This window comes from Fluviicola sp., assembly GCF_029266855.1.
Lineage (GTDB): Bacteria > Bacteroidota > Bacteroidia > Flavobacteriales_D > Crocinitomicaceae > Fluviicola.
Genome location: NZ_JAQSWB010000001.1, coordinates 1,153,429 through 1,201,474, shown reverse-complemented (window position 1 = coordinate 1,201,474; position 48,046 = coordinate 1,153,429). Strand labels below are relative to the sequence as shown.

Annotated in this window: 37 protein-coding genes (1 of these 37 cut by a window edge); 21 read left to right on the top strand and 16 right to left on the bottom strand. The window is 40.8% G+C overall.

Annotated elements, in window-relative coordinates; all coding sequences use genetic code 11:
- Together K0S23_RS05440 and K0S23_RS05435 are read left to right on the top strand one after the other, a co-directional pair.
- The coding region (locus K0S23_RS05440; protein ID WP_300355339.1) for a SprB repeat-containing protein at positions 1–376 on the top strand (376 nt) is incomplete at its 5' end.
- Positions 377–393: 17 nt separating this feature from the next.
- Entirely contained in the window at positions 394–3,591 is a 3,198-nt protein-coding gene (locus K0S23_RS05435; RefSeq protein ID WP_300355337.1) for a PKD domain-containing protein, read from the top strand.
- Between the two features lie 150 nt (positions 3,592–3,741).
- Here the strand turns inward: K0S23_RS05435 and K0S23_RS05430 are convergent, their stop codons facing one another.
- The 3 genes from K0S23_RS05430 to K0S23_RS05420 all read right to left on the bottom strand — a co-directional run bounded on the left by K0S23_RS05430 (position 3,742) and on the right by K0S23_RS05420 (position 6,445).
- Positions 3,742–4,242: a DinB family protein gene (locus K0S23_RS05430; protein WP_300355335.1), complete on the bottom strand. Its 501-nt coding sequence runs from the start codon at positions 4,240–4,242 to the stop codon at positions 3,742–3,744.
- Between the two features lie 113 nt (positions 4,243–4,355).
- Complete coding sequence (locus K0S23_RS05425) at positions 4,356–5,039, bottom strand: YafY family protein (protein WP_300355333.1); 684 nt, start codon at positions 5,037–5,039, stop codon at positions 4,356–4,358.
- Positions 5,036–6,445: an FAD-linked oxidase C-terminal domain-containing protein gene (locus tag K0S23_RS05420; protein WP_300355331.1), complete on the bottom strand. Its 1,410-nt coding sequence runs from the start codon at positions 6,443–6,445 to the stop codon at positions 5,036–5,038. The genes K0S23_RS05425 and K0S23_RS05420 overlap by 4 nt, the downstream gene beginning before the upstream one ends.
- A gap of 449 nt (positions 6,446–6,894) precedes the next feature.
- On the opposite strand from K0S23_RS05420, the gene K0S23_RS05415 reads away from it, so the two are divergent.
- From K0S23_RS05415 to K0S23_RS05400, 4 genes are read left to right on the top strand one after another with little or no spacing between them, the layout of a single operon-like run.
- Positions 6,895–8,154 (top strand): DUF2130 domain-containing protein, encoded by a 1,260-nt coding sequence (locus tag K0S23_RS05415; protein ID WP_300355329.1) that lies wholly within the window; start codon positions 6,895–6,897, stop codon positions 8,152–8,154.
- A gap of 39 nt (positions 8,155–8,193) precedes the next feature.
- Positions 8,194–8,586 (top strand): VOC family protein, encoded by a 393-nt coding sequence (locus K0S23_RS05410; protein WP_300355328.1) that lies wholly within the window; start codon positions 8,194–8,196, stop codon positions 8,584–8,586.
- Between the two features lie 43 nt (positions 8,587–8,629).
- Positions 8,630–9,076 (top strand): GNAT family N-acetyltransferase, encoded by a 447-nt coding sequence (locus tag K0S23_RS05405; protein WP_300355327.1) that lies wholly within the window; start codon positions 8,630–8,632, stop codon positions 9,074–9,076.
- Positions 9,073–10,545 (top strand): DUF2079 domain-containing protein, encoded by a 1,473-nt coding sequence (locus tag K0S23_RS05400; RefSeq protein WP_300355326.1) that lies wholly within the window; start codon positions 9,073–9,075, stop codon positions 10,543–10,545. Before K0S23_RS05405 ends, K0S23_RS05400 begins: the two co-directional genes overlap by 4 nt.
- 58 nt (positions 10,546–10,603) lie before the next feature.
- Here the strand turns inward: K0S23_RS05400 and K0S23_RS05395 are convergent, their stop codons facing one another.
- Both K0S23_RS05395 and K0S23_RS05390 read right to left on the bottom strand, forming a co-directional pair.
- Positions 10,604–12,667: an OmpA family protein gene (locus K0S23_RS05395; RefSeq protein ID WP_300355325.1), complete on the bottom strand. Its 2,064-nt coding sequence runs from the start codon at positions 12,665–12,667 to the stop codon at positions 10,604–10,606.
- Positions 12,668–12,677: 10 nt separating this feature from the next.
- Positions 12,678–13,775 (bottom strand): tetratricopeptide repeat protein, encoded by a 1,098-nt coding sequence (locus K0S23_RS05390; RefSeq protein WP_300355324.1) that lies wholly within the window; start codon positions 13,773–13,775, stop codon positions 12,678–12,680.
- A 163-nt stretch (positions 13,776–13,938) separates the two neighbouring features.
- Here K0S23_RS05390 and K0S23_RS05385 point away from each other — a divergent pair, with 163 nt between their 5' ends.
- From K0S23_RS05385 to K0S23_RS05355, 7 genes are all read left to right on the top strand, one after another.
- Positions 13,939–15,150, top strand: a complete 1,212-nt coding sequence (locus K0S23_RS05385) for an acetyl-CoA C-acyltransferase (protein ID WP_300355323.1) — start codon at positions 13,939–13,941, stop codon at positions 15,148–15,150.
- 38 nt (positions 15,151–15,188) lie between these two features.
- A complete protein-coding gene (locus K0S23_RS05380) occupies positions 15,189–16,763 on the top strand; it encodes a hypothetical protein (protein WP_300355322.1) in 1,575 nt (524 codons plus the stop codon).
- Complete coding sequence (locus K0S23_RS05375) at positions 16,763–17,992, top strand: DUF5723 family protein (RefSeq protein WP_300355321.1); 1,230 nt, start codon at positions 16,763–16,765, stop codon at positions 17,990–17,992. The genes K0S23_RS05380 and K0S23_RS05375 overlap by 1 nt, the downstream gene beginning before the upstream one ends.
- Positions 17,980–19,446: a T9SS type A sorting domain-containing protein gene (locus tag K0S23_RS05370; protein WP_300355320.1), complete on the top strand. Its 1,467-nt coding sequence runs from the start codon at positions 17,980–17,982 to the stop codon at positions 19,444–19,446. The genes K0S23_RS05375 and K0S23_RS05370 overlap by 13 nt, the downstream gene beginning before the upstream one ends.
- A gap of 340 nt (positions 19,447–19,786) precedes the next feature.
- Positions 19,787–21,040, top strand: a complete 1,254-nt coding sequence (locus tag K0S23_RS05365; RefSeq protein WP_300355319.1) for a DUF748 domain-containing protein — start codon at positions 19,787–19,789, stop codon at positions 21,038–21,040.
- Positions 21,037–22,035 (top strand): hypothetical protein, encoded by a 999-nt coding sequence (locus K0S23_RS05360; RefSeq protein WP_300355317.1) that lies wholly within the window; start codon positions 21,037–21,039, stop codon positions 22,033–22,035. The genes K0S23_RS05365 and K0S23_RS05360 overlap by 4 nt, the downstream gene beginning before the upstream one ends.
- 165 nt (positions 22,036–22,200) lie before the next feature.
- Positions 22,201–26,901 (top strand): T9SS type A sorting domain-containing protein, encoded by a 4,701-nt coding sequence (locus K0S23_RS05355; protein ID WP_300355315.1) that lies wholly within the window; start codon positions 22,201–22,203, stop codon positions 26,899–26,901.
- A 44-nt stretch (positions 26,902–26,945) separates the two neighbouring features.
- Here the strand turns inward: K0S23_RS05355 and K0S23_RS05350 are convergent, their stop codons facing one another.
- The 3 genes from K0S23_RS05350 to secA all read right to left on the bottom strand — a co-directional run bounded on the left by K0S23_RS05350 (position 26,946) and on the right by secA (position 31,691).
- The gene (locus tag K0S23_RS05350) at positions 26,946–27,464 is read right to left on the bottom strand and encodes an HAD family hydrolase (RefSeq protein WP_300355313.1); all 519 of its coding nucleotides are present in this window, start codon (positions 27,462–27,464) and stop codon (positions 26,946–26,948) included.
- Between the two features lies 1 nt (position 27,465).
- A complete protein-coding gene (locus tag K0S23_RS05345) occupies positions 27,466–28,227 on the bottom strand; it encodes a Rossmann-like and DUF2520 domain-containing protein (protein WP_300355311.1) in 762 nt (253 codons plus the stop codon).
- A 113-nt stretch (positions 28,228–28,340) separates the two neighbouring features.
- A complete protein-coding gene (gene secA / locus K0S23_RS05340; protein WP_300355309.1) occupies positions 28,341–31,691 on the bottom strand; it encodes a preprotein translocase subunit SecA in 3,351 nt (1,116 codons plus the stop codon).
- A 202-nt stretch (positions 31,692–31,893) separates the two neighbouring features.
- On the opposite strand from secA, the gene guaA reads away from it, so the two are divergent.
- The 4 genes from guaA (at position 31,894) to K0S23_RS05320 (ending at position 39,173) form a co-directional block, all read left to right on the top strand.
- Positions 31,894–33,426, top strand: a complete 1,533-nt coding sequence (gene guaA, locus K0S23_RS05335) for a glutamine-hydrolyzing GMP synthase (protein ID WP_300355308.1) — start codon at positions 31,894–31,896, stop codon at positions 33,424–33,426.
- Positions 33,427–33,470: 44 nt separating this feature from the next.
- The gene (locus K0S23_RS05330; RefSeq protein WP_300355306.1) at positions 33,471–35,264 is read left to right on the top strand and encodes a LysM peptidoglycan-binding domain-containing protein; all 1,794 of its coding nucleotides are present in this window, start codon (positions 33,471–33,473) and stop codon (positions 35,262–35,264) included.
- Positions 35,257–36,147, top strand: coding sequence for an oxygen-dependent coproporphyrinogen oxidase (gene hemF / locus K0S23_RS05325; protein WP_300355304.1), 891 nt, complete (start codon positions 35,257–35,259; stop codon positions 36,145–36,147). Before K0S23_RS05330 ends, hemF begins: the two co-directional genes overlap by 8 nt.
- 218 nt (positions 36,148–36,365) lie before the next feature.
- Positions 36,366–39,173, top strand: a complete 2,808-nt coding sequence (locus K0S23_RS05320; protein ID WP_300355302.1) for a PKD domain-containing protein — start codon at positions 36,366–36,368, stop codon at positions 39,171–39,173.
- Positions 39,174–39,247: 74 nt separating this feature from the next.
- On the opposite strand, the gene K0S23_RS05315 is transcribed toward K0S23_RS05320, so the two are convergent.
- Positions 39,248–40,423: a proline dehydrogenase family protein gene (locus K0S23_RS05315; RefSeq protein ID WP_300355300.1), complete on the bottom strand. Its 1,176-nt coding sequence runs from the start codon at positions 40,421–40,423 to the stop codon at positions 39,248–39,250.
- A 79-nt stretch (positions 40,424–40,502) separates the two neighbouring features.
- Here K0S23_RS05315 and aroB point away from each other — a divergent pair, with 79 nt between their 5' ends.
- Entirely contained in the window at positions 40,503–41,588 is a 1,086-nt protein-coding gene (aroB, locus tag K0S23_RS05310) for a 3-dehydroquinate synthase (RefSeq protein WP_300355298.1), read from the top strand.
- A 42-nt stretch (positions 41,589–41,630) separates the two neighbouring features.
- Here the strand turns inward: aroB and K0S23_RS05305 are convergent, their stop codons facing one another.
- Positions 41,631–41,972 carry a MerR family transcriptional regulator gene (locus tag K0S23_RS05305; protein WP_300355297.1) on the bottom strand — a complete coding sequence of 114 codons (342 nt, stop codon included), beginning with the start codon at positions 41,970–41,972 and terminating at the stop codon, positions 41,631–41,633.
- 56 nt (positions 41,973–42,028) lie between these two features.
- Here K0S23_RS05305 and K0S23_RS05300 point away from each other — a divergent pair, with 56 nt between their 5' ends.
- Positions 42,029–42,625 (top strand): C40 family peptidase, encoded by a 597-nt coding sequence (locus K0S23_RS05300; protein ID WP_300355295.1) that lies wholly within the window; start codon positions 42,029–42,031, stop codon positions 42,623–42,625.
- On the opposite strand, the gene K0S23_RS05295 is transcribed toward K0S23_RS05300, so the two are convergent.
- Complete coding sequence (locus K0S23_RS05295) at positions 42,622–43,782, bottom strand: MFS transporter (protein WP_300355293.1); 1,161 nt, start codon at positions 43,780–43,782, stop codon at positions 42,622–42,624. The two genes, K0S23_RS05300 and K0S23_RS05295, sit on opposite strands and share 4 nt — an antisense overlap.
- A gap of 83 nt (positions 43,783–43,865) precedes the next feature.
- Between K0S23_RS05295 and msrA the strand changes: the two genes are divergently transcribed.
- The gene (gene msrA / locus K0S23_RS05290; protein ID WP_300355290.1) at positions 43,866–44,396 is read left to right on the top strand and encodes a peptide-methionine (S)-S-oxide reductase MsrA; all 531 of its coding nucleotides are present in this window, start codon (positions 43,866–43,868) and stop codon (positions 44,394–44,396) included.
- Between the two features lie 36 nt (positions 44,397–44,432).
- On the opposite strand, the gene K0S23_RS05285 is transcribed toward msrA, so the two are convergent.
- Positions 44,433–44,867, bottom strand: a complete 435-nt coding sequence (locus K0S23_RS05285; protein WP_300355287.1) for a hypothetical protein — start codon at positions 44,865–44,867, stop codon at positions 44,433–44,435.
- A gap of 197 nt (positions 44,868–45,064) precedes the next feature.
- Here K0S23_RS05285 and K0S23_RS05280 point away from each other — a divergent pair, with 197 nt between their 5' ends.
- Complete coding sequence (locus K0S23_RS05280) at positions 45,065–45,793, top strand: leucine-rich repeat domain-containing protein (protein WP_300355284.1); 729 nt, start codon at positions 45,065–45,067, stop codon at positions 45,791–45,793.
- On the opposite strand, the gene K0S23_RS05275 is transcribed toward K0S23_RS05280, so the two are convergent.
- The 4 genes from K0S23_RS05275 to K0S23_RS05260 all read right to left on the bottom strand — a co-directional run.
- Complete coding sequence (locus K0S23_RS05275) at positions 45,790–46,326, bottom strand: CPBP family intramembrane glutamic endopeptidase (protein WP_300355281.1); 537 nt, start codon at positions 46,324–46,326, stop codon at positions 45,790–45,792. The two genes, K0S23_RS05280 and K0S23_RS05275, sit on opposite strands and share 4 nt — an antisense overlap.
- A gap of 1 nt (position 46,327) precedes the next feature.
- Entirely contained in the window at positions 46,328–46,810 is a 483-nt protein-coding gene (locus tag K0S23_RS05270) for a cupin domain-containing protein (protein WP_300355277.1), read from the bottom strand.
- Positions 46,811–47,581 (bottom strand): hypothetical protein, encoded by a 771-nt coding sequence (locus K0S23_RS05265; protein ID WP_300355274.1) that lies wholly within the window; start codon positions 47,579–47,581, stop codon positions 46,811–46,813.
- Between the two features lie 75 nt (positions 47,582–47,656).
- Positions 47,657–48,046, bottom strand: the 3' portion of a protein-coding gene (locus K0S23_RS05260; RefSeq protein WP_300355271.1) for a nitroreductase. The gene runs 195 nt beyond the window's last position; only the last 390 of its 585 coding nucleotides appear in the window; its start codon lies off the right edge, out of view; it ends in the stop codon at positions 47,657–47,659.

The window sequence follows — 48,046 nt, the reverse complement described above, 5'->3', positions numbered from 1 at the left end:
ATCCAATTGTGGATTTAACAACGGAGCCATTACCGTAGCAGCAAACGGAACAAACGGACCTTTCACTTATTCAATGAATGGTGGTCCTTTCCAAGCGAGTGGAACGTTTACCAACTTATACGGTGGTGCTTATGAAATTACTGCTGTCGATCAGTTAGGATGTTCCGAATCGGTATTCTTCGGTATCAGCGATGTTGAAATGCAGGGTATTGTCCTTATTCAAACGGATGCAAATTGTTTTGGTGTTGCAGATGGTACAATTGAGGTGACAAACGTAAGCGGTGCATTACCTATCAGTTACGAATTGGACAATGGGGCATCTCAATTTAGCGGGTTCTTCCCTAATCTCAATTTAGCGGGTTCTTCCCTAATTTAGCTTTCGGATCACACATTGTGACCATTTCGGATGCTGGTAACTGTGTATTTACAATTCCATTCGTAACAGATCAGCCAGCGGAAATTCAGTTCGGCACCAATTTAACGAACATCAGCTGTAACGGCGGTAACAGCGGAGTGATAAGTTTTACCAATGTAACGGGGGGAACAGGTGCATATGAGTATAGTATTGATAATGGAGCTAATTTCCAAGCAGGAAGTACTTTTACAGGTTTAGCTGCCGGAACCTATGATCTTGCCGTTACGGATGTTAATGGATGTATCGTTTATTCAACAGTTACTTTGACACAGGCGCCACCATTGGCAATGGCTACTACGGTTTTCGACCTGGCTTGTTTTAACGATAATTCAGGGGGGATTCAAATTGGAGCTACTGGAGGAACCGGAGCTTATCAATACAGTATCAATAATGGTACTAACTTTTCACCGATTGAGTCTTTCTTCAGTTTAGCTGCCGGAACCTATAATTTGATTACGCAGGATGCTGCAGGATGTCAGGTTACCGGAACAGTAACTGTAAATCAACCGGCTCAGTTAACTGCTACATATACTCCTGCCAATGCTCAGTGTTTTGACGCATGTGACGGACAGATCGTTGTGAATGCTTCGGGTGGAACGGCACCGTATTTATATAGTCCGGATAACGGGTTGAACTATTTTGTTTCTTCCACGCTCGATAACTTGTGCGCAGGAAACATCGATATTCAAATTAAGGATGACAATGATTGTTTCATTACAGCTGTCCAGGTAATTACTGAACCGGCTGCTGTAACACTGAATGTTGTTCCGACTGATGAAACATGTGCTGCTTCAAACGGTCAATTGGTACTCACAGGCTCCGGAGGTACAGGAGCTTATACTTACAGCATTGATAATTCTATGACATATTCGCCGACATCCACTTATACCGGATTAAGTGCAGGCTTATACAATATATTCATTCACGATGCGAATAATTGTGAGGCTGATACTTCTATTTCAATTTCCAACTTGGCTTCTCCTGTAATTATTGGATCAGCTGTTGAAAATGTATCTTGTAATGCTGCATGCGACGGGGAATTGCAGGTAACTGTTTCAGGAGGAACGGGAGTAATGACTTACTCAATAGGAACTCCACAGGCAGGATCTTTAATTACAAATATTTGTGCAGGAAATTATACCTTGACAGTTACTGACCAAAATGGTTGTTCGGATTCTGAGCCGGTTACTGTAACCGAACCAGCTCCACTCGCGGCAACGGTTACGCCAACTGCTCTGACATGTTTTAATAACAGCACCGGAGAAATTACTTTCAATGCTTCAGGAGGAACAGGTCCTTACACGTATAGTACGGATAACGGTGCTTCATTCTCAGGCCAGACAACAGTGCAGTTCCTGAGCGCGGGAACTTACAGTACAGTTGTAAAAGATGCAAATGGGTGCTTGCTAAATACGTCTGTTATCGTAACTGAACCTGCACAGTTGGCAGTTCAGAATATGGTAACAAATAATGCAAGCTGTCATGGAGTTTGTGATGGTGATGCAACTGTTACGATGACTGGTGGTACGGTTCCTTATAACTATGCCTGGTCGAATGGATCAACAGGTTCAAACACAGCAAACGCGTTATGTGCGGCTTCCTATGATGTAACAATCACTGATGACAATGGATGTTTTATTGTTGAAGCCTTCAATATTACTCAACCTCCATTACTTGTTATCACAAGTACAAGTGCTACAGATGCATTGTGTAATGGTGACTGTAATGGTACGATTACGATCAATTCAAATTTGGCAACAGGTTATAGTGTTGACAATGGTGCCAACTTCCAGGCTTCAAATGTGTTTAATGGTTTGTGTGCTAATACTTATACGATTCAAATTCAGGACGCTGCAGGATGTACACAGTCGGGTACAATTACGATAGGACAGCCTCAGCTATTAGTTCAGGGAGCTATTCCGGAAGACGGTTTGTTGATCTGTTATGATGGATACGGTACTTTATCAGGTAATGCAACCGGTGGAACTACTCCTTACTATTTTGTTTGGAACACCGGTGATACAACACAATATTTGAATGTGAACTTAACAGCTCCGGCAACATTTACCTGTACGGTTTATGATCAGAACGGATGTGCATCCAATGTGCAAAGTGCGAACGTAACCGTGAGAACTCCATTTGTTGCTTCGGTAACAACACCTGTAATGGCTTGTCCCGGACAGGCGGTTACAATGACAGGTTCCGGTGTGGATGGTTTACCTGGATATACATATGAATGGCTGACTCCAACTACGCATGATACACTTGCAACTGGAGCTACTTATTCTTACACACCAAATGGATCCGAAACCGTATTAATGGTGGCACATGATGAATGTTATAAATACGATACTTTACCTGTAACTGTACAAATTTACGCATTGCCTAGTCCTGAGTTTTTGGTTTCACCTGCTTCAGGATGTTCACCGCTTTCAGCTACATTTGATTTCCCTGCAGGAACAGCAGCTTTAATCACAGATGCTCAATGGAATTTCGGTGATGGCTCAACAGGCAGTGGAACATCGAGCGTTTCACACGTGTACACACCGGTTGGATGTTATGATGTATCGGTTCAGATCACTACAGCGGATGGTTGTATTACAGATACAACTTTGTCGAATATCGTTTGTGTCGTGCCGGATCCAATTGCGAACTTCACATGGAGCCCGGTACCACCTACAACAGTCAATTCTACAGTTCATTTCTATGATAATTCTGTGAATGCAGCTACATACGACTGGGACTTCGGAGCTTATGGAACTTCAACACTTGAAAATCCAATCATTAATCATGGAGATATTGAGGCTGGAAGTTACCAGGTTTGTTTGACAGTTACTTCTCCGGAAGGATGTATAAACGAAATCTGTAAACCGATAGTATTTGTTGAAGAATTCCTTATCTATGTTCCGAATACCTTTACACCGGACGGAGACGAGTTTAACAATGTATTCAGACCGGTAGTTCCTGACGGAATGGTTCTAGATGATTATACGTTTACTGTCATCGACAGATGGGGTGAAATATTGTTCGAATCTCATGATGTTAACTTCGGATGGGACGGAACTTACCATGGAGTTTCAGTAAAAGAAGGTGTTTATACCTGGTTGATCGTTGCTAAAGGAGGAGGCGATAAAAAAGCTCGCAGATACGAAGGGCATGTGAGCATGCTGAAATAAATGTCAGCTGGTAACAAGAGCCGGCGAAGTTTATAAAAACTGAGTTGAGTTCCGCCATGACAAATTGCCGATACGCAGAATGAAAAATGAATGCGGTCATAAAAAGAAATACTTATATGAATGGCGGGAAAATTTTCCCGCCATTTTTTGCTATTTAAAATCAGGATAATCTGCTGTAGGTCCATAACTTTGTGGAACCGGTATTCCAAGCAATCGGTAGTTTACTCCCAATTGAGCACGATGATGAATTGTTTGATTGTGAGCCATTCGCACAACTTCTTCTTTCGTACTTACAGAATAAACAGTAGAACCTGAGCGAAGTGTCCAATTTTCATCAAAAACAGAATCATCGGCATTTTTTAATGCAGTCATTCCTTTGTCGACACATTCATTGAAGTAAGTCATGGCTTCTTCAACCGAATTTAATTGTTTCGGATCATAAGGAGCTGTTTCAAAGTCCAGTTCATCAGTTGTAACAGCCATTTCCGCCCAAAGTGGAAGGTCGATGATGTGAAGGAAAATATCTACAATTTTCATGCTCTTTTCATGAACCTGGTAGTCCTTTTTATCAAAGGGAAATACTTCAATAAACTTTCTGGTAGTTTTTGCTTCTGCGGCTAACTGTGCCTGTAATTGCTCTTTTCTTGTCATGATTTCTATATTTTATACAAAGAAAAGGCAGGACACTGACAACCCTATGGCAGCCTGTTTTTTTTAATTGAAAATTATTAATTCAAAAGGCAAAAATGAGATGAAGATTTGAGTTAATAATTTACCGGAAGCTTATAATCACTGAGTGAAATGTGAGAAGTTGTTTCAAATGGAAGATGGGTGCTTCTCAGTTCTTTTATCCGTTCAACCTTGAAATCACGGTAATCTCCGCGAAGTTGGCAATAACCGATCAAATGCCATGAAAAGGCATAAAAAACCAAGCCGATAGGTTCAATGACGCGTTCTGAAAGTTCATCCTTCAAACTCCGGTAAGTAATTTTGATCTGAGTTTGTTCAATAATCGCATGCTGGATTTTTGATAAATATTCAAATTCAAAATTCAGTCTTTCCGGTAACTGCAATTTGATACTCTGGTCTAAAAGTGCCAGTTTTTCTTTGTCAACCTGTTTTAAAACTGCTTTGATCTTGGTTAAGGCACTATCAAATGTCGATTGAACGGAACGATCCCCGAATCCGCCGATCAAGGATTGAGACAGTAGTAAAGCATTTGCTTCATCCAGCGTAAATGAAACAGGAGGGGTGAAATATCCGGGAATAATAAAATAACCTTTATTGGGCTCAAAACTGACCGGAATCCCGGCTTCTCCGATTGCTTTAATATCTCTGTAGACAGTCCGGACACTGATTTCAAATTTTTCAGAGATCTTTTCTGCACTTACATATTTGCGGGATTGGAGCAGGGTAACTATTCCAAATAAACGGTCTACTCGGTTCATAGGTTCTTTACTGGTAAAACTTTTCCTGGGTTCAATAGGTTCTTTGGATCGAAAACATGTTTAATTGAGCGCATCAGATCAAGTCCTGTTTCACTGAAAGCCAAATCCATATAAGGAGTTTGCACTAAACCGATTCCATGTTCCCCCGAAATTGTTCCTCCCAAACGAACCACTTCGGTGAATAATTCGCGTATGGCATGGGGAAGCTGGTTATTCCAGGTATCGTCGTCCAGCTGATCTTTAATAATGTTTACGTGCAGATTTCCATCTCCGGCATGTCCGTAACAAACCGATTTAAATCCGTATTTCTGTTCAAGTTCTTTTACTTTTCTAAGGAGCTGAGGCAATTCATTCCGCGGAACGACCGTATCCTCTTCCTTATAAATGGAATGTGTTTTTACAGACTCTCCGATCTTTCTCCGCAAACGCCACAGACTTTCTTTTTGAGCATCTGTTTCTGCAAAGAGAATCTCATCAATATCGAATTGTTCTACGATTTCCATGATTTTCTCGCACTCCTGCATCAGCACATCCATGTTGAATCCGTCTAATTCTACCAGCAAATGCGCGTCATGATCATCTTTTAACAGATCCGGTGCATCGTCCACATAGGGTGTGGTGAAACTAATTGCATCCCGGTCCATATATTCCAATCCGCTTGGAATGATCCCTGCCATGAAAATTTTTCCTACTGCCTCACAGGCCTCAACACCGCTTCTAAAAGGGATGAGTAAAAGCAAGGTATGTGTCGGATGAGGAATTAAACGCAACACGATCTTGGTTACAACTGCCAGTGTCCCCTCGCTACCAATAATTAACTGAGTTAAATTGTACCCGGTTGCATTTTTGATCACATTGGCACCTGTCCAAAGAATGTCTCCGTTGGGCAAAACAACTTCCAGGTTCAAAACCCAATCTTTCGTTACTCCGTATTTAACTGCTTTTGGCCCGCCCGAGTTTTCTGCAATGTTTCCGCCAATAAAGCAGGAACCTTTGGAGGCCGGATCTGGTGGATAAAACAAACCAACTGCTTTAACGGCATTTTGAAGTTCTTCAGTGACAATACCAGGTTCTGTAATAACCTGGTGGTTTTTCTCATCGATCTGGATAATCTTGTTCATTCGTTCCAAACTCAGGAGAACTCCTCCGTAATTTGCCAGTGCACCGCCGCTCAAACCCGTTCTCGCTCCGGAAGGAGTTACAATCAGGTCATTTTCATAACAATACTTCATAACGGCAGAGACTTCTTCCACTGTCTCCGGTTTCACAACGATGGAAGGATAGAATACAAAATCTTCCGTATGATCGGATGCATACCTGGAATCAATTGCTTCTCCCACCTGGATCCGGTTGCCGAGTAAATGAGTGAAAAAATGAATGTGTTTCTCTTCAAGAACGCTTGTCATTGTACGGATTTTCAGTAAAAGTAAGAAAAAGCGACAGCTTTTGAAGACTGAGTTACAACAAACGTTAGTGCGGCAGTAACGAGGGATAAGCGACAGTCCGCCGCGGCGGAAAGACTGAGTTACAACAAACGTTAGTGCGGCAGTAACGAGGGATAAGCGACAGTCCGCCGCGGCGGAAAGACTGAGTTACAACAAACGTTGCTCCTACGCTGATCGCATGTCGCCAATAGCTTTAGCGATGGCACAAGCTACTGCGTAAGCGTTAGTGCGGCAGTAACGAGGAATAAGCGATAGCTTTCGATAATAGCATGAATAGAAAAGAAATGCCATAGGAATGCTCGTTTCGAATAAAAAAGGATAATCAGGCATGATTTTTTGCTTTTGATGCAGATAATCCTGAATTATTGGTGAAACCTTAGTAATTTTAGTTTGTTCAATTTTTGCTGTTTATGAATCAAATTGCTTGTCCGAATTGCGGTACCCAAATCGATGTGAATGATATTTTGGCTCATCAGCTGGAAGAACAAATTCAGCGTAAATATCAAAATGAACTCAACGAGACGCGGAATGAGTTTGCCAAAAAGCAGGATATTTTACTGCGTGAGAAAGAAGAGTTTGAGGAGAAAAAACGAAGAGAAAACGAGCTTTTCCAGGAACGATTTGAACAAAAACTAAAGGAAGAACGCAAAAACCTGGAAGAGAAACTGAAAGCAAAACTGATCCTGGAACAAGGTGAACAGTTTGCCGATCTTCAAAAGGAATTGAACGAGAAATCCGAGCAGATCAAAGAATTGAACCGCACAAAGGCTGAAATTGAAAAATTGAAGCGGGAAAAAGATGAGCTGAAAGAGGTGGTTGAAGCTGAATCTCAGAGAAAACTAAGTCTTCAGATCCAGGAGGAGAAGGAAAAAATCAGAAGATCGGAAGAAGAACGTAATGAGTTACGTATCAGGGAATTGTTAAAACAGCTCGAAGATCAGAAAAAACTCACGGAAGAAATGAAGCGCAAGCAGGAACAGGGTTCCATGCAGTTGCAGGGAGAAGTCCAGGAACTGGCAATTGAGGAGTGGCTGATGGCGAGTTTCCCGATGGATACGATTGAGGAAATCAGGAAAGGGGCACGTGGCGGAGATTGTATTCAAACAGTTCATACCAGGACTCAGCAAAACTGCGGAAGAATCTATTACGAATCCAAACGTGCCAAGGACTTCCAACCATCCTGGATTGAGAAGTTCAAAGCGGATATGCGCGACAAAGGGTGTGATATGGGAGTGTTGGTTACCGAAGTAATGCCTTCGGATTTACAGCGAATGGGCCAGAAAGACGGTGTTTGGATCTGTACCTATGAGGAGTTTAAAGGGCTTTGCTATGTGTTGCGGGAAACCATTATTCAAATTAGCAGTACATTAGTTGCGCAGGAAAATAAGGGTGACAAAATGCATTTGCTTTATGATTTCCTTACCAGTTCTACATTCAGGATGCAGGTCGAAGCGATCGTGGAAGGATTTACTCAAATGAAGGCCGACCTGGAAAGCGAGAAACGATCGATGCAGCGTATTTGGAAGCAGCGTGAAAAACAAATTGAAAAAGTCATTGTTAATACGATTGATATGTATGGCTCTGTAAGAGGAATTGCCGGAAATGCCGTCCAGGAAGTAAAAGCCCTGGAACTGCCGGATTTCGATAAGCAGGACGATGATGAAGATTAAGAAATGAACACACATCACCAATAACTAATACTAAAAAATATGATCAGATTTGCATACACTATTTTATATGTCTCGGATGTAAAAAGAACCGCCGAATTTTATTCCAAGACATTTGGACTTGAAGTGCGGTTTATTGCTCCGGGCGATGAATATGCTGAATTGAATACCGGTACCACCACTTTATCTTTTGCTGCTTTGTCACTTGCAAAATCCAATCTGAAAGATGGGTTCCAGGAAAGCGATCTGAAAACGAAACCTTTTGGAATTGAGTTGGGTTTTACTACTGTCGATGTGCAGGAATTGGTTGATAAAGCGATTGCTGCGGGCGCAACATTGCTGGAAGAACCACGCGAAAAACCCTGGGGTCAGATGGTGGCATACGTTCGCGACTTTGATGGTTTCCTGATAGAAATTTGTACTCCGATGGATTAAATAATTACGAATTACGAATTACGAATTATTTGGAATTGTAAAAATGCATATTCGAAATTACCATCCGGATGATAAAGCGACCTTGCTGCTTTTGTTCGATTTGAACTGTCCGCAGTATTTTGCTCCGGAGGAAAAGTCGGATCTTCAAACTTATTTGGATACTGAATCAGAAGATTACTTTGTTGTTGAATGCGATAATAAAGTGCTTGCCTGTGGGGGGATAAATATTCAAAAAGATAAAAATAAAGGTGTTTTAAGCTGGGACATCATTCATCCGGATTATCAAAAACGTGGAATAGGAAAAACCCTGGTAGCTTTTCGTGTTGAACGATTGAAGAAAATACATCTTGTTGAAGAGATAGGAGTGAGAACTTCCCAGTTTACGTATCAGTTTTATGAAAAATGCGGTTTTGAACTGAAAGAAGCAGTGAACGATTATTGGTCACCGGGTTATGATTTGTATGATATGAAGTATATTGGAGCCAGATGAATCGTTTAAAAAATATAGTTTTTGTATTTAAAGCACTTCCTGAAAAATATTTAATCATTCTTGCTTTCGCAATTATCTATTCACTCATTTCCCTGGTAAATCACTACTTATTTCGAACCTATGCCCTGGATCTTGGACTTTATTCGAATTCACTTTACGATTATTCTCATTTTCAATGGAATGACAGTTCAATATTCAAAACAGTTCCCGAGAATTTACTTGCCGATCACTTTGATATTTATTTGATAGCATATTCTCCGTTGGTATGGATCTTTGGTTCCTATACTTTGTTAATAATTCAGATTGTGAGTGTGCTTTTTGGCGGTTTGGGAGTGTATCGTTATTTCGTGGAAGATCGCTTCTTGGCTGCTTTTGCCATGCTGTTTTTCTTTTCGTTTTTTGGTGTTCACATTGCATTGGCCTATGATTTCCATGATAGTGTAGTTGTTGCTATGCTGGTTCCATGGCTTTTTGTGTTTTCCAAAGAACGAAAAATGGGCCGCTGCATTTTGATGATCGTAATCTTATGGCTCGGAAAAGAAAACAGCGCACTTTGGATCGCATTCATTTGTTTTGGGCTCGCAATCCTCAGCAGGAAGGATAGAAAGTGGTTCCTGTTCTATGTTATTTCAGGTTTTTTTTCACTGATCTATTTTATGGTAATCATGAAATTTGTGATGCCCGGTCTTGCTGTCAATGGAAAGTATCCCCACTTTAACTATAGTCACCTGGGAACTACGATCGGTGAGGCTGTTACATACCTTGTGATGCACCCGCTTGATTCATTTCAATTGATGGTTTCCAACTTCAGCGGCGATGTGACAGCTGATAATCTGAAGTCGGATTTAATCAAATACCTGCTTTTTTCGGGTATCCTTTTATTGTTCTTCCGTCCTGTTTACCTGCTGATGCTGATTCCGATTTTTTTTCAAAAATTATTTCACAATACCTTTACACTCTGGGGAGCCGGCTATCACTATTGTATTGAGTTTGCCCCGATACTCGCTATTGGGATTTTTGAAGTGATTGGCAAACTAAAGAAAAGTACTTTCAGGAAGATTTCCGCAGGGATAATGGTTGTCCTGGCAATGAGTATGACTTATAAAAGGCTGGGAGCAGCTTATTTGTATGCACCGGAGAAGAACCTCGATTTTCTTTCTAAAGAACATTACGTAAAAGAATACGATATCAAACCGGTATACGAAGCATTCGGGCTTATTCCCGATGATGCAATTGTTTCTTGCCAAACTAGCCTTGTGCCTCATTTGGCGAATCGTGATTTTTGTTATACGTATCCGGTAATAAAGGACGCAGAATATATATTGCTGGCTAAAAAGGATGTTTTCTATCCTGTTTTCCAGGATTCTGTTTTCAGGGCAGGAATAGACCATTACAGAAGATCCGGAGCCTGGATTAAGCTGGTTGACAACAACGAAGTATTTTTAGTGAAAAAACGAAAAAGCCATTAACAGAAAAGGCCGCAATTAATCGCGGCCCTTTCTTGTTCTTAAATATTATTATCTGTGATTAATTTCCTTTAATCTCGAATTCTGTCCTGCGGTTTTGTTGTTTCCCGTCTTCCGAATTGTTTGATGCAATTGGTTTCGATGAACCGTAACCTTTCGCAACCATTCTGTTTGCAGCAATTCCCTTTTGTGTCAAATAAGAAACAACTGCTTCTGCACGTTGCTGTGAAAGTGTTTCATTGATCGTTGCAGAACCGGTATTATCCGTGTGTCCTGAAATTTCGATCTTCAAATTCGGAACATCTTTCAGTAACTGAACCAATCGCTCCATTTCTGCATTCGACTCAGGTCGGAGAGAAGCTTTGTTTACATCAAAGAAAATATTGCGAAGTGCGATCTTTGACCCGATAGCGATGTTCTTTAATTCGATCACTTTGTTCACCAAATTGTCATCAGCACCGCTTGGAATATCGAAGTTCTCTGAGTGGAACAGGTAGCCGGTAGCTTTCACGGCGATACCGTAATTTTTCCCCGAATTCAATGTGATAATGAATTTCCCTGTTGCTGAATTGGTAGTGAATGTTTCAATTACTTTTCCAGTCGCGTTATCCGTAATGTCAATTTGAGCTTCAACCGGTTTTCTTGAAATCGCATCAATAGTGATTCCTTTAAATACCGTTAAACTCTTTTTCTTTACTTCAACCGACTTTTCAATATTGTGGTCTTTTACCGGCATCACAATACTGGCAAGCAAATAATCTTCCGTTTCTGAAATCGGTTTTTTCTCAGGACCCCAGAAAGTCACTTTGTAAATGTCATAACCGCCCTTTCCTCCGGATCTGTTTGAGGAAATGTATGCAAACTTTCCATTGGCAGTTGAAGCAAAAAAGAAGTCGTCATAAGGACTGTTGATCGGATATCCCATATTTACAGGAGTTGTCCACTGACCTTGTACTTTCTTCGAAACGAAGATATCATATCCTCCCATTCCTTCGTGACCTTCGGATGCGATGAACATACTTTCACCGTCGATGTGAATGTAAATAGGTCCGTCATTGAATTTGGAGTTTACACCCGTCAGCATGGTTCCGATCATGTAATCCTGTTTCATTTTATTCTGCATTCCGGAGAACATGACTTCAGATCCAGTTTCGCGTACGTCATTGTCACGGCAGAAATAGATTTTCCATCCGTCTTCATTGTAACAGGCATAACGTTCGTTATTTTTATCGGTGCTGATAAAAATGCTCATCGTTTTTGGGTCGGACCATTCGTTCCCCTTCAATTTGGATTCGAAGATATCCGTTTGTCCGCCAACATCCCGGTGCAATAGCATTTTGGTTCCGTCGTAAGAAAGACAATTCGAAATGTCGTCATTGTTAGAGTTAATCGGTCCAAGAAGTTTTGTCGGAGTTGACCAGTTTTCCAAAAGCGTTGAAGAATAGATTTCGTAATCGTAAACTCCCAATGCATTTGCTTCATGACTGTTTGGTCTGTTTGAGCTTAAGATCATTTCAGAACCGTCTGTAGAAATAGATGGAGCGATCTCATCGTTCTCCGTATTTAATGAAGGAACATTGTCTATCCAGCAGCGAACAGGTGAAGCTTCGAATTTTTTAGCCGTAGCACATTGTTTTCTGCGTTGATTCACAAATTTCATGAAATCATCGGCTTTTTTATATTCCGTTTCAAATGTGAGGTAATACTTGGAGGCTTCGTCGTATTTCCCTTCCAATTGGGAAGCATATCCCAGGTAGAAATTCAGGAAGGGATCACACTTAGGATCCAATTTCTGAGCTGTTTTGATGTAATTGATACAAGAAACAGGATTGGTAGAATTTGCATAACAAACCCCGATTTTGTAATTGAGCAAGGCATTGTTCGGATTGAATTTTTGAGCCTTTTCATACTCTTTCAGGGCACTTTTGAAATTTGTTCCGAAATCCTGAACAGCAAATACGGACTCGATTCCTACTTTGTAGAATTCGTCTCCTTTATCAATAGCTGTGGTTGCAACTTTTAATCCTTCTTTATCTTCTTTGAAGTTTGCAGATTTGAAATCTACGTTTTGTCCGAATAAATTTGTCGTTAAACCAATAACGACTAGCATAAGTAATTTTTTCATCGTTTTGATTTTAATTGCTACAGTTTCCTGAATGACATGTTTTTCCTTCTGTTGACCCGAGATCACTTGCTTTTTTCCAATCGCTGCAAGCTTCTTCCATTTTTCGCAGCATTTCGCGCGCCATTCCTCGGTTTACATAAGCTGAAGCATAATTTGGGTCAATGCTGATCGCTTTGGAAGCGAATTCTTCCGCTTTCTTAAAATCTTTTCTTTTGAAATAAATCCCTGATAAATTAGATGCTGCCGGAGCATATTTGGGGTTAATGGATAAGGCTTTTTCAAAATCCTTGATCGCATCATCCAAACTTCCTTTTTCAATCAGTGTTACTCCACGGTTATTGTATGCTAAAAAGAAATTGACATCAACGGAAATAGCTCTGTTGAATGCAATCAATGCTCCCGCATAATCCTTCATTTTCTTTTTGGTAGTACCTACATTGTTCAATACAAAAGCCAAATTTGGGTTTTTACGAAGAGCCGCTTCGTAATCTTCAATTGCTTTGGGATAATTTTCAAGCATGCGGTAGCAACTTCCGCGGTCATTGTATGCCATCGGACTTGAAGCGTCTAATTCGATACTTTTTGTAAAATATTTAATAGCAGCATTGTAATCTTGTTGCAAGAATTTTAAAGTTCCGTAGTTGTAGTACGCTTTCGGATTATTTGCATCCAATTTAATGGACTCTTCGTAGTCTTTTTCGGACTTTAAATAATCCGATAAACCCTGGTAAGCCTTCCCCCTTTGGAAATATGCTTTTGAGTATCCCTTTTGCTTCCCGATTAAAGTAGTAAAGGTAGTAACTGCCTCCTGGTACATTTCGGCTTCATTCTCCGCCACACCTTTATTGTAATAGGCTGCCGTAAAATTTGGATCTGAAGCAATGGATTTGTTAAAGGAAGCAACCGCTTCTTTAAAGTTTTTTTGGTTGAAAAGCTCAATTCCTTTGTTGTAGGCTTCCTGACTTGCTGCAATTGCTGCGTTACTCTGATTCAATTTCGTTATCGAATCACGGTACCTGAGTTCTGCCGGAGTCATGCTTTCTATCTGAGAGAAAGACATTAAACTACAGAATAGCATTCCTGCCATCACTGAGATGGATTTTTTCATAGCTTGTAATTTGGTTTTGGGTGTTGAATTTAGTAAAATATATCCCCTTATGAAGTCAATACTTATCAACAGTGCAGAGAACCTTTAAACAGAATCCGAATCACAAAGAATATTCCGTAATTTCGTGAAGGAATAATTGAAAAGAAGTTAAACTAAGAATTTAATGGCGACAAACAACGCATATATAGTAGCTGGTGTAAGAACGGCTATCGGAAATTTTGGAGGAACATTGGCTCCGGTTAGAGCTGATGATTTGGCTGCACACGTTTTATCTGAATTGTTGAAAAAAGTTCCGAATCTGGATCCCGGTGTAATTGAGGATGTGATTTTGGGATGTGCTAACCAGGCAGGTGAAGATAACCGCAACGTAGCCCGTATGGCTTTGTTGTTAGCCGGGTACCCGATTTCTGTTGGCGGAGAAACGGTAAACCGCTTGTGTGCATCGGGAATGTCTGCTGCAGTGAATGCTGCAAGGGCAATTCAAACCGGTGCGGGAGATATTTATGTTGCGGGAGGAATAGAGCATATGACAAGAGGACCGTGGGTTTTATCTAAATCTTCTACACCTTTTGGAAGAGACCAGCAATTATATGATTCGTCTTTCGGGTGGAGATTTATCAATCCGAAGATGGAAGAGTTGTATGGAACGGACGCCATGGGAATGACAGCTGAAAACCTGGCTGAATTGCACAATATCTCGAAAGAGGATCAGGATAAATTTGCTGCCTGGTCACAGGAAAAAGCTTCCGCTGCTCAAAATGCCGGAATCTTAGCCCAGGAAATAGCAGGAATAGCTATTCCACGTAAAAAACAAGATCCCCTGGTTTTTGATAAAGATGAATTTATGAGGCCGGGAACAACTTTGGAAACTTTAGGAACACTCAAGCCGGCTTTCAAAAAAGATGGTTCGGTAACTGCCGGAAATGCATCCGGACTGAACGACGGTGCTGCAGCTTTATTGTTAGCCTCAGATCAGGGATTGAAAGATCATCATTTAAATCCGCTGGTTCGTATCGTTTCTGCAGCCGCTTCAGGTGTTGAACCGCGTATTATGGGAATCGGCCCGGTAGAAGCTTCCCGGAAAGCACTGGAAAGAGCCGGACTAACGTTGGATCAAATGGATGTATTGGAATTAAATGAAGCATTTGCAGCTCAGGTGCTTGCATGTACAAGAACAATGGGGCTTGATGACCGTGATTCAAGGATCAACCCGAATGGAGGAGCAATTGCACTAGGACATCCGCTTGGAATGTCAGGAGCACGTATTTTACTTGCTGCGGCGAATCAATTACAGCGAACAGGCGGAAAATATGCATTGGTAACAATGTGTATTGGAGTTGGGCAGGGTTATGCTACTGTAATTGAACGGGTTTAATTCCAACCAATTTCGAATTTTTGTATCTCTAACATACCATGAAAAAACTCCTATTTTTGCTTTGTATCGGTCTTGCTTTTGCTTCTTGTAAGAAGCGCGATAAAGCAATGTGGGATACGGATTGGCAAGTTCCGCTTGTCCATGACAGCCTGACTATGTCTGATCTGCTTGCTGATTCCCTGCTGACGGTAGTCTCGGGAAATTATGTGTTGGACATCAATTCTTCTTTGTTTGAGTTTAAATTAAGTGATTTTGTAGAACTGCCCGATACCAGTGTGCGGAATACGTTTAATATGGCTTTAAACATCACTGCTGCACCCGGAACCTCCTTTGTGAATAATGTGGAAGAGCATGTCATCGACCTGGGAGAAGTACAATTAAAAAAAATCCGTGTGAAACAGGGTGGAGTGCAACTGAAGGTGTTTAATCCTATTGCAACAAAAACCCTCTTTACGATTCAGCTTCCGGGAGTTAAGAAGAACGGAGTGGTTTTGTCTCAAGATTTTATTGCTCCGGCAGGAACACAAAATAATCCGGGAATTGCTACCGGGTTTGTAGATTTGAGCGGGTATGAACTTGATCTGACCGGGGAATTCGGAACTTCATATAATAAAATTCAGTCTAAAATGCTGGTGAAATCAGATCCGGCCGGACCTGCAGTCACGGTTCTGACAACAGATACTATCATTTTTGAATTTAAGATGAACGATGTGCAATTGGATTATGCACGGGGTTATTTTGGAAATGAACTGGTTTCCGATACCGTATATGCTCAAATCGATGCAATGAATAATATTGCAGACGGACTAATGGATGTAGATGCAATGACTTTTGATCTGACCATAGAAAACGGCTTGAAAGTCAACGGTAAATTCAAAATAAACTCACTTAAAAATATCAATGCTACGGGAAATTCGGTTGCACTCAGCCATCCGAATATCGGCACGTGGAATACAATCAATGCGGCAACCGGGGCAAATGGAAATATTACACCAAGCAACACCACATTAAATTTTACACCGGGAAACAGCAATTTTGAGCAGTACGTAGAAAATCACGGAGCGAAGAATGAGTTGAGTTTCCAGCTTCAAATGAATCCTTGGGGAAATGTTTCCGGCGGATGGGATGAGATTTATGATGCTTATCCTTTGAGGGTGAAATTAAACGGATTATTCCCGCTGAACATCGGTTTATCGGATTTGATCTTCCAGGATACCTTCGCCCTCAGCCTGGTGAATGATCCGAATAAAGCAAATGTAAAATCAGGTCAGATCTGGGTAAATGCAATGAATGCTTTTCCTTTTGAAGGAAACCTGGAACTTTATTTACTGGATGCAAATCATCAGACAGTGGCAGTGGTTTCGGGAACAAGTGCCATTGAATCCAGTGTATTCGGATCTGTGGTCAATGGAATTATGCAGAAGAAGAGTGTTGTTTACTTCCCCGTTTCCGAAGCAGTATGTGACGACATCGGGAAGGTAAAGTTTTGTATGATTAAGCTCAAACTGAATACTTACAATGCAGGTGGTGCAAATACGCAGGTTCCAATACCTGCAAATGCATTCTTCAAGTTTAAACTTGGTGCGAATCTAACTATTGAAAATCACTTGTAATGAACAAACTCTTTTTTGCGGTCATATTCATTTTTACAGCAGGTAATTCGCTCTTCTCTCAATCTACCTTTCCTGTTTTCAGGGATAGTCTTTTACAGAGCAATCGTTTACTCATTAATGGCAATTTTGATGCTACGGGAACTTCAATGAAGAAGGAATTCGTAAATACCTTAGCATTTGGTGGTTACATCGATTCGGAAATGAAGGATCGAACACTTAAGTCACACAGGGCAAACAATCGCTTCGGAACTTTCGGATCAGGCGAAATTACCTATGTTTCGGGTGCTACGAATTTATTTAAATCCGGAAAGTATTCCTGGCTGGTAAAGGGAGGGTATTACCTTGTCGGAAATGTGAATTACACGAAGGACGCTTTCAAACTGACATTTTACGGTAACAGCTATTTGGGAGCAGATACGGCTAACTTAACAGGCACCCGCATTTCAGGAATGCAGTTCCAGAAAGCAGGGTTTGGGTTTTACCATAAAAAAACAGGAAGTTCTTTGACCCTGAATGTGGTGAATGTACAAAATCAATTCGGTGGCTATATCCGCACAGGGAAACTGTCACAAGATCCCAACCTGGATTCCATAAGTCTCCGCCTGAACGGTGATATGACTTATTCAAAAGGAAAAGAATTCAGTAAAGGTCTCGGTTTTGTGGTAGATTTTGATTTTTACCTGAAAGTTCCCTGGTTAAAGGATTCAGCAACCTTCCAGTTTTCGATTCAGAATTTAGGAGCAGCCTACATGTTTGAGCCTCAAACACAGTATAGTGCCGATTCAACTTACAGATACAGTGGTTTTACATTGGATCAGATCAAGAATAACGGGAACCTTTTCGGAGATGATTTTTCACTGCTTGACTCATTGAACATAGAAAAGAAAGAAGTGAAACGTTGGGTGATGGTTCCTGCATACATTCAAATCATGAAGTTAGTGGACCTCGAGTCAGCTAAAAAATTACAAAGTTTCTTCGGGATTCGTTTTTACCCGACAATTGGAATTGTTCCGACAGGTTTTGTGGGATTGTTTTATCGTTTTGTACCACGTGTTTCTGTATCCGCCAATGCTGCTTTCGGAGGTTCTTCAATTGTAAGAGGTGGATTAATGCTCGGGTATCATGGAAACAAGGTCGGAGTTCAATTGGGTACGGACGATATTTACGGTTTGGTATCTAAAAAAGGGTATGGTCAATCAGCATTAATTCGTTTGTCATGGGTGTTCTAAGATATTTAGTTGTTTTGCTTTTGCTTGCATATTCTTTGGAATCCAAAGGACAGATTGCATTTTACCACGTTTTTGGTGGCGGCGGATATGACAAAGCAGAAGGTGTAGCACAACTGCCCGACAGCAGTTACATTGTTACCGGTTCTTCTTCCAGTTTTGAAGATGCTCCCTCACAAGCCTTCCTTCTGAAATTAAACAAGCAAGGTTTTCATGTTTGGTCTAAGGAATACGGTGGCGCCGAGTTTGAGGAAGGACGAAGAGTGATTTTTGTTCCGGGTTACGGATACTATATCGTTGGAACTTCTTCCAGTAACGGCACGGGAGGCTTTGACGGATATGTTGTTTTTACTGACCTGGCTGGAAATCAGCAATGGGAAAAATGGTATGACAACGGTGGATGGGAACGCTTTCACGATGCCATTTTACTGCCCGATACAAGTATTGTCATGTTAGGAGAATCGGATGCGAACCAGCAGCAAGTTGCTGACCGCTATTTTACACGCATTGATAAAGATGGTAATGAGATTTGGAGCCATCAGGCAGGTGGAATCGGCCTGGATTATCTGAATAAAGGGGTTTTGGTTACCGACAGCACATTTGCAGTTGTTGGTACCGGATATTTGGCTGATTCATTAAAATCAAAAGCATACATCGGATATTATCATTTTGACGGTACTTTACTTTGGGACACCTTGACAGGAAGTAACGGGGAATATATTTTGAATGATATTCAGCTGGTTTCAAATACCTTGAAGTGCGTTGGAGAAGGAGTGAAAACCGGAAAGACCGATTCAGACAATTACTGTGTTTTTCTCAACCCGGATGGTGATTTTGTTGCAACAGATGACAGCTATGCCGATCATCCGAGCAGGTATGTGGGATTCGTTAATTACACTGCCGCACCGGGAGATAAATATTTTGTAGTAACGCAGGGAAATGATCCTCAATATTCCTATGCCGGAGGCGAAGACTTCGTAATTAACCTATTTGCTTCTGCATTTTACTGGGGTGGTTACGGAGGTGGTTACAACGGTTTGGGCCAGGATCAAATGAATCAGATCATTCAAACCAACGATGGTTTTGCAGTGTTGGTTGGTTATCACACGGATCCCGGTTTCAGCACAGGCGGAAGTTCTTTGTTCATTGTTAAGCTTGGAAATGACTATGCTTTTCCGGCAAGTGGAAATCCAATCATTTACAGCATTTTAAAGGTGGAGGATTTGGAAAATAACACGGATATCACCATTTATCCGAATCCCTTTACAGAATCAATTCAGATTGATGCCTCAGAACCGCTTGAATACATGGAGGTTCTTGATCTTACGGGAAAGCAAATCTACACATCCCGTTCTCAAATTTCCTCCATTGAAACTTCTTCCTGGCAAAAAGGAACTTACATTATGCGTTGTCAGTCGAATGGAAGTTGGTATACAGCAAAGCTGATGAAGTTGTAAGCGGATTAATAGAAATTAAGCTAGCGCGAACTTCATAGCTCGTGCTCCCGAGTCTCATTCGCGCTAACTCTAACAAGTTATTAGAACATCCTGAATAAATACCATCCTACTTGCCGGACCTTATATATCCCGTACTTATCTCGATATTTGTACTGATTTTAACAAAAATTCCCTGGGCCGCTGCGCGGGAATCAGGCATCCGATAATCCGGAATTAGAATAATTTAACTTCTTGTCTAAAAAATAAAGGTTCCTTTTCAGTATCTTTTCTCCTATGTAATTAAACGTACCTCACTTTACTTGGTTTGCAGGTTATCGCCATCAATTAAAATATAATTGTTATGGAAGAAAAAAAACGAGCACCAATTAGCCGGAAAGACCGTAAAAAAGCACTTACACCGGAAGAGAAAAAAAAGCGAAGAAGAAAACGCCGGATTATCTGGGGTTCGATCATTGTGGTACTGATTGTTTTCAGACTCTTTTTACCTTATATCGTTTTGAAGTATGTTAATGGTAAACTCGCAAACCTCGAAGAGTATTACGGGCATGTCGAAGATATCGATATTCATCTGTACCGCGGAGCTTACGAGATCAAAGACATTCGTCTTCTGAAAAAAGTAGATAAAGGTGCCGGGAAAGATACGATTCCCTTCTTCAAATCTCCGTCCATTGATCTTTCTATTGAATGGAAAGCTATTTTCCATGGTTCGATAGTTGGTGAGATCAGTGTGGAGCAACCGGTTGTGAATTTCGTGAAAGAGAAGCACAAGGGAGAAGATGTAAAAGCAGATACGGCAGATTTCGCACAATTGGTTGATGATTTGATGCCTGTAACGATCAACCGTTTTGATATCCACAACGGAGAGATCCACTACCGCGATCTGGAAGCAAAACCAAAGCTGGATATTGCAATGAAAAACATCAATATAACGGCAACCAACCTGACAAATGTAACGGATAGCAAGGAAATACTTCCGGCAACCCTTAAAGCAACCGCGGAAGCATATGAAGGGAAGTTTTCACTAAACGCGAAATTCGACGGACTGGCGAAAGTTCCCACCTTTGACATGAATACTGCCATGAAAGGTCTGAACCTGGTGTTGCTGAATGATATGCTTAGGGAATATGGTAATTTTGATGTAAAAAAAGGTACCTTTAGCATGTATGGTGAATTTGCTGCTAAAGACGGCAAGTTCGGAGGTTATGTAAAACCATTCCTGAAAGATCTGGATGTGGTGCAATGGAATAAGCAGGAAGGTGATTTCAAACAGATTTTGTGGGAAACACTTGTTGCCAGTGCGGCCGAAATTCTTCAGAATCAAAGTAAGGAACAGCTTGCTACTAAGGTTCAGTTCGGAGGAACGTTCGATAAGGTCAATTTAAATAAGTGGAGAGCAATCAGTTATGTATTGCGCAATGCCTTTTTGCATGCTCTTCGTCCCGCAATGGATAATTCCATTAGCATTAATAACCTGCAGGAAGACGGGAAAAAGACTTTCCTGGAAAAAGTGTTTGGGAGTGGGGATAACAAGAAAAAAGAAGCCCGAAAAGAAAGACGCGCCAAACGTAAAAGTGAAAGGAAGAAGAAAAAATGATGCTAAAAATCCGATTCAGACATGTTTTATTGATCTTGTTATTGGGAGTTGTCGGTTATGCCATCTATTTCTTTATTCAGAGACAGAAAATGCTTAACCTGCTGGTTCCGCAAGTAACGGAAATCACCTTGATTAAAGCAGATATTCATACAGATACTGCTTATTTGGAGGTGAATACAATTGTTGTCAATAAGGCACCTTACGACATGAATATAGACAGCGTTGTTTGCGAGCTTTCATTGGGAGGAACCAAATTGGTGTCAACGAGTCAGTATGTAGGTCTGAAACAGAAAAGTGGAGAATCGGATTCAGTCCAGTTCGCGGTTAAAATTCCGATCAGTCATACACGCAACAAGATCCTAAGCTTGCAAAATCAGGATTCTACGGGACTTACAATTGAAGCAACGATAGTTTACTCCGGTTTTAGGCTTCCTTTTGTCAGAAGCAAGAAAATCGAAGTTCCGGTTCCTCCGCAATTTAAGGTCATTAAGACGGAGAAAAGCGATTTGAGATTGTTCAAGAAGGATGTTCATGTAGATCTTTTTTTGGGTGTTATTAATGAAGGGAAAAATTTATCATTGGATATTCACGATATTCAGTATGAATTGATTGTGGGTAACGATTTGGTCTCGAGAGGAAAATTGGGGAAAGATATTGCCATCAAACCACAGTCTTCTCAAATTATAAAATTCCCTTTGGACATAAAAATGAAACAGCCGCTGGTCACCATTTTTAAGATCTGGGGTGATAACGACCGGGTACCATTCCGTATCATGCTCAGTGGATATCTGGATGCAGGTAAAATGAAACGGATCCCAACTGTGATCTTTGCTTCCGGTCATATGGAAATAGTGAATGAACAGAAGAAAAAGGCTGAAAAGAAACGTGAGAGGAAAGCCAAAAAGAAAAAGAGAATGGAGAAGAGGGAGGATAGAAAGGACGAAAGGGAAGAGAAAAGAGAGGATAGAAGGGAGCAGAGAGAAGAAAAGAACTGATCAAATTAACAGTAACTATTGCTCTGATTAGGAATTGGCATTTGTTTTTTTATACTAATTAAAGTCGTAAATTTGCCTCGCCGAGTAACCTGAATAATACCCTAGTTAGCCTGGATTCCACCTTCAGGGTTTCATTTAGAAGTTGTTTGGTCTAACTTTTTTTTTATGAGATCAATCCTATTCTTTTTCGCTTTATTTTTTGGAATAAATGCCGGATATTCCCAACTAAATGGTGCTTACACAATAGGCGGGACGACACCGAACTATTCAACGATTACTGCTGCAGTAAATGATCTCATTGCACAAGGAGTTAGTGGTCCGGTAATTTTCAATATCCGTTCCGGAATCTATAATGAACACGTTATTATTCCACAAATTACCGGTGCTTCCCAGACGAATAACATTATTTTTCAAAGTGAGGTTTTGGATTCTTCACTTGTACGCTGGGAATTCAATAACACGGTTTTGGCAGATAATTATGTCTGTAAACTGAATGGCGCGGATTATATTTCCTTACGCCACCTGACCCTGGCACGTGAACTTTCATCTTCCCAGGGAAGTCGCACAGTTATTTTTGAAAACGGCGCAAACAATAATCGGGTGGAGCATTGCAGATTGCTGGGACGGATCAGTTCAGGTCACGATTATAGTGTCATCTATTCACCCAATACCATCGATACCGCAAATTATATCGGGTATAATAAGATCGTGGGCGGATATACCAGTATTGGTCTGACAGGGTTGAACGCTACCACTTTGGAAGGAGGAACAGTGATCGAATACAACCAGGGAAGCAGTTCACTTTATTCGATGAAGATTTCCTATCAGAACCGATTCAAGATAATGCAGAATACCTTCAACGGTCCAATGGATCTTGATTATTTCAACGGGAAAAGTAAATTGATTAATAATACGCTGATAGGTGGAGGACTGGATATCAATGATCACCTCACGACCTCAATGGATTCGTTAATAATAGCCGGAAACATGCTAAACGGGACCACCAGCTATGCACTTCATTTAATCAACTGTCCGAAAGTATATGTGTTTCACAATACCATGTATTCCGCATTAAGCAGTTCCAGTATCGGAGGGGTTTTTTACAGTGAAAATTGTAATTTGAGTTATGCCAATAACATTGTACAGAACACATCTACCGGATATGCGGCATATTTTTCATCTAATACCAATCTGACGGCGGATTACAATATTTATTATTCCGCCTCAAGTACGAATTTGATCTGGAGAACATCGTCCTATTCAACCTTAACTAATTGGCAAAACATAACACCTTTCGATGATCATTCATATCAATCGATCACCAACTTTATCGGAACGAACAACCTGCATATTTTTGCGGATATCGAAGCAAGTAACAATGCCTTGGTATTAGCAGGAATGGTGAAAGATTTGGACGGTGATATCCGCTCCGGTACTCCGGATATCGGTGCAGATGAATTTGATAATCCGGATCATGAAGCCGGTGCAGTTAAATTGATGAATATACCAACCCAGATTTGCTCCGGAACAATTCCTTTGGTAGCTGCTATCAGAAATTACGGAGATATCAATATGACTTCCGTAACTGTTAATTGGAGTGTGAATGGAATAGTTCAGCCGGTTGTTAACTGGAACGGTTCAGTCTCCCCGGGTGACAGCGCATTTGTAACACTTTCGAATTTTTATTTTGCACCAAGCAGTACCTACAATTTTATTGTCTGGACAACTTCACCAAACGGTCAGGTCGATGCCGTTCCTTCGAATGACAGCTATACAAATACGCCTGTTTACACGATGATGCAGGGCTCTTACACGGTGGGGGGAGTAAGTCCGGATTACCCGACAATCAGTTCATGTATTTCAGCACTGATTCAGCGTGGAGTATGTGGTCCGGTGGTTTTCAATATCCGTCCCGGAGTTTATAATGAGTATCTCAATTTCGATGGGAATAGCATGAATGGCTTGTCATGGATTAATACAGTCACTTTTCAATCGGAAACGCTGGATTCAACTTCTGTTGAAATGAGCTATTCAAATTCATCAAGTTCTCCTTTATGGATGATCGATACCTGGAGAGCCAAGCATTTAACTTTTCGTTATATGACCTTTACGCGTTTATTGTTGTCAAGTTGGGGCAACAAAAACAACATGCTTACTTTTGACATGGCGAATCACATTACGATTGAAAATTGTGTTTTTCGTTCACACACCAACCTGATAGGTAAGGGACTGGAGTTTGACAGGTCTTCTAACATTGAAATCCGTAATTGTGTCTTCAAATCAATGTATAGCTGTGTGCGTGTCGGGTACGATGCAATATCTCAGGATTCAAATGTGAGTATTCAAAACAATCAATTTTTCAATTTCAGGGAAAAAGCATTGGTTGCTTATTCTATAGAAGATTCACTGGAGATCAAAAACAATTATTTCACCAATGATTCCTTGATATTAACTGATGGACTGACTACTTATGCAGAAGCATTGCTGGCAACTCTTTGTGGTGGAGTGGTTGAAATTATGAGTAATCGTATTGAGGGACGTTATGGGGAAACAGCAATGCATGTGAGCTGTATGAACGGAACACCTGCATACAAAGTCAAAGTGCATAATAATTTTGTGTCTGTAGCCTGTGGATATGCTTCCGGCGGCGGCGGACAGGGAACAATAGCACTTGTTACCTATACAAATAACTATGTGGATTTTCAGTACAATACCTTCCATATGTATGGAGTTTCATGGTCTCTGAACGATAAGTATTGCCGCGCAGCCGTTGAAATCCGACCAATACCTGCTTCCCAGAATATCCGCTTTAAGAACAATATCATAATGGCAGATAGCGTGTATGCATTTTTTAGTTTCCCTACTGACTGGAATACAACCGTTTTTTCCGATTTTGATCACAATAATTTTTATTACAGCGGAGCATCGCCTGCAGTTATGGCGAGTGTGGGAATCTGGCCTGGAAACTGGAATGCAAACTCTGTTTCGATCAATCCGTTATTTTATTCAAAAAGAGATTTACATGTCTTGAACCCGCAGTTGGCAATGGGAATTGCTGTTCCAGCGCCTGTGGTTCCAGATGACATTGACGGAGATTTGAGAAACCATCCGACAGTAGGAGCCGATGAAGGAAATTTTGATCCGATAAATATCGGAAGTATTCAAACAAAAGTGGAAAGCGATTGTGACAGTGCAAAAGTATTTGCAAAAGTCTTTAATTATTGTTTGGATACAATTACCTCCTTTAAACTTGGGGCGGTGTCGAATGGAATGCCATCACCACTGTATGACTGGAGCGGAGTGCTGTACCCGGGGGATACAACAGCTTGGATCCAGATCGGAGGATTTGCACAAACAAACGGACAGATATATCAGGTAAAAACCCTTACATCTTTGCCAAATACTCTGGCTGATCAGTTTATTCCAAATGATACAAGCTCGTTGGTTATTTATACAGCTGCTGTAAATACAGATACAATTAATCTCGGAGATGATCTTACTGGTTGTGCTTCTGATTCAGTTTTATTGAGTAACAATTCTCCTGGCGTTTTCACTGGATTAATGTGGAGTACTTCTGAAACGAGTGAAAGTATTTATGTGAATTCCAGCGGTACGTATACTTTAACAGGAACCAATATTTCAGGTTGTATCTCTACCGATACTGTAGTTGTAAATTTAAGCACACCGGTTGCCATATCCTTAACTCAGGTGGGAGATACACTTTTCACTTCTGTTTCCGGAGGTGCAATTGCGTGGTATCATAATAATTCATTGCTTCCGGGCGAAACAGATACCACTTTGGAGTTAAGCAGTTTCGGTGCTTTTTATTCTACAATGACCGATTCCATTGGTTGCATATCTTATTCCGATACTTTGCAAATAGAAAACTTCAGGGATGCAGGTATTCAGGATTTCCACTTCGATCATGAATGCGCAACAACAGCAATTTCAGTTGATGTGAAGAATTTTGGAACTCAAAACATTACTTCATTGGAATTTGAATTAATGGTAGATGGAGTTGTGGTAAGTACACCGGTTTGGACAGGAATTTTAGCAAACGGAGATACGCTTGAAAGTTTTGTTCTGGCAACGGTTCCTCATACTTTTGGACAAGTTCATACGATAAATGTAACAACCGAACTTCCGAATAATGATATCGACTTGTTTTCTTTGAATGATCAGTTAATTACAACATATCATTTACAGCAGCCTAATTTTACTCTGGGTTCGGATACGGTGATCTGCATCGGGAATTCCATTCAATTGTATCCATCCGATAGTTTGAATTTTTCAGGCTTTAATTGGTCGACTGGTGAAACAAATGCTTTAATAATAACCGCCCAGGAGGGACTTTTCGTCCTTGAAGCGATTGATAACTTTGGTTGCGTCCGCACAGATTCGATTGAAATAATCGTGGGAGGTGATGTTCAGCCTGTAATCAGTTTTTCAAACGGAACACTTTATTCTTCAATGAGTACCGGTAACCAATGGCGTTTAAATACGAATCCGATCAGTAATGCAACAGCGGACAGCTTTGTACCCACTCAGAATGGAAATTACACGGTAGTCTATACAGATGAATACGGTTGTGAGGCAATCAGTGCGGTATACGTGGTTTCAACTGCAGGAATGATAGAAAGTGAGCAGACGTTCAGTATTTATCCGAATCCGGCAAGTGACCTTTTGAATATTGTAAGTGATAAGACTGGAACTCTAGATTACAGAATTACAGATGTTAGCGGGAAATTGGTGCAAACCGGGAAAATATCCCCAAATGCAAAGGTAATTTCATTGAATAATCTGCAATCCGGGACCTATTACATTACTTTATCAGGTTCGAATTCGACACTTCGTTTTATCAAATAATTGGGTCAATGAGATTTGATGTGTGTTTCTTTTGAAGCACACATCTACCAGATAAATGCCTCTTCGTCGAACCAGTTGTTGTGTACACGCATGGTTTGCTCAATAATATCTCTCACACAACCTCTGCCTCCAAGATACGGTGACTGGTAATGTGAAATATGCTTGATCTCCATAGCGGAATCCTGCGGGCAAGCTGCCATTCCAACCAATTGCATCACCTGGTAATCTGGAAGATCATCGCCCATATACAAAACTTCTTCGTCCTTTAAGCTGTGTTTCTCCTTCAATTGCTCATATACTTTCACCTTATGAGATGAGCGCAGATGAACCTCGGAAACACCTAAATGGATCAAACTGTTTTTGACATCTTCCGAGTTCCCTCCCGTAATGACAAATACTTTATATCCTTTCTTTACCGCGTATTGAATGGCATAACCATCTTTGGAATACAAGCCGCGCAATAATTCTCCGTGATAGGGATAAACGATTCCGTCAGTCAAAACACCATCAATATCAAAGATGAAGGTAGAAATGTTATTCAGTCGCTCTTTGTAGCTAATCATCTTATTTGTGGTGTTTGATAATACTTTTGGTGAGTGTTTGGTAGATGTTTTTCTGATCCGGTTTCAATAACTGTAAATGTTTTTGAATGGTGCTCTGATCATTGCGCACCGCCGGACCGGTTAAAATATCGTGCGGATTGTTCGTTTGAATTTTCTCCATTGTTTGATTGATCAGAGGTTTCAGCCAATCAAATTCAATCTGATGTTCGTCACAGTAATGTGCAGCCAGATCGATGATGTGATTAGTGAAGTTATTGGCAAATACGGCAGCAACGTGCAGGTATTGTCGTTTGTCTTCCGATAGTTCAATAGCGTTGCCACTAAATTCCATGGCCAGTTTCATCAGGAAATCATTGAATTTGGTGTCTTTTGCCTCAATAAAAAGAGGTAGGCCCTGCCAATGAATACTTTGATCAGCCTTGAAGCTTTGCAAAGGGTAGAATGTCCCCACCGGGTATTTTGTTTTGAGATGATTCAGGTTCACTGTTCCGGAAACCGAAACCACCGGAGCGTATTTTGAAACAAGCTGGATCATTTCCGTCATCGTGTTGTCATTTACTGCGCAAAACACAATATCAAAGTCAATGAATTCCTTAAAATCATTGGTGAACTGCACCTCCTTTGCAGCAATAGAATCAGGTAAGTTATTTCCTGAACGCGAGTAAACAGTCAAACGGGTATGTCCTAATTCGATCAGGCGCTGGAGAAAATGAATTCCCACATTTCCCATTCCTACAATTCCAATTTTTAATTTTTGGCTCATAGTTCAAATATATGGTTTATTGATAAATTGTAGGAACGCGATGCATCGCGTCCCTACAATTTTTTAAATCTCGTCCCTACAAAAAAGGCGATTCTTTCGAACCGCCTCATATTTTATTTTCCGTGACATTGTTTGTATTTCTTTCCGCTTCCGCAAGGACAAGGATCATTTCGACCTATTTTGGGTTCCGTTGAAACGATCGGCTGCTGTTTCTCGCGTTGTGGTGCCGAATTACGCATGGCTTCATCGTATCCTTCACTTCCGCTGAAACGAGGCATTTCAGTACTTGATGACGTGGATTCGATCTGTGCCTTTTCGTAATTATTTTGAGCTACTTCTTTGTTCGTAGTTTTAATGTCATCCAGTTGATCTCTCGGAACATCTGCTTTCACAAGGAATTCAACAGTTTCATTACTCAAACGTGCGTTCATTGCTTTAAACAATTCAAATGATTCCAATTTGTAGATCAGCAAAGGATCTTTTTGTTCGTATACCGCCTGCTGAACAGAAGTACGCAAATCATCCATTTCCCGCAAATGCTCTTTCCACTCGTTATCGATCATTCCCAATACGATATTGCGTTCCAATGCGCTTGGAATAGAAGCTCCGTTTGATTCATAAGCTTCTTTCAGGCTCACAACCAAAGGCATTGTTTTTACTCCGTCGGTAATAATGAATTGGATATTTTGGTATTGAGACATGTTTTCAAAAACATGCTTCACCTGAGGCATTGAAATTTCAGCCAAACGCTTATTCTTCTGGTTGTAATGTTCCATTACGCCATCGTATAAATCGTTTACCAGGTCATCGTATTTAGCTGTTTTGAACTGTTGTTCGGAAACAGGGGAATCAATACCGATTATACGGATCATATCCAGGTTGAAGTTTTCGTAAGAACCGTTTTGATGAGCCGTTACCAATCCTTCAATTACATCATAGAACATGTTTGAGACATCGACACCTAAACGATCTCCGAATAAGGCATTGTGACGTTTCTTATAAATTGCTTTACGTTGTGCATTCATTACATCATCGTATTCCAATAAACGTTTACGAACACCGAAATTGTTCTCTTCCACTTTTTTCTGAGCACGTTCAATTGATTTGGAAACCATTCCATGTTGGATGACTTCTCCTTCTTTCAAACCAAGACGGTCCATAATTTTTGCAATACGCTCAGAACCAAACTTCCGCATCAAATCATCTTCCAATGAAACAAAGAAACTGGAAGTACCCGGATCTCCTTGACGACCCGCACGACCACGTAACTGTCTGTCTACACGACGGGAATCATGTCTTTCAGTACCGATGATCGCTAAACCTCCTGCCTCTTTAACACCTTCTCCCAATTTGATATCGGTACCACGACCAGCCATGTTTGTTGCAATCGTTACAGCCCCTGCTTTACCGGCATTGGCTACAATTTCAGCTTCTTTTTGGTGGTATTTCGCGTTCAATACCTGGTGAGGAATGTTGCGCATTTTCAACATGCGACTCAGTAACTCGGAGATCTCAACTGTGGTTGTACCAACCAATACAGGTCTTCCGGCTTCAACCAATTTGTTTACTTCGTCAATAACTGCAGCATATTTTTCACGTGCAGTTTTGAAAACCATGTCGTTGTCATCTTTACGTGTAATCGGACGATTGGTAGGGACAACTACTACGTCTAATTTGTAAATATCCCAGAATTCTTTTGCTTCCGTTTCAGCTGTACCCGTCATACCGGCAAGCTTGTGATACATACGGAAGTAATTTTGAAGAGTAACGGTTGCATATGTTTGTGTAGCAGCCTCAACTGTTACATTTTCTTTTGCTTCAATAGCCTGGTGTAGTCCGTCAGAATAACGGCGACCTTCCATGATACGTCCGGTTTGTTCATCAACAATCTTGATCTTGTTATCCATAATGACATATTCCACTTCTTTTTCGAAAAGGGTATATGCTTTCAATAATTGGGAAACAGAATGGATGCGTTCTGATTTAACAGTATAATCGCGAATCAATATTTCTTTTTGGCTTGCAAACTCTTCCTTCTCCAGGTTTTGTTTTTGCAAACGCGTAATTTCAGTTGAAATATCCGGCATCACGAAGAAATTGCGGTCCTCGTTACCGGAAATCAGATCAATTCCTTTTTCGGTTAATTCAACGGTGTTTTGCTTTTCATCAATTACAAAGAATAGCTCAACGTCGATCTTCTTCATTTGCTTACCTTGCTCAGCCATGTATTGATTCTCTACTTTTTGCAAGTGAGATTTGATACCCGGTTCAGATAAGAATTTATGAAGTGCTTTGTTTTTTGGTAAACCTCTGTGAGCGCGCAGCAAAGCAATTCCACCTTGCTCCAATGCAGTTTTTTGGTCCATTCCTTCTACAGTTCCGCCATTGATGACAGTCAGTAATTTTTTAGCATCCGCTAAGGCCTGGTTTACATATTTGCGTTGTTCTTCCACGATCAATTCTACTCGTGGTTTCAATTCGTAGAATTCGTGCTGTTCTCCTTTCGGAGTTGGTCCTGAGATGATCAAAGGTGTACGTGCATCATCAATCAATACTGAATCGACCTCATCGACAATAGCAAAGTGGTGTTTACGCTGAACCAAATCTTCCACGGCACTTGCCATGTTATCACGCAGGTAATCGAACCCGAATTCGTTGTTTGTTCCAAAAGTGATGTCTGCCAGGTAAGCCTGTCTGCGGGATTCAGAGTTCGGTTGATGTTTATCGATACAATCTACCGTTAAACCATGGAATTGGTACAAAGGTCCCATCCATTCGGAGTCACGTTTTGCAAGGTAATCATTCACCGTTACAACATGAACACCTTTCCCTGACAACGCGTTCAGGTAAACAGGAAGTGTTGCCACCAATGTTTTACCTTCACCTGTTTGCATTTCGGCAATATTTCCGCGGTGCAATACAGCACCACCCATTAGCTGAACATCGTAATGAACCATTACCCATTCTACTGAAGCACCGGCAGCAGTCCATTTGTTGCTCCAAACAGCCTGGTCGCCTTCAATAGTGATTCCATCTTTTTTAGCAGCCAGATCTTTATCCAGTTCCGTTGCAGTAACGGTTAGTTTACCATTTACCGCCCAGCGTCTGGCAGTTTCTTTTACAACAGCAAATGCTTCAGGTAAAATTTCTTCCAATACCTTTTCAATGATCACATTTACTTCTTTCTCTTTGGAATCAATGCTTTCATAGATTGCCTCTTTTTGATGTAAAGGCATATTGATATCATTTGCTTTATTAGTCAGATCAGCAATTTCTGCTTCCAGACCTGAAATAGCATCCTGAACCTGTTTTCTGAACTTAGCTGTTCTACCACGTAGTGCGTCGTCAGACTCGTTTTGTAATGTGTTGAATATATCTCCAACTTGCTGAATAACAGGTTGGTATTTTTTCTGGTCAGTAGCTGACTTATCGCCTAAGATTTTCTTTAAAATTCCTCCTAACATGGTGTTTATTATAAATCGAAGCCAAAAATAATGAAATTCCCCGATGCTTCTATGATTAATGGTTGCTGTCTGTCATAAATTATTCCAAAACTTATTAAACTGACAGATTGTCCTGATTAACGTTTCAATGTCAGTTAGTTTGTTGGAAACAAATTCGAAATGTCGGTATTCCATGTCGCGAATATGCCTTATCTTTGCAGGCATGCAAGAAATGATAGTTATCCTGGATTTTGGATCGCAATACACGCAGCTGATTGCGCGCCGAGTACGTGAATTGAATGTTTATTGTGAAATCCATCCATGGAATAAAGTTCCCGAACTGGGAGCACATGTGAAAGGTGTGATTTTATCTGGAAGCCCTTTCTCAACAAGGGACCCTGAATCTCCAAAACCGGATTTAAGTGCTATAAAAGGAAAATACCCTTTGCTTGGAGTATGTTTCGGAGCCCAATACATGGCTCAGAACTTCGGCGGGGAGGTTCTTCCTTCAAGCATCCGGGAATATGGACGTGCAAACCTGTCTTTTGTTGATAATTCAAATGAACTGGTGACGGGAATGTCAATGGGTTCACAAGTTTGGATGAGTCACGGAGATACGATCAAACATGTTCCGGATTCCTATCACATCATTGCTTCTACAAAAGACGTAGACATTGCCGGATTTGCAATCAAAGGCGAATCTACTTACGGAATCCAGTTCCACCCGGAAGTTTATCACTCACTCGAAGGAGCAATCCTTTTAAAGAATTTTATTGTGGGAATTTGCGGCTGTTCTCAAGATTGGACACCGGATTCTTTCGTAGACAGCACAGTAGCAGAATTAAAAGCGAAACTTGGAAATGATAAAGTGATCCTTGGTTTATCCGGTGGAGTAGATTCTTCCGTGGCAGCTATGATCCTGCATCGCGCTATCGGAACAAACCTGCACTGCATTTTTGTAGATAACGGTTTATTGCGCAAGAATGAATTTAACTCCGTTTTGGAAAGTTATAAAGGTTTAGGATTGAATGTGAAAGGAGTGGATGCCACTTCAGATTTCTACAAAGCATTAGCGGGAGTATCGGATCCGGAATTGAAACGCAAGGCGATTGGAAAAGTATTCATTGATGTTTTTGATGCCGAATCAAAATTGGTTACGGATGCGCGTTGGTTGGGTCAGGGAACAATCTACCCGGATGTGATCGAATCTGTTTCTGTAAACGGCGGTCCTTCACAAACAATTAAATCTCACCACAATGTGGGAGGTTTGCCTGATTATATGAAATTACAAGTTGTCGAGCCTTTGAGATTATTATTCAAAGACGAGGTGAGACGAGTGGGGAGATCATTGGATCTGCCTGAGAATATTTTGAACAGACATCCTTTCCCGGGTCCCGGGCTTGGAATCCGCATCCTGGGAGAAGTTACAGCAGAAAAAGTACGCATTCTGCAGGAAGTTGATGCGATCTTTATTGACGGATTAAAAGAACACGGTTTGTACAACGATGTATGGCAGGCCGGTGCAATTTTCCTGCCGATTCAATCTGTTGGGGTAATGGGAGATGAAAGAACGTATGAGAATGCAGTTGCTTTACGGGCAGTGAGCTCTACGGATGGAATGACAGCAGACTGGTGTCACTTGCCTTACGAGTTTTTAGCCTTGATTTCCAATAAAATCATTAACCAGGTAAAAGGAATTAATCGTGTAACATACGATATCAGTTCCAAGCCACCGGCAACTATCGAATGGGAATAATGCTGGCATAACTCTTGGATTATAGAACCGTTATTTAATAAAATATGAAGTATTTCCTTTATCACAAGCAGTGCTTGCTCTTACTCTGTTTAATTGTCTTATCCAGCGGAGTATTTGCTCAAACCGATACCAAAGATTGGGTTTACGAATATTCTAACGGGAAAAAGTACGCGGTCCATATTGCTCAGGCAGGAAACACCTTGTGGGGAATTCACACAACCTACAATGTTCCGGTTGATGATATCGTTGCCGCTAACCCGGGAATTGAAAAGGGAGTGAAGGAAGGTTATCGCTACCTGATTCCGCTTGGAGGAGCCGATATGAAGGTAATAAGCGGTACGATTGTACGCGATCATACGGTAGAAAAAGGAGAAACGGCATTTTCAATTGCGAAGAAATACAATTGTTCCGTAGACGATCTGTTAAAGTACAATCCCGGAATTGACAAAGGATTGAAAGTAGGGCAGGTTCTAAAGGTAATTATTGCCCCGAACAGTGAAGTTATTCCACCGAAACAAGCAGATAAACCAACTGTTACTGCTCCTTCGGTTACATTTACCGATACTGTCCTGGTTTACGAAGTGAAAGCAGGTGAAACCTTGTATACGCTCTCAAAACGATTCATGGTTCCGGTAACTGATCTTCAGAAATTCAACAATCTGAAATCAACAAACATCAAACCGGGAGATACACTTAGAATTCCGTTAAAAAAAGAAACCGTAAAACAGATCCCGGTTCGGGAAGTTCAACCGAAAGAAGAAGTTCGGAAAGCTGATCCGGAATTGGTGTTCAAATCAAAATCAAAGTATAACATTGCTGTTTTGTTGAGTTTCGGATTGAATGACAAATCGGGGAATACCGCATTGAAAAATTTGGCGACCGAATTTTATATGGGAGTTGAACTGGCAGCAGATTCATTGGAAAAGTTAGGCTTTGATGCAACGATCAAGGTAATTGACATTCCGCTGGATTCAGTAGGAATCATGAGAATTCTGAATACTCCCGAAATGAAAGGGATGGATCTCATCTTCGGACCTCTTGTTCCGCAGAGTGCAGATATCGTTGGAAGATGGTGCGGATTGCAAAAAATCAGAATGGTTTGCCCTTCTGCCTGTAACAGTTCACTGTTGAAGAACAATCCGTATATCTACGCTTCGGTGACTACCGATATGACTCAGCAAGAGGTATTGGCGAAATATACGATTGACAAATTTAAAACAGCCCAGATTATCCTGATCAATCCGGGAAATACGAAAGACCAGGAATTGTTCGATGCATACAGGAAACGCTTCATCGAACTGTCGAAAAAGAATGGAAATATTAAGTTGATCGAAGCAAAATTGTCTGATTTCACAACCTTTATTCGCAAAAACGGTGAATCGGTGGTGGTTTTTCCTTCGAGAGAGAAGGGAACTGTTATCAGCTTTATCAATACCCTGCACAAAGCCATTGGAAAATCACCGAATGCCGATGTAACGGTTTTGGGGGCAAAAGAATGGGGTGGATTTGATGATATTGCCGGATACTACAAAACAAAGTATAAGATCACATGGGCTTCTTCCAGTGATTTGAATTATTCTTTGCCGGATACGCAAACCTTGCTTCGCCTGTACCGCAAAAAGTACAGAGCCGACATGAATAAAGCAGGTGCGCATGGATTTGATGTGGTTTATTACTTCACCAAAACCCTGTTGATGCAGGAAGAAGTTCCAAGTGAAGTCATCAATGCATTTGATTTGAAGGCTGTAACGCCGGGTGGTGGATATGAAAATCAATCGTGTTTTATCTTAAAGCACGAAGATTATGAATTAATTCGGGTAGGAGTTTTCTATGAATAAGGAGACAATCGGACAGGAATTTCGCGCACTGCAATTATTCATTTGCAATGAATTGGAGCGAATTGATGGCCTGGCAAAGTTCTCGGAAGATCCGTGGGACCGGGCAGAAGGTGGTGGCGGTAAAACCCGGACCATCCGGAACGGTGCTTTGATCGAAAAAGGAGGTGTTGCTTTTTCGGAAGTGTACGGCCCTGTTTCGGAAGAAATGAAAACCCAGTTGAAGCTTGACGGAAATCACTTTTATGCAACGGGGGTTTCCATCGTTTTACATCCGAATAATCCGCATGTACCGATCATACACATGAATGTGCGTTATTTCGAACTTGATAACGGGATTCATTGGTTTGGAGGCGGAATTGATCTGACTCCGCATTATGTGATCCATGAAAACGCGGTTTCCTTTCACCACAAATTACGTGCTGTCTGCAATAAATATGACGAATCCTTCTATCCGAAGTTCAAAGAATGGGCGGACAGCTATTTTTATTTGCCACACAGACTGGAAACACGTGGTGTCGGAGGTGTTTTCTTCGATCATTTGGATAATCACCTCCAGCTCAATAAAGAGCAACTGTTTCGCTTTTGCGTAGATCTGGGAGAAAGTTTCCCGTTCTTATATGAAGAACAGGCAGAGCTCGGAAGAAATAAACCGTATACCGCTGCTGAAAAACAATGGATGAATTACCGCAGGGGACGTTACGCGGAATTTAACCTGGCTTTTGACAGGGGAACAAAATTCGGGTTGTATTCAGGAGGAAGAACAGAATCTATTTTAATGAGCATGCCACCCATTGCGGAATGGGAGTATAACTACCAGCCTGCGGAAGATTCACCGGAAGGTCAAACTTTAAGCTATTTAAAGCAAAAGCATAGCTATCTATAATTAAGAATTGAAAAGGAATTGCACTGATCCGCCGTGGCGGATTAATATCGAAAGCTTCGCTTTCTCTTGTTTTAAAACTAAAGATTTCGCTCGTTTTTTGTAAATATCTTTGAGATTCCTGTAATAGCTGTTATTTTTAACAAAATCGATTTAATTAAGAGGCAACTATCACTTCATTCTTCCGTAACTTAGGCGTATCAATTTAATAATTGAATTAAATGATTGTGAAGAAGAATTTTGTCAAGCTGATATTTATCGGCCTGATACTTACAACCGGTACTGCTTATTCTCAGCTGCAACCCGCATGTCCTAACGCTAATTTTGCTCAAGGAGGTTTTAATAACTGGACAGGTTTTACCGGTGATTATAATAACCCTTTTGCACTTCCGGGTGTTGTAAGTGGAAGACATACTATAATTAGTACTCCAGGGATCGATCCGTATTCATGTGGTGGTTTACAGTTACTTCCCCCAGGTTCCTTTGTTGTTGCTCGTATTGGGAATAATGGCACAAACGCCGAAGCTGAAGCCTTGAGATATGCTATGCCGGTTACAGTCGATAATTCTTTATTGATTTACAAATATGCAGCGGTTTTAGAGAACCCAGCCGGTCATCTTCCAAATGAACAACCCAGATTAAGTATTAAAGTACTGGATCAGGCAGGAAATGAAATTGGAGGACCTTGTGGTGTTTACGATGTTTATGGTGGACAGCCGGGACAAAATTTTCAGGAATGCAATGGTGTTACCTGGTTGAACTGGTCAACAGCCGCCTTGGACTTGTCTTCTTTTATTGGGCAAACCATTCAAATTGAATTTGCTACCAGAGATTGCAGTCTGTCAGGACATTTTGGGTATGCTTATATAACTATGAGCTGTCAGCCTTTGAGATTAACGGTGCAGTATTGCCAGGGAACAAATGCTGCAACATTGACAGCTCCTACAGGATTTAGCAGTTATTTATGGAATACCGGTGCCACAACACCTTCAATTACGATTCCAAGTCCCACAACCGGAACAGTATATACTTGTCAGTTAACAACACTGACAAATACAGGTTCTTGTTCTGTGACGGTGGACGTAGAAGTTGAGCCGACGATCGTACTTCCGGATTATACATATACCCAAAACTGCGGGCAGTTGAATGTACAGTTCACAAATACTTCTACCGTTAATAATAATGTCATTATTGCGAATCTCTGGAATTTTGGAGATGGAACTACTTCCACAACGGCAAGTCCTACTCATACGTATGCTGCACCTGGTGTTTACGATGTGCGCCTGGTTTCGTATGAAACTACCGGCTGTAGGGACACCATGATCAAACAGGTAATTGTTAAATCAATTCCGACCGCTGATTTTACGGTTCCGAATACTTGTGTTTTAGCACCTGTTACTGCCAGTAATGTTTCTACGGATCTGATTAATCAAAACCTGACTTATTCGTGGGATTTTGGTGATGGAACTCCATTGGAAACGGCTGCGAATCCGACACATGTTTATCAAACTGCCGGAACTTACACGATTACTTTGGTTGCAATGAACGAGGATAGCTGTACACATACACGTGTAAGAAATATCGTTGTTCATGATTTGCCTCCGGTAGAAGCGGGGATCGACCAGCAGCTTTGTCCCTACACACCAATGACATTAAACGGTTCAGGCGCTGTATCGTATACCTGGAATAATGGTGCTGTGAACGGAACTTCCTTTATTCCTACAGTTGACGGTAAATACATTGTAACGGGTACTGATGGGAACGGATGTCAGAATAAAGATTCGTTGATGGTTACATTTTTACCTGCACCGGTTGTTTCTGCCGGACCTGATGTAACTGTTTGTGAGAATACTTCTGTTACGTTTACCGGTTCAGGTGCGGCAACAAGCTATAATTGGTCGAATGGAATTCCCGATGGTCAGACTTACGTTCCTGCGGTTGGTACTTATGAAATTGTTCTGCACGGTTATGATGCTTCCAATTGCTTTGGTTTGGACACCGTTATGTTAAGGGTTAATCCGCTTCCGATAGTGAATGCAGGTACTGATCAGATAATTTGCGAAGGAGCTTCAACTGTACTGGCTGGTTCCGGAGCCGACACATATGCATGGGATAACGGAATTACAGATAATGTTTCGTTTTCTCCAACCAGTTCATTGACTTATACGGTTACCGGAACTTCTTCTGAAGGTTGTACAAATACAGACCAGGTAATGGTTTCAATAGAAGAACCGATTGCTATCCAAATTGCAACCACTTCAGATCCGGCTTGTGAACCGCATACAGCCATGCTGCTTAATAATTCTACAGGAACACCAAGCGTTAATACGCAATGGACCTTCGGAGACGGAAATACTCTTTCAAGTTTGAACGATACGGTGACAAACCTATATGAAAACCAGGGATGTTATGATGTAAGCGTTACATCAACAACGGCTTTAGGCTGTGTTTGGTCGCAAAGCTATCCAAGTTTCATTTGTGTATATCCGAATCCGGTTGCGAATTTTACGCCGAACCCAGGAGTGATTTCTGTGATTGCCCCGGAAGCTAATTTGGTAAATAATTCCTCGGGAGCAGTTCAATATATCTGGAATTTCGGTGATGGAACGGAGATCTCGAATGATTTCAGTCCGACACATACTTTTGTTGTAGAACCAGAGCAAAATTTCCAGGTGACTTTAGTTGCAATTTCAGAACATGGTTGTGTAGATTCGATTACGAAGACCATATTAATGGAAAAAGGTGTAATTTTGTATGTTCCTAATACCTTCACACCGGATGGAAACCAATTCAATCCTGTTTTCTTACCGGTTGTGACATCAGGAGTTGATAAAAACGCATATAAACTGGAAATCTACAACAGATGGGGTGAGTTAGTATTCAGTACTAGAAATACACTTGAAGGTTGGGATGGTACATATAAAGGTGTTGCTTGTCAAGAGGGTCAATATACCTGGAAGATCCAGTATAAAACTTCTTCAAGTGATGATAAAAAGGAGCATACGGGTCACGTAAATATACTACGTTAACTAACTTGCTGCTACTTAACAAATTCGATTATTTGTTATTAATAAAATTCAAACCCAAAAAGAAAGGGAGTCCATTAGGCTCCCTTTCTTCTTTTTATCTCTTCTTTGATCAATTTCAATTCCCTTCCCGTTTGTCCTTTTACAGATGTATTTTCATCAGCACGTCTGAAAAGGTAAGGAATAACTTCTTTTACAGGCCCATAAGGAACATATTTGGCAACATTAAAGCCTTCAGAAGCTAATGTGTAAGAAATATGGTCACTCATTCCCAGTAACTGCGCAAAGTATATGCGTTTATCTGTTTTATCAATACCTGAAGATACGATGAGGCTCGCAAGATACGCTGAAGAATCCTCATTATGCGATCCTGCGCACAAAGCCATTTGAGAGAAATTTTCCGGTTCCAATAAAAACTTCAATGCTGCATTGTAGTCACTGTCGCAGGTTTTTTTATCCGGTTGAATAGGGGAAGGATACCCGTTTTCAAGGGCTCTTTTTCTTTCCTTTTCCATGTATGCACCGCGAACCAGTTTCACACCGTATTGTACATTTTCTGTTTTAGCCCAGGCAATGCTTTTTTTCAAAAAGTCTAAGCGGTCGTGCCGGTACATTTGAACCGTATTGAACACGATTGCACGCTCTTTGTTGTATTTCAGCATCATTTCATGACTGATCCGATCAATCACGTCCTGGATCCAGCTTTCTTCCGCATCAATAAAAACAGGTACATCCGCTTCAAATGCTTCATTGCAAATCCGGTTTACGCGTTCTACCGTTTCATGATATTCTTTTAAATCATCTCCGGAGATTCCGTCAATTCCACCATTTGTAAGTTCCAACAGACTGAATCGCGCAATTCCGGTAATTTTGAATACTGCAAACGGAATCCCAGGGTTGCCTTTTGCTTTATGAATCGTAGCGATAATCTCTTTGGTAGTATATTCAAAATCTTCAGCACTGGTTTTTCCTTCTACCGAATAATCCAAAATAGTTCCTACATGGTGTTTCCACATAGTATTGATAGTGGAAGTACATTCTTCGATGGTTTCGCCTCCACAAAATTGTTCAAAAATGGTCGACTTAATCATTCCTTTGATAGGAAGGCCTACATTCAACCCGAATTGAGTCAATCCTTTTCCTGTTTTTACCAGGAAAGGGCTAGCCATAACAGAAAAAAGAAAATGTGCCCGTTTCAAATCCTTATTAGACTTGTGTTTGAACGCAATTTCTGTGTTATTAAAAGATATCATGAGGCAAAATTAATCGCTTTCCAGTATTTTTGTTCACCTTTAAACTGAATTTATTTGTTTCATCATTGAAATTAGCGTTTTGAAAAAAATTAAATGTAATTCTTATACTGTGGAAGTGGGCAATCTGGAGCTTTCTTCTTTCCCCACTTTACTTGAAGAATCTTATAAAGATGTTCGAAAAGTCATTGTTGTTGATGAGAATACGCATGATTTTTGTCTCGAGTATCTGCTAACCGCTTTTCCTACACTGGAAGATGCAGAGGTGATCTTGTTACCTGCCGGTGAAGAAAATAAGGTGATGGAGGTTTGTTTCCAGGTTTTGGAGGCACTTTCGGATTATGGAGTAGTACGTTCGGACCTGGTTATAACTCTCGGCGGCGGAGTTGTAAGCGACATGGGTGGTTTTATTGCTTCTATTTATAAAAGAGGATTGCGGTGTATTCACATCCCTACGTCCTTACTCGGAATGGTAGATGCGGCTATCGGAGGAAAAACAGGAATCGATCTGGGGAACTTTAAAAATCAAATAGGAACGTTTTACGACCCGGTTGCGGTTTTCGTTGATCAGCGTTTTTTGACAACCTTACCGGAAGAAGAATGGAGAAGCGGGTTTGCAGAAGTGCTAAAGCATGCATTGATCTCCGATAAAAAGGAATGGGACAGGTTGATATCCAGTAAACAGGATGAATTGTTTTCTGAAGAAAGCGTAACTAAGATCCTGGAAAAATCCATTGCGATCAAAGCAAAAGTAGTGACTGAAGATCCAACTGAAAAAGGGAAACGGAAATCCCTGAACTTCGGTCATACGATCGGTCATGCAATTGAAGGTTATTACCTGGATCTGAACCCGATGTCGCATGGAAATTGTGTAGCGCTTGGAATAATCGCCGAAGCGTTTTTATCCAACCAGAAAGGAACATTGAATTCCGATGAACTGAATGAGATCGTTCAGGTCATGATGGCTCTGTATCCGTGTCCGGAAGATTTACTGACCGGAGTCGGGATTATGCTTGAGTTAATGAAAAATGATAAAAAGAACGATCAGCAGGGAATACGCACGTGTTTTTTAAACCAGATCGGCGAATGTTCATGGAATCATTTGATTGATGAGAACGACATTAAAATGGCATTGAATTATTTGTATCAGGCTTATTATAAGAATTGATTACGAATTACGTCCCGATAGCTATCGGGATACGATTACGAATTATTTTTTAAGCTCGAGTAATTTCGATTTGATTTTTTCCAGTTTGTGGATCAGCACTTCGTTTGAATTTCCATCGACAATGGCTTTGTCACCGGCTTTTAAGGCTTTTTTAGCGCCATCAAGGGTGTAGCCCTGTTCTTTCACCAGTTGGTAAATCTTGTTAAAATGCTCAATATCTTTAACTGTAAATAAACGATTCCCTTTTTTGTTTTTCTTTGGCTGAATCACAGTGAATTCCTTCTCCCAAAACCGTATCAATGAGGTGTTTACATCAAATATAGCAGCAACCTCTCCAATAGAGTAATACAATTTGGTTAATACGATATTATCTAATTTACTCAAGACCAATCATTTTGATTCTGTGAAAATAATGATAATTTTGCACCGTCTGAAATATTATGTCTTTAAAAACTTACATATTTTCGATAGCTGTAATTCTAACGAGTAATGCGCTTCAGGCGCAGACAGCTATAGGTTCTTTACCTCAAAAGAGTCAGGTGTCTTCTGACACCCTAATGAAGCAAGCCGGATCATCTGCTTCGGAGGCAATAGCTTCTACTGATTCGGCACCAAAAATCAATAAACAAGTAGAAGAGATCATCCAATTCGCAAAGAAATTCCTGGGAACACCTTATCATTATGCAGGTTCTACACCATCTGGATTTGACTGCAGCGGATTTATTTACTATGTAATGGGGAACTTCGGTATGCGTTTATCCCGTTCAAGTCCCGGAATTGCCGAATTTGGAAAAACCGTAAAGCTGTCTGAGTTGCAACCTGGTGATCTGATGTTCTTTAAAGGAAGAAATACCGGTTCTTCAGGAGTTGGACACGTTGCGATGGTTGTGGAAGTCAAAGAAGGTGTAATCAAGTTTATTCACAGTTCTACATCCAGAGGGGTAATCATTGATACTTTTAACAACAGTGGTTATTACGTTCCCCGCTACTTAAAGGCAAAACGCCTGGATTACGGAGGAATTACTCCTAAGAATTAGTGTTTGGATTTCCTGGTTTTCAAATGCCAAAGCAGGTAAACAATACATAAAAAAGCCATTCCGGCCCCAAACAAAAACACATTCCAAATCGATTTCAGATTGTTTTGATACCAAAGATTGGTAGCTAAAGCTCCGCTGAGAACCCCGAACTCTAAAGCGATGAACATGGTTCCTGTTCCTCTTCCACGCCTGCTTTTAGGAGATAGATCGGCTGTCCAGGCAAAAATGGTTGGTGAGATAATCCCGGTTGCAATTCCGAAAACAATAGAGGAAATATAATACCAGGTTCCGGTATTCGACATCCCGATCAGGATCATTGAAATGCATAAAATAATCATTCCGACTACCAGTGTTTCTCTTCGACCGTAAGTATCAGATACTTTCCCGGTTACCAGGCGGATTAAAATAGTTGCCATCACATAAAAAATGAAGAAAGCACCTTTGTTCCCGATATGCAGGTGATCTGAAATGTCGGGCGACAGAACGAGTATCATCCCAGAACACATAGCCGAGAGAAACATCACAACAGCAACAGGAATGACACTTGGTTCAATGATCTCGTCCGAATTGATCTTTAAATGCTCTAATTGAAATTTCGAAGTTTTTGCAAGCGTTTCTTTTACATTGAAATACAAAATATAGGACAATGCGGTAAACAGTGCTGCTGTAAAAAACAGAGCATCGCGGTTTCCGATTTCTACGATGAAACTGGAAAGTCCCTGTCCGATTCCCATTCCGATAGAAATGAAAGTTCCCCAAAGCCCCATTCCAAAACCACGTTTATTTTCAGGAAGGATATCTGTAATCAAAGCCGTGGCGCCGGTTGGGTAGAATCCGACGCTGAATCCATGTAAAAAGCGCAACAGGAGCAAAAACCAGGCAGCAAATGCAAAGGAATAAAGAGAACAAACGATGACGGAGATCAGCAATCCAATCAGCATCACTTTTTTTCGCCCGATAATATCCGAAAGTTTCCCTGAGAATGGTCTGGAAAAGCCAGCCGAAATAGTGAATAAAGCAATGATCAATCCTTTCAGCTGCGGAGATCCGAGGTCGGTTAAAAATGCATTCATTTCCGGAATCACAATATTGTAACTCGTGGTAAAAAGAAGCATGGAGAAGCTTAACTTCCAGAAATTGGATCCGTATGTTTTCAAGATAGAGCAAAAGTAAACAAACTCTTTCGTTCAATGAGTAGTCCGGATTTTAAAACTTCACGTATTTTTGATAAAAAGAACACATGATAAAAGAAGCCACATTGGGTGCCGGATGTTTTTGGTGCATAGAGGCATGTTATAAAGATCTGAAAGGTGTAATTTCCGTTACTTCCGGTTATGCTGGAGGGCACGTGGATAAGCCTACTTACAAACAAGTAACTGAAGGAACTACGGGCCACGCGGAAGTAGCGCGGGTTGTATATGACGAATCGCTTATTTCATTTGATGAATTACTGGAAGTATTTTGGTTTGTTCATGATCCGACACAACTAAACCGCCAGGGGAATGATGTGGGCACACAATACCGTTCGGTGATTTTTTATCACGATGCAGATCAAAAGGAGAAAGCACTTGCTTACAAGGCAAAACTGACGGAGGAAGGTGTATGGGAAAACCCGATTGTTACAGAGATTTCACCTGTCTCAAATTACTTCCCAGCGGAAGATTATCATCAAAACTACCTGGAACTAAATCCTGGAAATGCCTATTGTCAGGCGGTAGTAAGACCAAAATACGAGAAGTTCAAAAAGATTTTTGCAGATAGATTGAAATAAATCAAAAAAGGGATGCGATTAATCGCATCCCTTTTTTTATAAATCATCTTCCATATCTTCAGCCGGTGGTGTGCCCGGTTTTTTACCTTTGGCATCTTGTTTTTCAGCACGCTTTGCTTCCATCTTTGCATGTCTTTCTTTTTCCCAGGCTTCGTATTTTGCATATTGTTCGCTGGTCAATACTTCTTTGTATTGCGCGTTACGGGAGGTGCGAGTTTCTTCCAATTGAGCCATTCTTTGCTCTCTGGTTAAAGAGGTGTTATCGCGAATTGCATCATTTTTTTGAGCAATTCCCAAATTGATGTCATGGATTTTGGTTTTTTGAGTTTCGTTCAAACCGAGTTTAGTGGTCATTCTCTGAGCCGAAGCTGTAGCTCTTTCTTCTGCTGTTTTGCGCTCTTTTTTCGTTGGCTGCTGAGCCATCGCTGATCCTCCAACAAGGACTGCCAATGCTAAAATTACTGTCTTCATACTAAACTATTTTTATGATTATTATTCTTAGGATGCAAATTATGTGATTTGGTTTAAACGACTTATTTCGTTTAAGATTTTTTATAAATACTTAACAGCATAACTACTTACAGCTATGTGACAGAACGTTTTACCCGGAAATAAGATTGTCTGATACAGATTGCGGAGTTAATCGAATTATTGTACTTTCGGGTGTAATGATCCGCAATCTTTTTTTCATAGCGTTTGTTTTAAGCATTTGTTCGGCATGTTCCATTGTAACTTCCACCAGAACGAAAGGAAGAGAGGTTTTTATGAATTACAAGAATCTGACAGCAATCCCATACGAGTTATATTACGATTCCACCATTACGAAAATGTCTTTCTTTGGGAATAAGATCACTGACATTGATCCTGAAATAACGAATCTTCAGAATTTGGAAGTGCTTTATCTTGGACGTAATCAACTTAAATCGTTTCCGAAGTCAATTTGTGACTTAAAGAACTTAAAGGTGCTTAGCCTGGCTTATAATGATATTGATTCGATTCCTGACTGCATTTGCAGGCTTCAAAATCTGGAACGCCTGTTTCTTTCCAACAATAAGCTGGTTTTTGTTTCTGATTCATTAGGGAAGCTGAACAAATTGGAACAATTGGAGCTGAACCGGAATTCGATTCAAAAGCTTCCGGAAGATCTGGGGTATTTATCGTCCATGCAATTCCTGGATCTGAGTTTCAATAATCTGAACAAACTTCCGGATTCAATGCAGTATATGCGTGGATTGAGAGAATTGAATTTACAGTATGCAGGGGCAATGCTGAATATCCCGGAATCCGCCTGCAGTTTAAGGATGCTTGAAAAAATCAAAGCAGATCCTTCGATTGTGTTTCCGGTTTGCTTCCTTTCACAACAAACCAACCGGCTGGTGATTTACATAGAACCTTAATTCCGTCCCCAGAAATAAAATAATACGAAATCATAACTTGCATGGGCAGCGATGCAAAACCACAAGCCCTGTTCGCCTGAAATAGCATAACTCAATACCAAAATAAATAAGCAAACGAGCAAGCCGTATTTGGTGGTCTCTAAATCCTTCGGATTGATGTAACCGTGAATTGCAACAAAAGCAATCGTTGCGAGAACCGGATGGAGCCATTGCTGAATGGCAATTCGAAACAGGATTTCTTCACCGAATCCGGCGCAAAGTGACAAAAAGAGAATATCAAAGAGGTTCAAGCGCAGGGATTTGATCAGTTGATGCTGAACGGAGAAACTTTTCCTGGCTGTTTCGGTGTTGGTAAAAATAAGCATCAGGATACCAAATGCGATTCCGAATTCAATCCCGATTCCAGTCCAAATACTTGTGATATGCTCCAGTTGAAGGAATTCAGTAATTTCAGGCATCCCGCAAAGGAGCCAGCCAAGCGGAGCCATCAATAAAGTAGCAAATCCCAATAAGTAGATTCTCCATTTTGACATCTTATGTCAATTTAGTAATAATGGATCGATGAGTTGGGTAAAGCTTCATTAATTCTTCAAAAGAAAACAATTCGAAATCCCTGAAATCGAAACCGGGAGCTACTGCACATGAAACAAAGGCATAACCTTTATCATCTTTCAAATGTGAACCGAAAATGGTTTTGGCCGGAACCACATGGAAGGGAACTTCATTTTGAGTAAGATCCAACCCAAGTTCCGTGACCTGGTGTTCTCCGTTTGGCAAAATACTGTGAACGAGCAGGGGAGAACCTTCATGAAAATACCAGCACTCATCCGATTGAATGCGATGAAACCTCGAAATACTGTTTCCAGTGATCAGGAAATAAATGCTTGTCAGAAGCTGGCGGTCTTTTCCGGGGATGATTTCCGCAGAACGGTAGGTTTCAACATAAAAGCCACCCTCAGGATGACTTTTTAAATTGAATTTTTCAATAATTTCTTGTGCTCTTGCAGGAAGTTCCATTTATTCTATAAGAGGTTGGTTTACAGGATCCTTTTTCTTTTTTGGTGTCGGGATAAAATACCTGAAATCAATTGTGAAATATCCTGCAGAAATCGGGTCGTAAGCAAAGAACTGTTTCGCTGTTCCGCTTTGTCTAAAAATAGCAACTCCAAAAAGGGGTGGTTTGAACGGAACTTTTGCTCCGAATCCTAAGAAGAATGTACCTGCTTTTTCCGTGCGGTATTCAAACCCAAAACCGGCATTGAAGGCGAAATAAGTACTTTCGGTTCTTCTGCCCTGGATGAAAATAGCTTTTTTCGCTTCAGGGAGCATGGAATCCTGGACATCTGAAGGATAATGAGTAATAGAAACTCCCAAAGAAGCATCTGCATACCATTTTTCCGTCAGTTTAACGTAGAAAAGTGCATTCAGCGGAATGTCGTAATTGACAAACGAAAGTTTCTGGCTGTCGTAAATATTTGAATCGGGGATTGAAATACCCACGTTATAGATACGTCTTACCTGTGATATCCCTGTTTCAAGACTAATATTCTTCGATAATCCGATCCGGATAGTCGCTCCAAATGTAAAACCCCATTTATTATGAAAGTCAGCGGTCATTGACTCTGAGCTATCCTTTATTTCAGTATGAACCGCGCCTATGAAATTGTTTGGAATGACCGGAGCTGCTACAATTCCAAAGTAAGAAGGGAATCGTTCTTTTTTTCGTTTTTGTCCATAGGAAATAAGCGAAAAAGCACAAATAAATAATATAAATATGGATTTCTGCATTGTACTTTGTTCTCTTTCTACTTTAAACGGGTTATCTATTTGTTTAGTTGGTAAACTAACGTTGATTTGCCTGAGTTATTGTTTCCACTCTGTGAGGTATTCAATGGGTTTTCGCTGACCCTTGGGCCATTCGACAGCTGGATAACCCAGGTAAAACAAGCCAACACAGCGTTGTCCTTTTCCCAAACCCAAAAAATCATTGAAGCGTTCGGATTTCATTATAGCCGGAGTGGACCAGAATGCCCCGATTCCTTGTGCTGTTGCTGTTAAGTGCATATTTTGAATGGCGCATGAGATTGCAGCAAAATCATCTTCTTCTGAAATCCGGGTATCTTCTTCCCGGTTTAAAACAACTGCGATCACGGCACTGGCCATTTTGGGTCTGCTCATTAGCTTTCCCAGTTTGCTGTCCACTTGTTTTTCCTTTGGAATTTCTGAAAGGTAAATGCTTCCCAGGGTTTCTGA

Excerpts from the sequence above, each read along its gene's own strand:
- K0S23_RS05430 (WP_300355335.1), bottom strand. The coding sequence starts at position 4,242 with ATGACAAGAAAAGAGCAATTACAGGCACAGTTAGCCGCAGAAGCAAAA.
- K0S23_RS05425 (WP_300355333.1), bottom strand. The coding sequence starts at position 5,039 with ATGAACCGAGTAGACCGTTTATTTGGAATAGTTACCCTGCTCCAATCC.
- K0S23_RS05420 (WP_300355331.1), bottom strand. The coding sequence starts at position 6,445 with ATGACAAGCGTTCTTGAAGAGAAACACATTCATTTTTTCACTCATTTA.
- K0S23_RS05415 (WP_300355329.1), top strand. The coding sequence starts at position 6,895 with ATGAATCAAATTGCTTGTCCGAATTGCGGTACCCAAATCGATGTGAAT.
- K0S23_RS05410 (WP_300355328.1), top strand. The coding sequence starts at position 8,194 with ATGATCAGATTTGCATACACTATTTTATATGTCTCGGATGTAAAAAGA.
- K0S23_RS05405 (WP_300355327.1), top strand. The coding sequence starts at position 8,630 with ATGCATATTCGAAATTACCATCCGGATGATAAAGCGACCTTGCTGCTT.
- K0S23_RS05400 (WP_300355326.1), top strand. The coding sequence starts at position 9,073 with ATGAATCGTTTAAAAAATATAGTTTTTGTATTTAAAGCACTTCCTGAA.
- K0S23_RS05395 (WP_300355325.1), bottom strand. The coding sequence starts at position 12,667 with ATGAAAAAATTACTTATGCTAGTCGTTATTGGTTTAACGACAAATTTA.
- K0S23_RS05390 (WP_300355324.1), bottom strand. The coding sequence starts at position 13,775 with ATGAAAAAATCCATCTCAGTGATGGCAGGAATGCTATTCTGTAGTTTA.
- K0S23_RS05385 (WP_300355323.1), top strand. The coding sequence starts at position 13,939 with ATGGCGACAAACAACGCATATATAGTAGCTGGTGTAAGAACGGCTATC.
- K0S23_RS05380 (WP_300355322.1), top strand. The coding sequence starts at position 15,189 with ATGAAAAAACTCCTATTTTTGCTTTGTATCGGTCTTGCTTTTGCTTCT.
- K0S23_RS05375 (WP_300355321.1), top strand. The coding sequence starts at position 16,763 with ATGAACAAACTCTTTTTTGCGGTCATATTCATTTTTACAGCAGGTAAT.
- K0S23_RS05370 (WP_300355320.1), top strand. The coding sequence starts at position 17,980 with ATGGGTGTTCTAAGATATTTAGTTGTTTTGCTTTTGCTTGCATATTCT.
- K0S23_RS05365 (WP_300355319.1), top strand. The coding sequence starts at position 19,787 with ATGGAAGAAAAAAAACGAGCACCAATTAGCCGGAAAGACCGTAAAAAA.
- K0S23_RS05360 (WP_300355317.1), top strand. The coding sequence starts at position 21,037 with ATGATGCTAAAAATCCGATTCAGACATGTTTTATTGATCTTGTTATTG.
- K0S23_RS05355 (WP_300355315.1), top strand. The coding sequence starts at position 22,201 with ATGAGATCAATCCTATTCTTTTTCGCTTTATTTTTTGGAATAAATGCC.
- K0S23_RS05350 (WP_300355313.1), bottom strand. The coding sequence starts at position 27,464 with ATGATTAGCTACAAAGAGCGACTGAATAACATTTCTACCTTCATCTTT.
- K0S23_RS05345 (WP_300355311.1), bottom strand. The coding sequence starts at position 28,227 with ATGAGCCAAAAATTAAAAATTGGAATTGTAGGAATGGGAAATGTGGGA.
- secA (WP_300355309.1), bottom strand. The coding sequence starts at position 31,691 with ATGTTAGGAGGAATTTTAAAGAAAATCTTAGGCGATAAGTCAGCTACT.
- guaA (WP_300355308.1), top strand. The coding sequence starts at position 31,894 with ATGCAAGAAATGATAGTTATCCTGGATTTTGGATCGCAATACACGCAG.
- K0S23_RS05330 (WP_300355306.1), top strand. The coding sequence starts at position 33,471 with ATGAAGTATTTCCTTTATCACAAGCAGTGCTTGCTCTTACTCTGTTTA.
- hemF (WP_300355304.1), top strand. The coding sequence starts at position 35,257 with ATGAATAAGGAGACAATCGGACAGGAATTTCGCGCACTGCAATTATTC.
- K0S23_RS05320 (WP_300355302.1), top strand. The coding sequence starts at position 36,366 with ATGATTGTGAAGAAGAATTTTGTCAAGCTGATATTTATCGGCCTGATA.
- K0S23_RS05315 (WP_300355300.1), bottom strand. The coding sequence starts at position 40,423 with ATGATATCTTTTAATAACACAGAAATTGCGTTCAAACACAAGTCTAAT.
- K0S23_RS05300 (WP_300355295.1), top strand. The coding sequence starts at position 42,029 with ATGTCTTTAAAAACTTACATATTTTCGATAGCTGTAATTCTAACGAGT.
- msrA (WP_300355290.1), top strand. The coding sequence starts at position 43,866 with ATGATAAAAGAAGCCACATTGGGTGCCGGATGTTTTTGGTGCATAGAG.
- K0S23_RS05285 (WP_300355287.1), bottom strand. The coding sequence starts at position 44,867 with ATGAAGACAGTAATTTTAGCATTGGCAGTCCTTGTTGGAGGATCAGCG.
- K0S23_RS05280 (WP_300355284.1), top strand. The coding sequence starts at position 45,065 with ATGATCCGCAATCTTTTTTTCATAGCGTTTGTTTTAAGCATTTGTTCG.
- K0S23_RS05275 (WP_300355281.1), bottom strand. The coding sequence starts at position 46,326 with ATGTCAAAATGGAGAATCTACTTATTGGGATTTGCTACTTTATTGATG.
- K0S23_RS05270 (WP_300355277.1), bottom strand. The coding sequence starts at position 46,810 with ATGGAACTTCCTGCAAGAGCACAAGAAATTATTGAAAAATTCAATTTA.
- K0S23_RS05265 (WP_300355274.1), bottom strand. The coding sequence starts at position 47,581 with ATGCAGAAATCCATATTTATATTATTTATTTGTGCTTTTTCGCTTATT.